Consider the following 53,847-nt stretch of genomic DNA (forward strand, 5'->3'; position numbering starts at 1 on the left):
GCGGGCGACATAGGCCTCGTTCTGATGGATCGGCTGGCCGGGCACCCAAAGCTCGGCCAGATCGCGCAGGGCGGCGCGGTCAACCTTGTAATAGGTCTGGCTCAGCTTTGCGGCCTCGTATTCGGTGAAGCCCATGTTTTCCAGCACATAACGCCCGGCCCGCACAGAGGCGTCAAAAGTCTCGCGCAGGATGTCATTCGCCCCGGCGCGGAACAGTTCATAGACATGCACCCTGTCATAGGCGCGGGCGACGATATGCAGGTCGGGCCGCTGGCGGCGGGCAAATTGCACGATGCGGGTGGCGTTCTCTGGCCCATCCACCGCGACCACCAGAACCTGCGCCTCGGCCAGACCGGCGGCTTGCAGCAGGTCAGGGCGGGCCGGGTCGCCGAAATAGCCCTTGATGCCGAAGCGACGCAACCGTTCGATTGCGGCGGCGTCGGAATCAAGAACGACGGTGCTCAGCCCCGCTGTGCGGGCCATACGGTTTACCACCTGTCCGAACCGCCCGATGCCAGCGATGATCACGGTGCCCTTCTCGTCGATCACATCGGCAGGGGCATCGCTTCCTTTGGTGGCACGGCGTGCCAGCCGGTCATGCAGGATGAACAGCAGCGGCGTCAGCAGCATCGACAGGCTGATGACCAGCAGCGCGCGCTGTGCCACCATATCGGGCAGGATGCCCTGCGCCACGGCGAAGCTGACGATCAGAAAACCGAACTCCCCCGCCTGTGCCAGCCCCAAGGTGAACAGCATGCGGTCCCGCCCACGCACCCGGAACAGCGTGGCCAGCAGGAACAGCACGCCTGCCTTGGCAAGCATCAGAAGCACGGTCAGCGCCAGGATGCGCAGCGGCTGATCCGCCAGCAGGCCCATGTCGATATTCACCCCGACCGTGGTGAAGAACAGGCCCATCAGAATGCCCTTGAAGGGTTTGATGTCAGCCTCGATCTGGTGGCGGAATTCCGAATTGGCCAGCACCACGCCGGCGATGAAGCTTCCCAGCGCGGGCGACAGGCCGACCAGCATCATCAGGAACGCGATGCCGATCACCATGAGCAGGGATACGAATGTGCCCATTTCCGGCAGGCGCGAGGCATGGATGAACCGAAACACCGGCCGCGACAGGAAGTGACCGGCAAGCACGATGGCCACAACGATGCCCAGCGTCAGCCCTGTCACCGCCCAGCCCGGCAGCGACTGCACCAGCGACATGATGGGCTGCGCCGCCCCTTCCTCGGCGGTCTTGGGCGTGCTTCGCAAGGCCATCAGCGGAATCAGCGCCAGCATCGGCACCACGGCAATATCCTGCGATAGCAGCACCGCGAAGGTGGATCGCCCGCCGGCTGTGCGCAGAAGGTTCTTTTCCGTCAGGGTTTGCAACACGATGGCGGTGGAAGACAGCGCGAATAGCAGGCCCAGCGCCACCGCAACCCGCCAAGGTTCGTCCATCGCCAGCAGCAGCCCGGCGACCAGTCCGGCCGTCAGCGTGACCTGCAACCCGCCCAAACCCAGCAACTTGTGCCGCATGTCCCACAACGTGCGCGGTTCCAGTTCCAGCCCGATCAGGAACAGCATAAGCACCACGCCGAATTCGGCGAAATGCTGAAGGTCGTGGGTCTCCGACCCGGCAAGGCCAAGCGCAGGGCCTAGCAGAAGCCCGGCGGCCAGATAGCCCAGCACCGACCCCAGCCCCAGCCGCACCGAGATGGGAACGATCAGCACGGCGGCGCCAAGGTAGAAGGTGGCTTGCAGCAGCATGTTTTCCATGCCGCGACTATTGAGGCTGGGGCGGGCAGAGGCAACCGCCCCTTGGGTCACCTTTTGCTCGTGGATTGAAACATGCCGTGTATCAGGCGCGGACGGGCAGGGGGGCGTCAGGTTTGAACTGATCCATGACGATCTGGCTTTGGACCCGCGCCACGGCCGGATGTGGCAGAAGCCGGTGGTGGATCAGGGTATTGAGCGCCGGAAGATCGGCGCACCACAGCCGCAGCAGGTAATCCGCCTCGCCCGTCAACGTCCAGGCCGAGATCACCTCGGGCAGGGTGGCGACAAGGGTGGCGAAGCTGCGCGCGGCTTCGGGCGAATGGGCGGCCATCTGCACCTGCACGAAGGCCTGCACCGTAAGCCCGACGCGCGCAGGGTCCAGCCGGGCGGTGTATCCTGTGATATACCCCTCCGCTTCCAGCCGCTGCCGCCGCCGCCCGGCCTGACTGGGCGAGAGGTTGAGTAATTGCCCCAATGCCTCGGCCGTCAGATGCGCGTCACGCTGCAAGGCGGCCAGAAGGCGGGAATCGGTTTCATCCAGCATGGCGGGGTTTCCGTGTGATTGGCGTGAAGAATGCGGAAATTACGCGCCGCTGTCCAGTTATGTGCCTCTGTTCGCGCAAATCCGGCGTGCCTTCCGCGCTATGATGCGGGAACGCGAACGAACAGGAGGAAAAGATGGGTCCGTTTCCGCACAATGCCCCGCCGGCGGTGATCTCGGCTGAAAATCCGGCCGGGACGGAAGGATTTGCTTTCGTCGAATTTGCCCATCCCGCGCCCGAGGAATTGCGCGCGCTGTTCACCCGCATGGGCTATACCCTGACCGCCCGCCATCGCCGGAAGGCCATCGAACTTTGGCAACAGGGCGATATCACCTATATCCTGAACGATGAACCCGGCAGCCACGCCCGGCGGTTTGTCGAGGAACATGGCCCCTGCGCCCCCTCGATGGGCTGGCGCGTGGTGGATGCGCAGCATGCCTATGACCATGCGGTGAAAAGCGGTGCCAAGCCGCATGACGCCGACGACAAGGCGCTGGATGTGCCCGCGATTGTTGGCATCGGCGGGTCGCTGATCTACTTCATCGACGGTCACCGCAAAGGCAGCGCCTGGGCGGAGTTCGATTTCCTGACGCCTGAACAGCCGAAAGGCGTGGGTTTCTATTACCTCGATCACCTGACCCACAATGTCCACAAGGGTAACATGGATGTCTGGTTTGATTTCTACGGTCGCATCTTCGGCTTCAAACAGATCCGTTTCTTCGACATCGAGGGCAAGTTTACCGGCCTCTACAGCCGGGCGCTGACCTCGGCCTGTGGCCGAATCCGCATTCCGATCAACGAGGACCGGGGCGAGAAGGGGCAGATCGTCGAGTATCTGAAGCGCTACAACGGCGAAGGCATCCAGCATATCGCCGTCGGCACTGATGACATCTATGCTGCCACCGATGCCATCGCGGATCGCGGGCTGAAATTCATGCCGAAGCCGCCGATGTCCTACTACGAGATGTCGCGCGACCGGGTGGTCGGCCATGAGGAACCACTGGAAGAGATGGCGAAACACGGCATCCTGATCGACGGTGAAGGCGTGGTGGATGGCGGCGAAACCCGTATCCTGCTGCAAATCTTCTCGAAAACCGTGATCGGCCCGATCTTCTTTGAATTCATCCAGCGCAAGGGGGATGACGGCTTTGGCGAGGGCAACTTCAAGGCGCTGTTTGAAAGCATCGAACGCGATCAGATCGAACGCGGCGTGCTGTCAGCGGCCGAGTGATCCGGTTGCATTCGCAACGGTAACGATCTGAACTTGTTGGATAAACTGTCGCGCCAGAGGAAACGGTCTTTCCCTGCCGCGACCCTTTTGTGGGCACCTTTTCGCCACATTTCGGCCGCATTCTGACGGGGCTGCGATCATGTGAAAGGTATCCCATGGGCCCGTTCCCGCATTCTGCCCCGGCCGGTATAATCTCGTCCGAAAACCCTGCCGGAACCAATGGCATGGAGTTTGTCGAATTCGCCCACCCAGCACCCGAGGAGTTGCGTGAGGTCTTTGCGCGGATGGGCTTCACCTGTGTCGGCCGCCATCGCCAGAAGATGATCGAGCTTTGGCAACAGGGCGATGTGACCTATGTGCTGAACGACGAACCGGACAGCCATGCCCGTCGCTTCGTGGCGCAACACGGCCCTTGCGCGCCGTCGATGGCTTGGCGTGTGGTGGATGCTGCCAAGGCGCAGGCCCATGCGGTGGCGCAGGGCGCCACGCCCTATATGGCGGATGACATGGGGCTGGGTCTGCCTGCCGTGGTGGGGATCGGCGGCTCGCTGATCTACTTCGTGGATGACCGCGACCCCTATACCGGGTTCGACTGGATCTCTGGCCCCAAGCCGGAGGGGGTTGGCTTCTATTACCTCGATCACCTGACGCACAATGTTCACAAGGGCAATTCCGAAACCTGGGTCGAATTTTACCGCAAGCATTTCAACTTCCGCCAGATCAGCTTTTTCGACATTGAGGGCAAGCTGACGGGCTTTTACAGCCGCGCGATGCAATCGCCCTGCGGACGCATCCGCATTCCGATCAACGAGGACAAGGGCGAAACCGGGCAGATCATCGCATATCTGCGCCGCTACAACGGCGAGGGGATCCAGCATATCGCCGTCGGCACCGAGGCGATCTATGATGCCGCAGATGAAATCCACGCGCGGGGCCTGCGCTTCATGCCGAAACCGCCGATGGCTTATTATGAGGACAGCCATGCCCGGGTTTCGGGCCATTCCGAACCCATCGACCGCATGGCCCGCCACGGCATTCTGATCGACGGGGAAGGCGTGGTGGATGGCGGCCAGACCAAGGTGCTGCTTCAGGTCTTTTCCAAAACCGTCGTCGGGCCGATCTTCTTCGAGTTTATCCAGCGCAAGGGCGACGAAGGCTTTGGGGAAGGCAATTTCAGGGCGCTGTTCGAAAGCATCGAGCGCGATCAGATCGAACGCGGCGTGCTTGCAGCCGAGTAAGCCCTAGCCCTTTGGCATTTTCAGGGCGATCATCCGGCCGCCCTTCTTGTAGCGCAGCTCGTTATCGGTGATGGCAGCCACGGTGCCGCCGTCCACCCGATCCCCCACCCGGACCTTCTTGTAGCTGCCCGATCCGGTGCGGACCAACGCATAGCGTTTGGCCGGGGTGCCATAGACGCCGATCAGGTTGGTCTTGCGCAGGTCGATGGCGTTCACGAAAGTTGCACTCTTGGCGACCGAGGCCTTCGTCGGGATTTTCGGCGCGCGGCCGGCGGGGGCGCTGTCGGGTTCCTCGTCCTCGCCCGGAATGGCGCTGCGGGCGACACGCTTGGGCTCGGGTTCCGGTTCTGCGGCGGGCGCTTCTTTCGGCGGGCGGGCCGCAGCGGCCACGGCGGCCTCGACTGCGCGCGACAGGTCTTTGGGACGCGGCGGCGGGCGGCGCGAGATCGAGATGGCCAGCGGGCTGACGGGGCCTGCGGTCTCACCTTGCGGCGCGGTCGCAGCAAGCGCTTCGGCTGCGGCAGCGGCGGAAAGCGAGGCAGCCTCGGCAACACGGCGGGCCTCTTCATCAAGGCGGCGCTGTTCGGCCTGAGCGGCAATGCTGGCGGGGCGCGGAGGCGGGCGGCGGCTGGTCATCCGCTGATCGTCGGGAATAGCCAGTGCGGCGTCGTCCTGTGCAGGCGCGGCGGTGGCCAACCCCTCGGGACGGGGTTTGGGACGGAATCCTTGCAGAGCCGGGTCCGCCACAGGCGGCGGTTCGGTGGTTGTCGCGGTCGGGTCCGCGGCTGCGGGCCCGGCAGTCGCCGCCTCAGCAGGAGCGGAGGGCGGAGCAACGATACCCGCAGGGCGTGCGGGCGGGATGCGCGGCGGCGGGCCAGCCACAAGACGCACGCCATCGGGCGTCACGATTCCCTCGGCTGTCGGTTTGATCAGTCCGTCAGGTCCGAATTCATATTGCGTGCCAAAGGGCGGCGGCGGGGCGGGGGCCACCGGGCCGGCATCGGCCGCGGTCTGAGGCCGTTCCAGCGCCAGCGCATCCAGTGCCTCGGGCGGGCTGTCCATGGTGGACAGGATGATCTCATCCTGACCACCCGGCAGCGGAACCGGGGCTGCGCCGGTCCCAAGCGCCGCCTCGGGCGCGGGTTCACCGGGTGTCTCAGGCGCAGCGGCGAGTGTCTCGCCATCGGCGGTAGCTTCATCCTCGGGCAGCATTTCGCCGTCGGCTGCCGCTTCGTCTTCGGCGGTGGGGGCATCTTCCGCAAGTGCGGGATCTGTCTCTGGAGTCAGATCTCCGGTTCCCGGTTCGGTGCCGGTGTCAGACAGGGCTGCCACCTCGACCGGGGCGGGATCGTCGCCGCGCGCGAGATAGAAACTGGACCATGCCGCGATCAGCCCCAGAATCAGCAGCAGAACCGCTGTCAGGATCAGACCGAGGAAACGGGGTTTTCCGCGCGAAACCGGGCGGGCCATGCCAAAAGGCACTTCGGCAGAGGTGCCGGGCGGCGGGGCCACCAGCGTTTCGGCCGCAGCTTGCGGCGACATCTGGCGCGCAGGCTTGGCCTTGCGCCCTGCTGCGAGACCCGGAATGCCCGGCGCGGTGACCATCCCGCCCAGAGCTTTCGCTGCCTTCGCCGCGCCTTCTTTCGCTGCACCGGTTTTCGACGCTTCGGCCTTGGCCGGGCGGGTGGCAGCAGGGGCCGCGCGCTGTGCAGACAGCCGTGCCTGAAGGGCGGGAGCCAGCGGCGGCGGCAGGTCATCTTCCGCGGTGGGATCTTCCGCCGGCGGTTGATAGCTGCGCGCTTCCGGCGCCGTGGTGGCGAGCGGCGGCGGGCTGAGCGGGGCGGCAGGCGCCTTCCGGTGGGCCGTGACCGAAGTGACAGCGACCTTGGGGGGCGATCCGGTAACCGGGGGTTCCTGACCCGCAGCACGGCGCGATGCGAAGGCTGGCGGTTCTTCCGGCAGGCCCTGATCGGTCACGCGGGCTGTGCCACGTCGGCCGGGCGCAACTGGCGGAATCACCTCGGGGCTGCCGGTGCGGGGCGGCTCTTCCGGGTCTTCCATCTCGATATTGATGAAAGGCGCTTCGGGAACGGTTTCCGCGGCGGGGGCGGCTTCCGGTGTGGCTTCGGGGGGGCGGCTCTCTCCCAAATCCAGTTCGGCCTGTTGCGCGACGGGCGCCGAAACAGGTGCCCCGGAACCGACCACCTCGGCATAAGCGGCGGCCACGGCCTCTTCAACCGCCGCCATCTCGATTTCCGTCTCCCATTCGGGAGCAGGCAATTCGGGCTCAGGGGCGACCGGAATTTCCGGCTCTGCCTGCGGCAGGTCGGGCAGTTCAACCGGGGGTTCCGGCTCCGCAGGGAGGTCCGGCAGCAATTCCGGCAGATCGGGTTCTGGCAGATCGGGTTCGGGCTCTGCCGGGTTTGGCTGCTCGGGTTCCAGCTCGGGCACTTCCGGTTCCGGCTCGGGAAGTTCGGGCGGCGCTTCGGGGACGGGTGTTTCGACCGGCGGCGGAGGGGCGGGTTGCGGTTCGGGTTCCGGCTGCGGTTCGGGCGCGGGTTCCGCCGGTCGCGCGCGTTCGGCCTCCTGCCGTGCCTCGGCGGCACGCGCCTCGCGGCTGATCATCAGCACGGGTTCGGCATCCCGTTCCACGGTCTCGCCTGCGGGCAGCAATTCGGGCGCGATGGACGACGGGCCGAACCACGGCTCACCCGTGAACCGCCCCTCGTCGGGGATGGCGACGAAGCAGACCGGGTTGAAGCGGTGTTCGGCGGCGAAGCCTTCCGCCTCTTGCAGGGTTTCGCGCGCAATCACGGCGACCTGCACGCGCGGCCCGTCTCCCGACCAGTCGAACACAAGATCCTCGACCGGATAGGGCGTCACCCCTTCCAGCGCGCGGCGGATCTGCTGCGTCCGGTGTGCCGTGTCCGGGCCGGGCGCATCCACCTCGGTATAAAGGATCTGCGAATTGGGGATCACCAGTTTGGATGTCACCCCGTGCGGCGCCAATCCAAGGGCCGAGCGGCGCAGATAATTCAGCGCCTCGCCCAGATCGGGCGCGTCCAGCGCGGTGGATCCGACTTCCAGCCAGCCGCGCGCGGTGCGATGCAGCAGGCTGATGCCGTCGTCAGAGAAATTCAGGGCGAAATTCGGTTTCATTGCACGAGGTCTAGCACTCTTGGCCGGATGCGGGGAGTCGCAGCCGCCGCCCGCCGCAGTCACTATAGCAGCTTTCCGCCGAATGAAAGAAAAACACCCCCGTGAACGCCAAGGAACGGCTTTTGTCGCGCGTCATAACGGGCAAATGTCGCATCAGGACAAGGAGATCACGATGCAAGCTTTCCGTTCCACGCTTCTGGCCGCCGCGTTGGCCGCAGGTTTTACCGGCATGGCTGCTGCCGCCCCCGCAACGCTGACCGTGACCGGAGAGGGGCGCGTGGCGCAGGCCCCGGATCTGGCCAGCATCAGCCTTGGCGTCACGACCGAGGGCGCCACGGCGGCCGAGGCGCTGGCGGCCAATTCCACCGCGCTGGCGGCGGTGATGGCGCGGCTCACCTCGGCCGGAATTGCAGCAGGCGACATGCAGACCTCTGGCCTGTCGCTGAACCCTAACTGGCAGAATGACAGCGCGACCGGCGGGTCACGGATTTCCGGCTATGTTGCCTCGAACATGCTGACAGTGCGGGTGCGTGCGCTGGATGGGCTGGGCGGCGTTCTGGATGCAGCGGTGAAGGATGGCGCCAATACGCTGAACGGGGTGAATTTCGGTCTGGCCGATCCCGCGCCGGTGGAGGCCGAGGCCCGCAAGCGCGCGGTGGCGGATGCAAAGGCGCGGGCGAGCGTGCTGGCCGAGGCGGCGGGGGTGGCGCTTGGACCCATCGTCACCATCACCGAGGGCGGTGGCGGCGGCAATTATCCGGCACCCATGTTCCGCATGGCCGCCGAAGCCGCGCCCGTGCCAGTCGCGGGAGGCGAAGTTGAAACCGTGATGCAGGTGACGATCGTCTGGGAAATCGCGCAATAAGGCAAAGGGGCGCCGATGTGGCGCCCCTTTCCGTTCAGACCGTGGCGGCGTTCAGCGCCTGATCCAGATCGGCGATCAGATCGGCCGCATCCTCGATCCCGATGGAAATGCGCACCACATTCGGCGCTGCCCCGGCGCGGACCTGCGCCGCCTCGTCCAGCTGGCGGTGGGTGGTCGAGGCCGGGTGGATGATCAGCGAGCGGGTATCGCCAAGGTTCGCCACATGGCTGAACAGCTTGAGGTTATCCACCAGCTTCACACAGGATTCGTAACCGCCCTTCACCGCCACGGTGAACAGCGCCCCGGCGCCCTTCGGCACGATCCGCGCCACGCGGTCATGCCAGGGCGAGGATTTCAGCCCGGCCCAGGTGACAGCCTCGACCCGCGGATCGGCCTCCAGCCATTCGGCGACGGTGCGGGCATTTTCCACATGCCGCGCCATGCGCAGGCCCAGCGTCTCGATCCCCATCAGCGTGTAATGCGCGCCCTGCGGGTTCATCGTCATGCCCAGATCGCGCAGGCCCACGGCGATGGAGTGGAAGGTGAAGGCCATCGGCCCCAGCGCCGGGTGGAAGGCAAGCCCGTGATAGGCGGGTTCCGGTTCCGACAGCGACGGGAACTTGCCGCTGGCCGACCAGTCGAACTTGCCCGAATCCACCACCACGCCGCCGGTGACGGTGCCGTTCCCGGTCAGGTATTTGGTGGCCGAATGCACGACCAGCGTGGCGCCATGCTTGATCGGGTTGCACAGCCACGGGGTCGCCGTTGTGTTATCCACGATCAGCGGCAGGCCGACCTCGTTGGCGATACCCGCGATGGCGTCCAGATCGGTGACATAGCCGCCGGGGTTGGCGATGGTTTCGCAGAAGATGGCACGGGTATCGTCATCCACCGCCGCGCGCAGCGCCGCCAGATCGTCGAAATCGACAAATTTGCAGGACCAGCCGAAACGCTTGATGGTCTGGCTGAACTGGGTGATCGTGCCGCCGTACAGCCGGGTCGAGGCGATGATGTTGCGCCCCGGTCCCATCAGCGGGAACAGCGCCATGATCTGCGCCGCATGGCCCGAGGAGCAGCAGATCGCGCCCGCGCCGCCTTCCAGCGCCGCCACACGTTCGGCCAGCGCCATTACGGTCGGGTTGGTCAGGCGGGAATAGATGTAGCCCACTTCCTGAAGGTTGAAGAGCCGCGCCGCATGGTCGGCGTCTTTGAACACATAGGCGGTGGTCTGGTAGATCGGCACCTGCCGCGCCCCGGTGGCGGGATCGGGCTTGGCGCCGGCGTGAATGGCAAGCGTATCGAAGCCGAGCGGTTTGTCGGTCATGGGTCTCCTCCCCGGAATGCAGTCGCGGCGAAGGTTAGGGGACAGCCGCGCGGCAGGCAACGGAGGATCGGGGCGGCAGGGTCACATTCGATAATCCGCATCCGAAAACAGGTCGAGGATACGAAAAATCGCCATCAGGCCGTGCTGCACATTGTCGATGCGCAGCGTATTGTCGAAGGCCGAGGAGCGCAGCCCGCCCAGCACGGCACTGCGGCGAGAGATATAGCCCATGTCGCTGGCATGGCGGAACTGCAATTGCCGCAGCGACCGCAGCCCGCGCAGGATGGCGCGGCGATAGCGGTCTTCCCGGTTGTGGTCGCCCAAGGTGCGGGCCAGCGCGAAAGCCTCGATCAACCCTTCCAGATAGACCCCGGTGGAAGAGGCATGCGGCGGGCCAAACTCCGGCCGGGCAGGGTCGAAGAACTCGCCCTGCACATCGGCAGGGGCTTCGTCGCCCTGCTGCATGCCCAGAAGCCAGTCGTTCATCTCGAACACGAAAGCGGCGGCTGCGGTGTCGCCGGTTTCGGCGTGATAAAGTGCCAGCGCCATGCTGTGCCAAGGCACGAAAGCAGGGTTCGGTTGCGCGCGATGCCAGTCGCGGTAATGGGCGAAGCCACGCGCGACATGATCCAGCAGGGCAGGATCGCCCGAATGACGGTAAAGCCGCATCAGCGCCAGCAGCGCTTCGCCGGGATAGAAGTTCTGGCAATCGTCTTCGCGTCCGCGCGGGCGCAGGAAACAGGTAAAGCGCCCATTCGGCTGCTGCATCGCGGTCAGGAAGGCGGAAAGCCCCCGCAACTCGGCCGCATAAGGGGTCGGGTCGGGCAGATCGAGGATCGACGTCAGTGCCACGGCCGCCGCGCCAAGCTTCACCTTTGGTCCCTCGACGATCACGCCAAAGCCGCCCTCGTCCCGATACCAGTGGCGGAAGTTATGGGCAAAGTTGCGGTCACGCGCCTCGACCAGCCCCTTCGGTGCCTCGGGCCTGATGGCCGCGCGGGCAAGGCAGGCACTGCCCATGAATTGCCGGATCATGTTGTTCGACAAGGCATATTGACCCGAGGATGGCCAGTATTTGTAAGTCGCCCGTCCCGAAGGCGCGATGGCGCGCTGCATCCAGCCTGTCATCAGCCCGGCCATTTCCGCCACCTTTTCCCGTGTGATGGCGGTTTGCGGCACGACGGGTTGCCCGCGCATCAACGGCCTGGCGCGGCCCTGCGGCAGTTCAAGCAGGATTTGGGTGGTGGGAAACCGCAGTGTCTCGACCTTGGTGCCGGGGGGCGGGGCCAGTTCGGCGAGCAGCACCTCCAGTGCGCGTTTGGGCGTCAGGTTGCGTGCAATCATCACCGAGGGCGCCATGCGCACCAGACGCCCCGCCGCCCGCAACTCCAACCCGTAGATCCCGCGAAACGCGTTGCAGCGCGCGCGGCGCAGGTCGTCCGGGTCCAGCGGTTCAGGGGCATGCGGAATGTCCAGAAACAACATGTCGGGCGGCGCGCATGTCGCGGCTGCCAGCGCCGCCCGAGCCTGCATCAACCCGTGTGCCAGCGCGTCGGCCAGACCAGAGCCCTGCGCCCAAAAGGCGATCTGCAAGGCGCCATTGCGGCGCAACGTCAGATGCAGCAGTCGCTGCGCCGCCAGATCGGTGGGCAGATCGACCGGGGCCGGTGTTTCGCCTGCCAGCAAGGCCGAAACAAAGGGCGGTAGCAGGCGCAGGTCGGCAGCAGCAGTCAAGGCAGGCATCACGGGCCCTCAACGATACCAGTAACCGTTTCGCTTCAATGTATTGCGGATCACATGCTCCCGGTGTGGCAGGTCGGCGCGGTCGAACAGTGCGCGCGCCTTGCGGCCCTTGGGCTGATACACCATGCGCCGGAAGGCCTCGTATTCCCGCAAGACCTGCTTCACCGGCTTCTGGTTGCAGACCACCTCCAGCACCGCGACGGCGGCGTCACTTTCGCGGGCGTAAAGCAGCGGCAGCGTGCGGTAGTGGCAGGTCACATCGCCATCCAGCCCCGCAAGCCGAGGCCCCGGACGGCCGCCGCCGAAGGAATGAATGACCAAAGGCAGGGCGATCTGGTCCAGCCACGGGTCCAGCGTCTGACAGACCAGTTCCGCCGGCCGGTTGTCACGGATTTCGCGCGCGTAATCCAGAAAGCGGCGGCCAAAAGCCTGCGGGCTTTCGTGGAAAAACCAGCCCGCATTGAAATAGAGGTAGCGCTGCCAGTATTCGTCAGGCTGGCTCAGATCCAGCGTGCTGTCGAAATCAAGCCCGAAGCGATCATAAAGCGATTTCCAGGTGGCGGCATAACCGGGGCCGTAAAGCTCCAGCTCGGGCCAGGTGCCCTCGCGCCGCATCGAGGCCGAGGGGCGGGTGAAATCGAAGCCCACATTGTCGAAATCGCCGGTGACCAGCGTGTCAGTATCCAGAAACAGGAAGGGCTCATCCGGCAGGGCGGTCAGCGCCTCGATCTTGTTGCCATAGGGATAGGACTGGCCGAACACCTTGTTTTCAAACGGCAGGAACACTGCACCCAGTTCGGCCAGCAATTCACGCACGGCCGCATTGGTCACGCGCGGATCATCCTTCCAGCGCGGGCCGGGCTGCGGTTCGGCCAGAAACAGCTTGCCCCGAAAGCCGGGGTTGCAATGACGCAGTGAGGCTGCCAGCACCACGGCCTCGTATTGCAGCCGCCCCGCCTGCATGACGGCAAGAATATTGAAGGATTGCCCCGCAGCGGGAACATTTGCCATGATGCGGATACTCGTCTGGTTTTGCCCGGCCACCCTACAGAACAGGGGCGCGGGCGTCAAAAGCTTCGTTTTGAAAGGGTTTTCATCATGTTGCGGTGCGTTCTTCCGTTCGTTTTTCTGGCGGCTACCCCCATTTTCGCCCAGCAGATGACCACGGCGGCCGAAGTGCGGCCGATCCTTCAGGCCACCAAGGGCAACTGGATCGCGCTGCGCGACTATGACGGGCAGGATCTGCTGTATTTCACCCATCTGGAAAGCTGGCGCTGCGGGCTGGACCGGGTGGTTTATGCCATCAACGGCGGTCCCCTGACGGACTGGTTGATGGAGCCCTGCCGCGAGGGCACAGCCCAGCCCAATGCCATTGGTGCCGACCGGTTGCCCTATGCGGTGCTTCCGGCCGGGTCGGTGCAGCGGGTGGATGTGATGGTCGTTTATGACGACGGCACCGCCGACAGCGCCACCTATGAACGCGCGGCGGTGCTGATGCCTTAGGGCTTCGGCGTGAAGCGCAGGCTGAGGCAGGACATGCCGCCGTCAAGTTTGGCGCATTCGCTGTTACCGATCTCGCGCACATCATAACCCGCCTGCACCAGCCGGTCGCGCGTGCGCGGAAAGCCTGCGGGCATCAGCACCAGATCGTTGAAGCGGATGGTATTGGCCGCCGCTTCCTCGCCCTCGGCCACGTCGATCAGCCGGTAGCTCTTGAAGCAGCCCGAGGCGGAAAGTCGGGTGGTCGAGAGGATGGTTTCGGCATCCAGCAGCGAACAGTCGGTCTTGAAGTGCAGCACACCGGGCGGCGTGTGGACCTCGCGCACCACCTCGCCCCAAGCGGCGGTCAGGCGGGCCAGTTCGGCGATGCCTGCCGCATTGGTGCGGGCCGACCGACCGACGAGGATTTCCGTTTCGGTCATCAGGATGTCGCCACCTTCGATGAAGCTGTCCGCGCCCTCGATGCGGCGGATGTCGCCGTAAAGGGCGGCCAGATGCGGAGCCATCTCGGCCGCCTCGCCCAGACGGGAAGGCGCGCCGGGGCGCATCACCACGGCGCCCGAAGGCAGGCAAAGCGCGGTATCCTCTACAAATACGCTGTCGGGATAGGCATCCAGCGCCTCCAGTTCGATCACCGTGGCGCCGGTTTCGCGCAGGGTAGCGATGTAATCGGCGTGATGGGCCTGCATCGTGGCAAGGTCGGGCGTGCCGGTATCCACCGCGCGCAGCCCCGCGATGATCGAGGCGGCAGGTTTGCGGGTGATCGCATGGGTGAAACGGTAAGACCTGTTGGGCATGGGCGATTTCCTTCGTGCTTTGCCTGTGGTTAGCACGGTCCTCATGTCCCGGCCAGCGCGTCAGGCTTGCACCGGGACCAAGGGGCGGCTTACGCTGGCCGGGTTGCAGACAAGGGATTGGGCGCCGGTTTCGGCGCGGGGGGCATCATGGAAGCGGAACCGGGCATGAACGTCCTCGGGCTGGTGGCGCTGGCGCTGATCGTCATTGCCTTCGGCGCGATCTTGCTGCTGACGGCCGGGCGGGGCAGCGTGAAGCTGCGCAAGGGTCTGGCGGTGCTGGCATCCCGGCGCGGCTGGCAGGCGTCGCTTGTCGAGGAAACTGGCGGTGCGGCGCGCAAGCTGCGGCTGTCCGGTCCCGGCTGGCGGGCGGAAACCCGGCGCTACATTCAGGGCGAGACTGGTTCGGCTGTTTTTGCGACCGAGTTCGAGGCACCTGGGGTGCAATGGCCCGGACAGGTGGCCATCGGCCCGGCGCTGGACGGGGCAGAGGCCGCGCTGGCGGCGCGGATGATGGGCGGGGCAGGCGGTGCTGTCGCCATGGCCCTGCTGACCGGGGGCGAGATCGGGCGTCTGGTGCCACGCCCTGACGCCAGCGGCTTCGGTGGCACGGTGTTCAGTTCCGACGAAACCGTGCCCCTGCCGGATGCGACCCGACTTCAGCCCCTGCTGGCTGCATGGCGGCGCAATCACCCGGCAGAACGGCAGTTCCCCATCGTGATCCTTGGCCCCGGTGGTCTGCGTCTGCGGCTGCGCTGCGATCTTTGGTCGGTCGAGGAAATGGAACGCTTCGCCGACCTGGGCCTTGCGCTGGCCGAGGCGCTGGAACCGGCGACCTGACGCCAAGGAACGGTCAATGACCTGCGTCCAATGGGGAAATGGAAGGAGCAAAAGATGCGTATTGCAAGGCTGGCGGCCGTTCTGGGCCTGATGATCCTGCCGCAGGGGGCGATGGCCTTGTCCTGCCTGATCCCCGATGCGGTGCGCGCATATGAAACGGCGCGCAAGGCGAAAGAGGAATATGTCGTCCTGCTGGGGCAGTTCGATCAGGCGCCGGTGAAGCAGGGCAAGACCGGGCCGGTGCTGAGTTTCAGCGGCAAGCAACTGGGGGGCAGCGGGTTTCGCACCGCGTTCAATGGCCAGATCACTCTGGTCCGCCATTGCCTGACGGCCGAACCCGCCTGCGATGCCACCTATGTGCCATGGGGCGAGCAACTGATCTTCGTTCAGAAGAAGGGTGACCGGCTGGTGCTGTTCGAATCGCTCTGCGGCGACATGCTGGTGGCAAAACCGTCAAAAGATGACCTGCAACGCCTGCTGACTTGCCATCGCGGCGGCGAATGCCTTGAGCTGAACTGATGCTGAGCTGAGCCGTTACAGGCCAAGGCGCGGGATTTCGATGGCGGGGCAGCGGTCCTGCACCACCTTCACCCCGGCGGCGCGGGCGGTTTCGGCCGCCTGATCGTTGCGGATACCCAGTTGCATCCACACGGTTTTCAGCCCCGGCAAATGTGCCAGTGCGTCGGTCACTACGGGGGGCACATCCTCGGCCCGGCGGAAAATGTCCACCATGTCCACCGGCATGTCGATTTCCGACAGCGAGGCGCGCACGGTTTCCCCCAGCGCCTGTTCCCCGGCATGGCCCGGATTGACCGGGATCACCCGATAGCCCTGATCCTTCAGGAAGCGCGCGACGCGGTGGCTGGGCCGGTCCGGTTTCGGCGACCAGCCCACCAATGCGATCACCTTCGTTTCAGTCAGAATCGCGCGGATGTCGGCATCGGAGGGATCGGTCATCGCAGGCCTCAGACAAAAAAGCGTCCGGGACAGAGGGCCCGGACGCCAGGTGTGGAACGAGGGACAGTAAGGGAAGGGACGGGAGTTCCTGACCCGCTCCTTGTGAGAATGATATGGGAGAGTTGCCGAACCATTAAAGGGCCAGTCGCAAAAGCGTGAAAATCAACGGCGGCTGACGGCATAAAGCGCAACTGCGGCGGCGTTGGATACGTTCAGCGAACCGAAGCCACCGGGGTAGGGGATGCGCACCAGCCGGTCGCAGGTCTCGCGCGTCTTTTCGCGCAGGCCCGGCCCTTCGGCGCCCATGACCAGCGCGATGGGGCGGCTGCCTGCCTCGGCCACGGCCTGATCAATGGTCGTTTCGGCCTCGCCATCCAGCCCCAGCAGCACAAAACCCATATCGCGCAGCTCGACCATCGCATCCGACAGGTTGGTCACGCGCAGATAGGGCTGACGTTCCAGCGCCCCGCTGGCCGTCTTGGCCAGCGCGCCGGTTTCCGGCGCCGAATGGTGGCGCGGCGCGATGACCGCCCGCGCGCCGAACACTTCGGCCGAGCGCAGCACCGCCCCCACGTTATGCGGATCGGTCACCCGGTCCAGCAGCACGACCAGCGGCGCCCCTTCGCCCGAAATCGCCACATCCGCCAGATTGCCCCAGTTCAGCGGCTTCACCTCCAGCGCGGCACCCTGATGGACGGAACCCTCGTCGATCGGCACGCTGAACTTGCGCGGATCTGTGATTTCCGGCTCGATCCCGGCCTCTGCCACCGCATCGGCCAGCTTGTCATAGGCGTTCTTGGTCAGCACCAGCCGCAGCTTTTCACGCTGTGGGTTCACCAGCGCGTCGCGCACCGCATGCAGGCCGAACAGCCAGACGGTTTCACTGGCCGCCGCGCGCTTGGCGCGTTCCTTGTCGATCACCCAGGCCGGTTTCTTGGCTCCGCCGCTCATCTTTCCTGTCCCTCGATTTCAGGCGCGCAGAATGCGCAGGGGCCGTGCGGGGGCGCAAGTGAAAAACCCGCGAATTCGCTCTTGACGCCCCCCGCCCCCTTGGATACATCCGCCGCCAGTGGGCGACGTGCTGCAAGGTGCGGCAGCGGACTGTAACTCCGCCGAGGCGACTCGTGCCTGGTTCGATTCCAGGGTCGCCCACCATCTTCCTGAAAATTTCAGATCTTTCAGGCGCCGTTGGCGTAGGTCGCGGTTTCGTGCCGATTGACTTCTCCCCTTCCTGCCCTCTGCCTGCTTAACTGACCCCCACGCGCCCCGCTGCGGGGCGATTCCCTTACGGGATAAGGCAGGAGGAACAGGATGACCGCACAACTTTACTGTTTTGGTGAAAGCGGCAATGCCTACAAGGCGGCGCTGACGATGCAGCTTTCGGGCTATGACTGGCAGCCCGTCTATGTCGATTTCTTTAACGGCGCCTCGCGCACGCCGGAATTTCTGGCGCTGAATGAAATGGGCGAAGCGCCGGTGTTGGTGGAGGGCGATCTGACCCTCACGCAATCCTGCGTCATCCAGCTGCATGTGGCAGAGCGGACAGGGAAATTTCTGGGCGGCGACCGCAACGAGGTGCTGCGCTGGCTGTTCTGGGATGCCCAGAAAGGCTCGGGTCAGCAGGGCGGGTTGCGGTTTCTGATGAACTTCGTGCCTGCGGAAAAGCGGCCTGGGACGGCAATCGACTGGCTGTCCATGCGGGTGCAGACCGCGCTGGGCACGCTCGACCGGCATCTGGCCGGGCGCGACTGGATGGTGGGCGATGCGCCTTCCATCGCCGATTTCGCCTGCTGTGGTTACCTCTACTACCCCGAACCTTTCGGCTTTGACCGCAAGGCGCGACCGAATATCGACCGCTGGCTGGAAAATATCGCCGCTCTGCCGGGCTGGAAGCATCCCTATGACCTGATGCCTGGCCATCCGTCGGACCGCGCTGCAAAGTGACGCGACGTGATATGCACGTCAATCTTTTCGCGACGTGACGGCATTTACACATGATGGGGACGGCCCTGCTAGGGTTTCCCTAAAGCAGCGTCGGGGCAAGCCTTTGCCCGGACGCCCGTCAGATACCGGAGGAGATCATGACCGAGGCTTTCATCTATGACGCGATCCGCAGCCCGCGTGGCAAGGGGCGCCCGGACGGCGCGCTGCACGAGGTGACATCGGTCGCGCTGTCGGCCCAGATGCTGAACGCGATCCGCAACCGCAACGGGCTGGAGGGCCATGCCGTTGAGGATGTCATCTGGGGCAATGTCACCCAGGTGGGCGAGCAGGGCGGCTGCCTTGCGCGATCTGCCGTGCTGGCCTCGGACCTTGACGAGTCGATCCCCGGCCTTGCCATCAACCGCTTTTGCGCCAGCGGAATGGAGGCGGTGAACCTTGCCGCCAATCAGGTGAAGGGCGGCGCAGGCGCCGCCTATATCGCTGGCGGGGTGGAGATGATGGGCCGTGTCGCCATGGGCAGCGACGGTGCCGCGATTGCGGTGGACCCTTCGCTTGCGATGAAGACCTATTTCGTGCCGCAGGGCATTTCAGCCGACATCATCGCCACCGAATACGGCTTCACCCGCGATCAGGCTGATGCGCTGGCGGTGGAAAGTCAGCGCCGCGCCGCCGCAGCCTGGGCGGACAACCGCTTTGCGCGCTCCATTGTGCCGGTGACCGACCGTAATGGCCTGACTATCCTCGACCACGACGAATACATGCGCCCCGGCACCGACATGCAGACGCTTGGCGCGCTGAAAGCCAGCTTCAGGGATATGGGCGAGGTCATGCCGGGCTTCGACAAGATCGCCCTGATGAAATACCCGCATCTGGAGCGGATCACCCATATCCACCACGCCGGCAATTCGTCGGGCATCGTCGATGGTTCCGCCGCCGTGCTGATCGGCAATGCCGATTTCGGCAAGGCGCATGGGTTGAAACCCCGCGCCCGCATCCGTGCCACCGCAAAGATCGGCACCGATCCGACGATCATGCTGACCGGCCCGGTGCCGGTGACCGAGAAGATCCTGAAGGACAGCGGCATGTCCATCTCGGACATCGACCTTTTCGAGGTGAACGAGGCGTTTGCCAGCGTCGTGCTGCGATTCATGCAGGCCTTCGATGTGGACCCGGCAAAGGTTAATCCGAACGGCGGCTCCATCGCCATGGGGCACCCCTTGGGCGCGACCGGTGCCATCATCATCGGCACCCTGCTGGACGAACTGGAACGCACCGGCAAATCAACTGGCCTCGCCACGCTTTGCATTGCCAGCGGCATGGGCGCCGCCACGATCATCGAGAGGCTGTGATGCCAAAGCTGGACCTGTCGCAGGTGCCCCTGAAAACCGGCTCGATCTACCCCGAACCCTATGCGTCCATGATGCAGGGCCGCTCCAGCCTGCGGCTGGGGCAGGCGGGCGGGCTGACGCAATTCGGTGTCAATCTGGTGATGCTGGAACCCGGCGCGTTGTCCTCGTTGCGGCACTGGCATCTGAACGAGGATGAATTCGTGATGGTGACGGAAGGCGAATGCGTGCTGGTCGAGGATGCGGGCGAAACCCTGATGCGGCCGGGCGATTGCGCGGCCTTCCCGGCGAATACGCCGGACGGGCACCATTTCATCAACCGCAGCGATGTGGTGGCACGCTTCCTTGTGGTGGGCACCAAGGCCCCGCGCGAGGTTGCCACCTATTCCGATGTAGACCTGCGGGTGGAAATGGAAGGCGGTCAGGCGCGCTTCACCTACCGTGACGGCACCGACTGGACGGGGCCGCGCTGATGCCAAAGGTCGATCTGTCCGCCTTCGTGACCGAAGAAGACACCGTTCATCCGGTTCTGGGCGGCGGCATCGGCCCCTATCGCTATCAGCTGCTCTCCGATCCCGGCGGCCTTACGCAATTCGGCGCCTTCATCGAGGAACTGCCACCCGGCTCAACCTCGGGCCGCCGCCATTGGCACGAGGCCGAGGACGAGATGATCCTGATGCTTGCGGGCGAGGTGGTGCTGGTCGAGGACCGCGAAACCCTGCTGCGGGCAGGCGACGCCGCCTGCTGGCCAGCGGGGCAGCCCGTCGGCCACCGGCTCGACAACCGATCCGGCGCGCCCGCGCGTTACCTCGTCATCGGCACCCGCAAGGAAGCCGATGTCATCCACTACACCGACCACGACCTGATCACCCACAAACAGGGCAGCGCCCGCCGCTATCTGCATCGCGACGGCACGCCCTGGTGACACCCCTGCCATTTACCTTGGCAAAAATATCCCGCGGGGGTCCGGGGGCGCGAAGCCCCGGGTCCTGCGGCCCGAGAGGAGGAACACGATGACCGATTTCACCAGCACGACCGACAGCGACGGCGTTGCCGTCATCACCTGGGACGTTCCGGGCAAAAGCATGAATGTCATGTCGATGGAGGGCTTCGCCACGCTGAATGCCCTTGTCGATGCCGCCCTTGCCGATCCGGGCGTGAAGGGGATCGTCATCACCTCCGGCAAGAAGGATTTCGCCGGGGGGATGGATCTGAATATCATCGCCGGGATGCGGGCCGGGGGCGCACAGGCGATCTTTGACGGCGTGATGAACATGCACGGCATCCTGCGCAAGATCGAACGCGCAGGCATGGACCCCAAGACGCTGAAGGGCGGCAAGCCCATCGCGGCGGCGCTGCCGGGCACGGCGCTGGGCATCGGGCTGGAACTGCCGCTGTCCTGCCACCGCATCTTTGCCGCCGACAATCCCAAGGCCAAGATCGGCCTGCCGGAAATCATGGTCGGCATCTTCCCCGGCGCCGGTGGCACCACGCGACTGGTGCGCAAGATGGGCGCCATGATCGCGGCGCCCTTCCTGCTGGAAGGCAAGCTGAGCGATCCGAAGAAGGCCAAGGCCGCCGGGATCGTGGACGAGGTGGTCGCGCCCGAGGAACTGCTCGCCCGCGCCAAGGACTGGGTGCTGAACGCCACCGATGCCGATCTGGTGAAGCCCTGGGATGCCAAGGGTTACAAGATGCCCGGCGGCGCGCCCTACAGCGCGCAGGGGTTCATGACCTTCGTCGGCGCCTCGGCCATGGTGAACGGCAAGACCCAAGGCGTTTACCCGGCAGCAAAGGCGCTGCTGAGCGCAGTCTACGAGGGTGCGCTGGTGCCCTTTGACACCGCGCTGAAGATCGAGGCGCGGCAGTTCACCTCTGTGCTGATAAACCCCTCGGCCACCGCGATGATCCGCAGCCTTTTCATCAACAAGGAGGCGCTGGAGAAAGGCGCCAACCGCCCGCAGGTGCCGGATCAGAAGGTTGCCAGGCTCGGTGTGATCGGCGCCGGCATGATGGGGGCGGGCATCGCTTATGTCGCGGCCAATGCCGGGATTGGGGTCGTGCTGATCGACGCGACGCCCGAGGCGGCGGAGCGGGGCCGCGCCCATTCGGAAAGTCTGCTCGACAAGGGCATGAAGCGTGGCAAGGTCACCGCCGAGAAAAAGGCCGAAGTGCTGGGCCGCATCACCGCCACAGCCGATTATGCGGCGCTTGCGGGCTGCGACCTGATCGTCGAGGCTGTGTTCGAAGATCCGAAGGTCAAGGCCGAAGTTACCGCGAAGGTCGAGGCCGTCGTTGGTGCCGATTGTATCTTTGCCACCAATACCTCCACCCTGCCGATCACCTCGCTGGCCAAGGCCAGCCAGCGGCCGGAACAGTTTATCGGCATCCATTTCTTCTCGCCGGTGGACAAGATGATGCTGGTCGAGATCATCCGCGGCAAGGCGACCGGCGACCGCGCCGTGGCCAAGGCGCTGGATTTCGTGCGCCAGATCCGCAAGACGCCCATCGTGGTGAATGATGCGCGCTTCTTCTACGCCAACCGCTGCATCATCCCCTATATCAACGAAGGCATCCGCATGCTGGCCGAAGGGGTGGAGCCGGCGCTGGTGGAAAATGCGGCAAAGCTCGTCGGCATGCCGCTGGGGCCGCTGCAACTGGTGGACGAAACCTCGATTGATCTGGGTGTGAAGATCGCCAAGGCGACGAAGGCGGCGATGGGCGAGGCCTATCCCGACGGCGCGGTGGATGAGGTGATCTTCTGGATGGCCGATCAGGGCCGCATGGGGCGCAAGGCCAACGCCGGCTTCTACACCTATTCCGACAAGGGCGAGCGTCTGGGCCTTTGGGACGGGCTGGAAGCCCGCTATCCGGTGGCGGAAGCCCAGCCCGATCTGGCCGAGGTGCAGCACCGTCTGCTGATGGCGCAGGTGCTGGAAGCGGTGCGGGCGCTGGAGGAAGGCGTGTTGACCGACATCCGCGAGGGCGATGTGGGGGCGATCCTCGGCTGGGGTTTCGCGCCCTGGTCAGGCGGGCCGTTTGGCTGGCTGGACATTCTGGGTGCGGCGCGCGCGGTCGAGATTTGCGACGGGCTGACCGAACGGTTCGGGGCGCGTTTCACGGCGCCGAAGCTGTTGCGTGATATGGCGGGGAAGGGGCAGAGTTTCTATCCCGGACCCACCGCGCAGGCGGCCTGAGGTGGCACCGGGGGCTTCGCGCCCCCGGACCCCCGCGGGATATTTTTGCCAAGATGAAAGCGGCTCAGGGATCGAAGCAATAGCCGAAGCGGGCGATGTCTTCGGCGCTGTCGCTGGCGATCATCTCGGCGGTTTCATCGGTGAAATAGCCGCGCCAGTCCCGGGCGCGGCTGCTTTCGTTGGCTTGGGGGAGGGGTCCGAGGCGGAAGCCCAGATGTGCTTCGACTGGAGCAAGGTCTTCTGCCAGATGTTCGAGCCGCACATAGGCCGAGGCGCGTTCCTGTCCAAAACGGTCGGTCAGGTAGCTGCGGGCGGGGCTGGCGCGGAAAGCCGCGCGGGTCTGGGAATGGGCGGTAAAGGCGCTGAAGTCGAGGCTTTGCGCGAGGCTCACCGCCGGATGGGCGAAGCTCTGGTCGCGCAGCCAGTGGTAATAGCTGACGGCTCGGTCCCAAGGGTTTCGGACCAGCGTGAAGGTGAAGAAACTGGCGATTTCATCGTCGCGCGCAAGTCCCGCGATGTCGGCCAGCGTCGCATGTTTCCAAAGCCGTCCATGGCTTTGCACCCCCTGCCAGCGGTTCTTGCGGGCGCGGGCCTTGGGTGTGTCGCCGATGAGGATGTCATCCTTCATCGCCCGCGCTTCCAGCGCGAGGGCAAGCGCTGTGCCGCCGGTCTTTGGCATATGGACAAAGATGAAGCGGCGTCCGCGCGACAGGATCATGCGATGGCGTTGGGCAGGGCGCGGCCTTCGGCGAAGGCCGTAAGGTTGTCGAGCGCCATCATCCCCATCGCCTCGCGGACTTCCAGCGCGGCAGTGCCCAGGTGCGGCAGCAGCGTCACGGTATCGAGCGCGCGCAGCGCCTCGGGCACCAGCGGCTCGCGTTCGTAGACGTCCAGCCCGGCACCGGCGATGCGGCGGCCTTCAAGCGCCGAGATCAGCGCAGCCTCATCCACCACATCGCCGCGCGCGATATTGACGAGGATCGCGTGGGGCTGCATCGCGGCCAGTGCCTCGGCGTCGATCAAGTGTCGCGTGGCGGGGCCGCCGGGAACGGCGATGACCACGACATCGGCCGCCATCGCCTCAACCAGCGGCACCTGACGGGCAGGCAGGCCGGGGTCGGTGACCGAGCGGTTGTGGAACACCACCTCCATCCCGAAGCCGAAATGGCAGCGCCGGGCGATGGCGCGGCCGATGCGGCCCATCCCGATGATGCCGACGCGCTTTCCGGTCACATGCAGGCCCAGCATCTGCACCGGATGCCAACCCTGCCACTGGCCCGAACGCACCAGCCGCTCGCCCTCGGCAGCGCGGCGGGCGGTCATCAGGATCAGCGTCAGCGCGATGTCGGCGGTGGCATCGGTGACGGCGCCGGGGGTGTTGGTCACCGCGAGGCCGGCGGCGCGGGCGGCGGCCACGTCGATATGGTTGTAGCCCACGCCGAAATTGGCCAGCAGGCGCGCCCGCGGCTCTGGCACATCGGCAAAGACCGGGGCCGCGTAAAGATCGCCCAGCGTCGGTAGCACCAGATCGTAATCGCGCAGCGAGGCGCGCAGTTCTTCGGGTGTCAGCGGCAGAGTGTTTTCCCGCGCGGTCACGTCGAACCGGGCACGCGCGGCCTGCATCACGCGGTCAGGCAGCGGGCGAGTGATCAGAAGCCGCATCAGAACAGCCGCCCGCCCAGTGGCACTTCATGCCCCGGACCGATCAGCACGACCTCGCCCGCCGCATCGGGAACGCCCAGCACCAGCACCTCGGATTTCACCGGGCCGATCTGACGCGGCGGGAAGTTCACCACCGCCAGCACCTGACGGCCGACCAGTTCCTCGGGCTTGTAATGCACGGTGATCTGCGCGGAGGAGCGTTTCTCGCCAATCTCGGCCCCGAAATCGACCCAGAGCTTGATGGCGGGCTTGCGCGCCTCGGGGAAGGGTTCGGCGCGGGTGATCACGCCGACGCGGATGTCTACCTTGGCGAAATCATCATAGGTAATGGTCATTTGCCCAGTTCCCGCCCGCGATCCGCCGCCGCCTTGACCGCGCGCCGCAAGAGCGGCGGGAAGCCGGTTTCGGCATCCATCAGCACCGCCAGCGCGGCGGCCGTGGTGCCGCCGGGGGAGGTGACGTTGATGCGGAGCTGGCTGGCGGTTTCCGGTGATTGTTGCGCCAGTTCGCCTGCACCGCAGACCGTGGCGCGGGCCAGTTGCATCGCCAGTTCGGCAGGCAGACCCTCGGCCTCGCCCGCTGCTGCCAGCGCCTCGATCAGGTGGAAGACATAGGCAGGGCCGGAGCCGGAGACGGCGGTGACGGCATCCATCTGGTGTTCGCCTTCCAGCCGCACGACCTGACCCACCGCCGACAGCAGCGCCTCGGCCAGTTGCAGGTCGGCCTCGGTCGCGCGCGGGTTGCCGGTGATCGCGCTGATGCCGCGCCCCACGGCGGCGGGGGTGTTCGGCATGGCGCGGATGATCGGCGTCGTGGCGCCGAAGGTTTCCTCAAAGCTGGCGATGGTGGTGCCGGCGGCGATGGAGAGGAACAGCGTGTCACCGCCGCCCAGGGCCACGACTTGCGGCAGCGCCGCGCCCATCATCTGCGGTTTCACGGCCAGCAACACGATGGCGGGGGCGGCAGGCAGCGGTTCGTTCAGGTGAACGCCAGTGGATTTCAGCCAGTCCGAAGGATAGGGCTCGATCACATGGACCGAAGCGGGGGGCACGCCCTGCGCCAGCCAGCCTTCCAGCATGGCAGAACCCATCTTGCCGCAACCCAGCAGCACAAGCCCCCGGTCCTTCACCCGATCCAGCATCGCATCCCCCGCGTCTTGCCCGTTTCGGGGCGCAGCTTAGGCAGCCGGGCGGGCGGGGGCAATGGCCGGTTTGGGGGGCGGTTCAGGCGCGGCCGTAGGCTTCGGCCATGGCAACGCCCATCGCTTCGGCCGGGTCACGCTCGCCCCAGACGACAAGCTGGAAAGCAGGGTAATAGCGCTCGCAGGCTGTGATGGCCGCCTCGATCATGCGGCCGATCTGTTCGCTGGCGGCGAATTGGCCACCGGCGAGCGAGAGGCCATAACGCCAGACCATCAGCTGCTGTTCGGCCCAGAAGGTGAAGCCACCGGCCCAGACCTGATCGTTGCAGCGGTTCAGCACGTCGTAAAGCGCGGGCAGGCGCGGGGCAGGCGGCTCCATCTCGAAGGTGCAGATCAGGCGGAGTTCTTCGTCCTGTGGCGACCACGCCAGTGTCAGCGCATAGGTGCGCCACAGCCCTTCGACGGCCATCGCGATCTGATTGTCAGTCAGGCGGTCAAATTCCCAGGCATGATCGGCGGCAAGCGTTTCGGCCATGTCGATCGGGTGCAGGTCATCATGCACCAAGAAATCTTCTGCAAGCGACATCCCTGACCTCATCTACCGATTGCGCCACCTTATCCACAATTGGCTGTGGGTTTGGCGGCCAAGCACAGAACACTTTGTGGCCCCTTACTAGATATGGTGTCGCCAAAGGGGAAGTCTGTAAAGGACTTTCGCGGCAAATCTTCTGTGCATAACTGCACGAAGATGCGGAAACGAACCGTTGCACGGGCCGGTCCGATGACAAGCCGATGGGCGGAGGAAAGCCGGATCAGATCAGTGCCAGCAACACCGCAAGGGCCAGCATCGCCCCCCATGCCCGCCAGAGCGCGGTGCAGGCGGCCTCGATCTCGGCCGGGCCGGGGTCGCGGCGGCCCTCGGGGTGGACCCAGGCGAAGGTGCGCATCTCGCCGTGATAGCTGCGCGGGCCGGAAAGCGCGATGCCCAGCACGACGGCCATGGCGGCCTCGGGCCAGCCGGCATTGGGGGATCGGTGCAGCGGCGCGTCACGCAGGATGATCCGCGTTGCGTCGGGCCGCCAATGCGCCAGAGCAAGCAGAAACGCGGTCAGCCGTGCAGGGATCAGGTTCAGCAGGTCGTCAAAGCGCGCAGCGGCCCAGCCGAACGCCTCGTGCCGGGGGGTGCGATGGCCGATCATGCTGTCGGCGGTATTGGTGATCTTGTAAAGCAGAAGGCCGGGCAGGCCCGCGACCAGATACCAGAACAAGGGCGCGATGACGCCATCCGACAGGTTTTCCGCCGCGCTTTCGATGGCGGCGCGGGCGACGGCGGGGGCATCCATCGTGGCGGTGTCACGCCCGACGATCCGCGCCACCATGCGCCGTCCTTCGGGCAGCGACTGGCGCAGTCCGTCGGCGACGGCGCGGACGTGATCGACCAGGCTGCGCTGGGCCAGCAGAATGGCGGCCACCAGCACCTCGATCACCCCGGCATCGGGCAGGGCGGCGATCAGCAGGCCCAGCAGCCAGCCGCCGCCGGCCAGCAGGGCCATGGCAAAGGTGCCACGCGCGCGCCGCATCCGGCCCTTGTTCAGGGCATGGTCCAGCCTTCCGACCGCACGGCCCATCAGCACGGCGGGATGCGGAACGCGATCCCACAGCGCCTTCGGCTCGCCTAGTGCTGCGTCCAGCAGCATGGCGGGGACCAGCAGCGCCGCGCTCATATGTGAAGCCCTTGCAATGCGGCGGCAAGACGGTCCCAGCTTTTGGCCGGGGGCAGGCCAAGCCGCAGCCAGCGGCGGGAATAGGGGAAGATCCGGCTCCAGATCTGCCGCTCTGCCAGCGCCTCTTGCCAGCGGGTGGCGTCATCGACCTCGTAAAGGCGAAAGAGCGGGGTGCCGCCCACCAACGGAACGGCGACCATTTCATCCAGCCGTGCGGCGTCGCGGATCAGGCGCAGGCGCGTTGCCTCGGCCCAGGCGGTATCCTCCAGCGCGCGCGCGCCGATCTCCAGCGCCGGGCCGGAGACTGGCCATGGCCCGAGCCGCTGCGAGAGCGCCCCGACCAGTTCGGGATCGCCGATGGCAAAACCCAGCCGCAGCCCGGCCAACCCCCAGAACTTGCCAAAGCTTTTCAGCACCAGCGTGCCGGGGCGGGCGGCCAGATGGATCAGGCTGCGGTCGGGGGCGATGTCGCAGAAGCTTTCGTCGATGACCGTCAGTGGCAGAGCGCCGGGGGCGGCGTGGAAGCGGCCGTCCGGGTTGTTGGGATGCACCAGAACCTGCGCGCTGGCGCCGGTATCGACAACCTCCCACCCCGCCGCGCGAAAGGCGCGGGCATGTTCGTTGTAGGTAGGGCCGGGGATGTGCACGCGGCCCGCAGGCAGCAGATGCGGCACCAGCGCAATGGGCGCCGAGGCGCCGGAGACGGCCAGAACCGCCGCGCCTTCCGGCACAGACCAGACCCGCCGCGCCGCCGCGATCAGCCGGTGCTGTGCTGCGTGGTCGGGCAGGGCGGTCCATGTGTCCGCAGGCAGGGCAGGCAGCGGAAAGGGCTCGGGATTGATGCCGGTGGAAAGATCCAGCCAGTCGGCGCGCACACCGCCGAAGCGCGCCGCAGCCGCGTCAATCCCGCCGCCATGATCTGCCTGAGCTTCTGTCATATCCGCACCTCCGGCCCGCAGGGATGGCCGATTTGCCGCCCAAGCGCAACCATTCCGGTAGCCCGCCGTGTCTTGCGGCCCACGATGGCGGAATTCTTTCGAAAATGTCGGTTGTTGCCTTGTTGTCAATCACTTCCGGGCGCGTAATGGTAAAAGGACGGCGACGGGAGGAACGCCATGCTGGAATTTCTGTCTCAGGAGTTGCGCGAGGGGTTTGCCCTTGCTCAGACCCGCCGCGCGCGGCGCAGCCGGTTGCGTGTGCAGTTGGGCGAGGCGGTCTTTCCGGTGCTGAGCCTCAGCGAAGAAGCGATGGTTCTGGATGCGGCCAAGGTGCCGCGTCTGCGCGGGATGGTCGATGTCTACGACGGGGCGCGCCATATCCTTCAGGGGCTGATCGTCGCGGCTCAGGTCGAAAATGGCCGTCTTGTCTGCACCTTCAAGCGAAGCAACCGCGTCAGCGAAACACCGCCGCTGGACTATCCGCGCGACGAAAATGCGCCCTCCGGCTATCTGCCGTGGCGCTGACCGAGCCAGAGGCGCTGTATCACGATCCCGCCTTCACGCGGTTCTATGACCATGAAAACGGCTGGGCCGCCGATAGTGCGGCCTGCCTGCGGCTGGCGCAGGGCTGTGACTCGGTGCTGGATCTGGGCTGTGGCACCGGCATGGTGGCGGCAGCGATTGCGGAAAACGTGCCGCGTGTCGTCGGTGTCGATCCGGCGGAGGCCATGCTGGGGGTGGCGCGCGGCAGGCCCGGCGGCGAACGGGTGCATTGGGTGCAGGGCGATGCGCGGGCACTTGATCTGGGCGAAAGCTTTGATCTGGTGATCCTGACCGGCCATGCCTTTCAGGTATTTCTGACGGCGGAGGACCGCGCCGCCATGCTGGGTGGCATTGCCCGCCATCTGCGACCCGGCGGGCGGTTCCTCTTCGACAGCCGCAACCCGGTGTGCGAGGAATGGCGCGACTGGGTGCCGGAACGATCGGAAAGCCGGTTCATTCATCCGCAGGCTGGGAAAGTGCGGGTGTGGAACGATGTCGCCCACGATGCGGCGACCGGCATCGTCACCTACTGGACCTTCTACCAGCCCGAGGGGCAAACGGCGCAGCGCGCCGAATGCCGTATTGCCTTTGCCCCACAGGCGGAAATCGCGGCGCAGATCGCGGCGGTGGGGCTTGAGGTCACCGAATGGTGGGGTGATTGGTCTGGCACCCCCTGGCATGCGACGGCCCCCGAGATTATCCCGCTGGGCCGCCGCGCCTGAGCCCTATTGCAGATCGGCGAAGGCCGATTGCAGGCGTGCCACCGCCTCGGCCACCTGCACACGCGGGGCGGCAAGGTTGAAGCGCAGGAAGTTGTCGCCGCCCAAACCGAAGCTCGCCCCGTGGTTGGCGGCGATCTTCGCGCCCTTTTCGACGCGGTCAATGAACTCGGCCGGGGCCATGCCGGTGCCCGAGAAATCGACCCATGCCAGATAGGTGGCTTCGAGGTTCATCGAGGCGAGGCCCGGAATCGCGTTCACGCCTTCGTCAAACAGGCGGCGGTTGCCGTCCAGATAGGCCATCAGCGCATCGACCCAAGCCGCGCCCTCGGCGCTGTAGGCGGCCGTCGCCATGAACAGACCGAAGGAATTGGCCGAAATCCCCATCGCATTCATCCGCGCGGCAAAGCGCGCCCGCAGTTCGGGGTTGAGCACGATCACATTGCCGGAATGTGAGCCCGCGATGTTGAAGGTCTTGGTGGTGGCGGACATGACGACCAGCCGGTCCACGATACCGGGTGCGGCCAGTGGCATGAGAGTATGTTTTTGGCCCGGATAGATCAGATCGTGATGGATCTCGTCAGACACGAGGATCAGGTCATGCTTTTCGCAGAAGGCGGCGATGGCCTGCAATTCCGCCACGCTCCAGACCCGGCCGCCGGGATTGTGGGGCGAGCAGAGCACGAACATCTTGGTGCGCGGGGTGATCCGCGCCTCCCAGTCGGCGGTGTCAAAGACATAGCGCCCGGCCTCAATCTTCAGCGGGCATTCCACCACCTCGCGCCCGGCGGCGCGGATGACGCGGGCGAAGGCGTGATAGACCGGGGTCATCAACACCACGCCGTCACCGGGCGCGGTGAAGGCATCGACGCAAAGGGCGGTGCCGTTCACAAGGCCATGCGTGGTGAAGATCGCCTCGGCAGGCACGTCCCAGCCATGGCGATGTGCCATCCACCAGCGGATCGCTTCCAGATAGGCGCGGTCATCGCCGTAATAGCCGTAAAGGCCGTGGGCGGCCATGTCCTCGACGGCCTTCTGCACGCAATGCGGCGGGCGGAACTCCATATCCGCGACCCACATGGCGATCCCTTCCGCGGCCGACACGCCATAGAGCTTTTCCATCATGTCCCATTTCACCGAATGGGTGCCGTGGCGGTTGATGATCTCGTCGAAATTGGGGGCCGGGGTCATGCGGATTCCTTCCGTTCGGGCGGTCTTTTGGCGCAGACTAGGCCGGGTGGGAGGAACGGGCAATCCATCGCATCGAACTGATCATATGTTGCGATACGCTGTTGCATGGTGGGAGATTTTCTCAATATCATCGCCAGATCAGGGCATCATTCCGCATGAAGGGCGGGCAGGCACCCGCTTCGCGTCACGACCTCCCTTTGCCATGGTTGCGCGGCGGGCGGACAGCGCGTAAATCAGGGCCATGAAGCGCCCTATTCTTATTCATCCCGATCCGCGTCTGAAAAAGACCTGCGAGCCTGTCACCGACATCACGCCCGATCTTGCGGCGCTGGTCGAGGACATGCTGGAAACCATGTATGATGCGCCGGGCATCGGGCTGGCCGCGCCGCAGATCGGTGTGATGCGCCGGGTGATCGTGCTGGATTGCGCCAAGGCGCCCGAAGCGCCGCGCCCTCTGGTCATGCTCAACCCCGAGGTCACATGGGCCTCGGAAGATCTGTCCACCTATGAGGAGGGCTGCCTGTCGATCCCGGATCAATATGCCGAGGTCGCGCGCCCGGCCCGTGTGCGTGTCACATGGACCGCGCTGGATGGCAGCGCGCAGGAGGAAGAGTTTTCCGATCTCTGGGCGACCTGTGTGCAGCATGAAATCGACCATCTGAACGGCAAGCTGTTCATTGATTTTCTGGGCCCGCTGAAGCGGCAGATGATCACCCGCAAGATGGAAAAGCTGAAGCGCGAACGCGCGCGGCAGGGCTGAATGGCGGTTCTGCCGATCCTGCGCTGGCCCGATGTGCGGCTGGCGACGCGCTGCCTTCCGGTGGGCACGGTGGACGAAGAGGTTGGCCGTCTGGCCGCCGATATGCTGGAGACAATGTATGCCGCGCCGGGGCGGGGGCTGGCAGCACCGCAGGTCGGGGTGCTGCGACGCATCTTCGTGATGGATACCACCTGGAAAGAAGGCACGCGCAGCCCGCGCGTCTGCATCGACCCTGATATCCTGTGGATGTCCGAAACCCGTGCCGAGGGGCCGGAGGGCTGCCTGTCCATCCCCGGCGTCACCATGCAGGTGCGTCGTGCGCAGGCGATCCGTCTGCGCTGGACCGGGCTGGATGGCAGGCTGCACGAACAGGAGTTGCATGATTTCGAGGCGGTCTGCGCCCAGCATGAATTCGATCATCTTGACGGCATTGTGATCTTCGACCGCATTTCCCCCGAGGCCCGCGCCCGTGCGCTGGCGGAGTATGAGACATGACCGTCCGCCGCTGCATCCCCTGGCCCGACAAGCGCCTGCAAACGGTTGCCGTCCCGGTGGAGGCGATCACCGACGAGGTGCGCGCGATCTGGCGCGACATGGTTGACACGATGGAGGCGATGCCGGGCTATGGCCTTGGTGCGCCACAGATCGGCGTCATGCAACGGCTCGCCGTCGTCGATTGCAGCGAGGAGCGCGGCAAGGTCGTGCTGATGGCCAATCCCGAGGTGCTGCATGCCAGCGTGCAGTTCCGTGAGCACGAGGAAGCCAGCCCCAACCTGCCCGGCGTGTCCGCCGTCATCAGCCGCCCGCGTGCGGTCACGGTGCGGTTCCTGAATGCCGGGGGCGAGATGGAGGAGCGCGATTTCGTGAACCTCTGGGCGACCTCGGTGCAACACCAGATCGACCATCTGAACGGCCGGATGTATTTCGACCATCTGAAACCGCTGAAACGCAAGATGCTGCTGCAAAAGGCCGAAAAGCTGCGGAGGCGCGGATGAAGGTCGTGTTCATGGGGACGCCCGACTTCTCGGTCCCCGTGCTGGAGGCACTGGCCGCGGCGCATGATGTGGTCTGCGTCTATAGCCAGCCGCCGCGCCCGGCGGGCCGGGGCAAGAAAGACCGCTCCTCGCCAGTGCAGGCGCGGGCCGAGGCTTTGGGCATCCCGGTGCGCCATCCGGTCAGCCTGAAAGGCGCCGAGGCGCAGGCCGATTTCGCGGCGCTGGGTGCCGATGTCGCGGTGGTGGTGGCCTATGGCCTGATCCTGCCGCAAGCGGTGCTGGATGCGCCGCGCCATGGCTGTCTGAACATCCATGCCTCGCTTCTGCCGCGCTGGCGCGGGGCGGCGCCGATCCATCGCGCCATCATGGCGGGGGATGCGGAAACCGGCGTCTGCATCATGCAGATGGAGGCGGGGCTGGATACCGGCCCGGTTCTGCTGCGCGAGGCGACGGTGATCGGCCCCGAGGAAACCACCGGCGCGCTGCACGACCGGCTGAGCACGATGGGCGCACGGCTGATCCTTGAGGCGCTGTCACGCCTGTCGGATCTGCGCCCCGAGCCGCAACCCGACGCGGGCGTGACCTATGCCGCAAAGATCGACAAGGCCGAAGCGCGGGTGGACTGGTCCGCCCCGGCAGTCGAGGTCGATCGGCTGATCCGCGGCCTTTCGCCCTTTCCCGGCGCATGGTGCGAGGTGGCGGGAGAACGGGTGAAGCTGCTGGCAAGCCGTCTGGTCGAAGGGCAGGGCGCACCGGGGCAGGTGTTGGGCGGCCTGCGCATCGCCTGCGGCACTGGCGCGGTGGAGATCACGCTGGCGCAGCGCGAGGGCAAGCGCGCCATGGCGCCCGAGGATTTCCTGCGCGGCTTCACTTTGCCCGAAACCATCGGCTGATCCTGACAGGTTTTGTCAGCACGGGGTTGGCACATTATCCCCGAAAGGGGAAAGGCCATGACGATTCAGGAAGTTCGATACTGGGCCCTTACGGGCTCTGCCGATCATGCCACCACCGGGCGCGCACTGGGTATCGTTCAGGTCTGCCATGGCAAGGTGGCGCTGTTGGGCCGATCTGCCTGTTGCTGGACCGGCTTGACCTGACGCGGGGTTTGCGTTCTGGGGCATGGCCTTCCGCTATGACCTGCGCGAACTGACGGCGGCAGATTTCACCTGCATCGCCGGGGCCATGGGCTGTGGCATGGACATGGACCCGCCCTTGCGCCAAGCTGGAGCCGGATGATCCGCTGCGAGGCTTGGCCATGAACTTTCTGCTTATCCTGATCGTCGGCGCGGCGGCAGGGTTTCTTGCCACCCGCTTCATGCGGGTGCAGGCCGATGTGCCGACCACGGTGTTCATCGGCACAGTCGGTGCCGGGCTGGCCTGGGTGATCGTGCGGCTGCTGACGCGGCTGGCAAGCTCGGGCCTGATGTTCGTGCTGGCGGTCGTAGGCGCCATGGCGCTGATCTGGCTGTGGCAGCGCTTTAGCCGCTGAGCCGTTTGACCGCATCCTTCAGACGGAACCCCTTGCCACCTGCGGGTTGCCAGAGCCTTTGCCCCTGCCATGCCGCGAACAGCAGCGCGGCGGCCTCTTGCGCCTTGGCGCCGCCGCCTAAACGCAGGGCAATGGCCGTTTCGACCCGCTGGCGCCACCGATCGGCGCGTTCGCGCAGCACCGGATCACGGAAATCGGCGGCCAGATGCGACAGGTCGGCCGTTTCCGGTGTGTCGGCCCCCAGAGCCTTGAGGAAGGCCTGCGCCCCCTTGGCATTCAGCGGCGCATCGGCCTCGGCTGTATCGGTCGCGGCCTCCAGCGCCTCCCACCCGGCGGCGAGGGCGCTGTGCACCATCGCCTCGCGCGTGCCAAAGCGCTGCACCAGCGTCGGCGCGGCAAGGCCGATGGCGCGGGCAACGGTCTGGAAAGAGACCGCGCGTTCGCCGTCGCGCGCGATCATGCGCCGGATTTCGGCGTAGACATCGGTATCGGGGATGATCTTTCTGCGGGCCATGTGCCGATCATAGCCACAGGATTGTAAAGGAAAAGCCTCAGCGCAAACCGTCACGCGGCGGGCGGGGGCGATAGACCGGCAAACGCCATCCCAGCGCCACCGAGCCGGCCCGCAGGGTGAAGGTGGCAGCAGCACAGGCGATCAGCGCGGTTTCGCGGCCCATGCCCGCCAACAGCAGGGCGGCGAGTGCCCCCGCAAAGGCGGCGGTGACGTAAAGCTCCCCCTGTTTCAGCACCAGCGGCACCTCGTTGCACACCACATCGCGCATGAGGCCGCCCATGCAGCCGGTGGCGACGCCCATCAGGATGACGACCGGCCAGCCAAGCCCGGCATCCAGCGCCACCGCCACCCCGGCGGGCACGGCCACGGCCAGCGCGAAAGCATCGAGCCAGAGCAGTGTCTTGTAGCGGCTTTCCAGAAGATGCGCGGTGAAGAACACCAGAACGGCGGCCAGTGCGGGCACCGCCAGAATACCGGGATCGGCGATCCAGAACACAGCCTCGCGGTTGATCAGCACATCGCGCAACGTGCCGCCGCCAAGGGCCGTCAGGCAGGCGATGAAGACGAAGCCCACCAGATCAAGCTGCGCCCGGCTGGCGACCAGCGCCCCGGTCAGCGCAAAGACCAGAACCGAGGCGTGATCCAGCGCCCCGATCAGTGTCATGCCGCGCCCTGCTTCTTGAAGGGGGCCATGCCCTCACGCGCCAGTTCGTCGGCGCGTTCATTTTCGGCATGTCCGGCATGGCCCTTGATCCAGCGCCATTCGACCTTGTGCCGCGCCTGCGCCTCGTCCAGCCGCTGCCACAGATCGACATTCTTCACCGGCTTGCGGTCGGCGGTTTTCCAGCCATTCTTCTTCCAGCCGAAGATCCAGCCGGTGACGCCGTTCTTCACATAGGCGCTGTCGGTAACGACAATGATTTCCGACGGGCGGCTCAGCGCCTCCAGCGCGGAAATGGCGGCCAGAAGCTCCATCCGGTTGTTGGTGGTATCGGCCTCGCCGCCGTTCAGCGTGCGTTCCTTCACCACCACCTCGCCCTCGCGCGCCAGCAGCAGAACCCCCCAGCCGCCGGGGCCGGGATTGCCGGAACAGGCGCCATCGGTATAGGCGAAAAGCTGGGGCATCGGGTTTCCTTTCCTTGCACGCCCGCCTTACAGCGCGACGCTGAGGGATGCCAGAACCCCGATGGTCAGCATGAGCCGCAGCCGCATCCACCAGGCGGGGGCCAGCCCCTCGTTCCAGAACCAGAAATCGAACGCCAGAAGCACGGTATAGCCGGCGATCAGGGCAAGAAGCGGGTAGGGATGGCCCGGCGCCAGCGCCAGAAAGGCCCAGAGTGCGGGGATCGTGGCAAGAATATAGGCCACCCATGCCTCGCGCCCCTCGGCCCGCGTGGCAAAGCCCCACAGGGCACCGGACAGAAAGCAAAGGATGATCACGCCGTAATGCACCAGCATCCGGTTGCCGTCGGCCAGGGCGGCCAGCAGCGGATGCGCCACCGGCCAGCGCGCCAGAGACGCCCCCGCCAGAAACGGCGTCAGGCCCAGAAGGCCCAGAATAGCAACGGGTTGCGGGATCATGCGGCGCGCTCCATCGCCAGTTTCACGCCCAGTCCAGCGAAGGACAGGGCAAAGGCGCGGCGCATCCATGTCATCACCCGCGTGCTGCCCAGAATGGCACGGCGGCCCGAGGCGGCAACGATGGCGTAAAGCACGAAGGTCGCAAAGGTCATGGCGGCAAAACCGAGACCGAGTTCGATCATCTGCCCTGGCGTGGCCCCGGTGGTCGGCAGGAATTGCGGCAGGAAGGCCACGAAGAACAGCGGCAGCTTGGGGTTGAGGATGTTCAGCATCACCCCGCGCGTGATGATGCGCGCCGTGCTGGCCGGGGCGGCGGGGGCAATATCCATGCCGCCCCGCCCGCGCAACACGGCCCAGGCCATCCACAACAGATAGGCGACGCCAGCATATTTCACGGTCTGGAACAGCACCGCGCTGGTCAGCAGGATCGCGGCCAGACCGGCCAGCGCGACGATCATGTGCAGGATGGTGGCCAGCGTGCAGCCGGTGGCGGCCCAGACCCCGGCACGGAACCCGCCGCCAAGGGTGACGGACAGCGTGTAGACCACGCCGATACCGGGGCTGATGCAGACAATGAAAGCGGTCACGAGAAATTCGGGCGACATGGAAACCTCCGCTGTTTGCGCCAGACTAGGCACTCGCGCGGTGGTGGCAAGCCCTTCGATGCGTGCCTATTCCGCCATGCGCAGGATGCGGGGCACCTTGAACTCCACATGCTCCTTCGCGGTTTCAACCAGTTCCACCGTGGTGTCGAACCGTGCCCGGAAGGCATCAATGACCTCGTTCACCAGCACCTCGGGGGCGCTGGCGCCTGCGGTGATGCCAACGGCGCGGATACCCTCCAGCGCGCGCCAGTCGATGTCGGTGGCACGCTGCACCAGTTGGGCATAGGCGCAGCCATTGGCACGGCCCACCTCGACCAGACGCCGCGAGTTCGAGGAATTGGGCGCCCCGATCACCAGAAGCGCGTCGATCTGCCCGGCGATGGCCTTGACGCTGGCCTGCCGGTTGGTGGTGGCATAGCAGATGTCTTCCTTATGCGGGCCGACAATGGCCGGAAACCGTGCCTTCAATGCCGCGACAATCTCGATCGTGTCATCCACCGAAAGCGTGGTCTGCGTGATGAAGGCGAGTTTTTCGGGGTCTCGCGGGTGAACCGCAGCCACATCGGCGACGGTTTCCACCAGCAGCACCTCACCCGCAGGCAGTTGCCCCATGGTGCCGATGGTCTCGGGGTGGCCAGCATGGCCGATCATGATCATCTGAAGGCCGTTTTCATGGTGCCGCTCGGCCTCGATATGCACCTTGCTGACCAACGGGCAGGTGGCATCGACCCAGATCATCTCGCGCGCCTGTGCGGCGGCGGGCACCGATTTCGGCACGCCATGGGCGGAAAAGATCACGGGGCGGTCGTCGGGCACCTCGTCCAGTTCCTCGACGAAGACGGCGCCAAGCGCCTTCAGCCCGTCCACCACGAATTTGTTGTGCACGATCTCGTGCCGGACATAGACCGGGGCGCCCCATTTCTGAAGCGCGATCTCGACGATCTTGATGGCGCGGTCCACACCGGCGCAAAAGCCGCGCGGGGCGGCGAGGTATAGGGTCAGCGGCGGTTTCGGATCGGTCATCGGGGGCCTCGTTCGCGTCTGGCTTCCAGCTAAGCGCTCGGGCGGCTCAGGTCCAGCCCCAGGAGATCACACCGGCGGTCACACCGGCAAGAACGGCATAGCGCGCGGTCTTGGCAAAGCCCACGATCAACAGGAATTGCCACAAGGGAACCCGGAAGGCCCCTGCCAGCAGGCAGATCACATCGCCCAGCGGCGCCCAGCTGAGCAACAGGCTTAGCTTGCCCCAGCGCCGATACCAGCTTTCGGCACGGGCCATCCGTTCGGCAGGCAGGCGCAGACGGTGTTCGATGGCTCGGGCGCCACGCCCCATCGCCCATGTCACGGCGGAGCCTGCGGTATTGGCCAGTCCGGCCAGCAGGATCATCGGCGCAATCGGGGCGGAGTCTGCAAGTTGCAGGCCCACGAATACGGCTTCGGATTGCATCGGAAGCGGCGTTGCGGCCAGAAAGGCGGCCAGCATCAGACCGGTCAGGGCGAGAATCACGGCGCTGTCATCGGAATGTCATCCCGGCCGCCCTTCTGGGGAGGGCGACCGGAACAGGATCACTGGCCGCTGGCCTGCGGCAGATCCTCACGTTCGATCACGCGCGGCTCGCGCGGCGGGCGGCCGATGACTTCGCGCAGTTCGTCCAGCTCGATGAAATTGTCGGCCTGGCGACGCAGTTCGTCGGCGATCATGGGCGGCTGGCTGCGGATGGTCGAAACAACCGAAACGCGAACGCCCTGACGTTGCAGGCTTTCGACCAGCGGCCGGAAATCGCCATCGCCCGAGAACAGCACAATATGATCGACCCGCGGCGCCAGTTCCATGGCGTTCACGGTCAGTTCGATATCCATATTGCCCTTCACCTTCCGGCGACCCTGGCTGTCGGTATATTCCTTGGCCGGTTTCGTCACCATGGTAAAGCCGTTGTAATGGAGCCAGTCCACCAGCGGCCGGATCGGCGAATAATCGTCGTTTTCCAGCAGCGCCGTATAGTAGAAGGCCCGCAACAGCTTGCCCCGGCGCATGAACTCCTGCCGCAGAAGCTTGTAGTCGATGTCAAACCCAAGCGCCTTTGCAGCCGCGTAAAGGTTTGATCCGTCTATGAACAGCGCAAGCCGTTCGTCCTTGTAAAACATATCATTTTCCCCTCAAATGTCTCTCGCAAACAACGTCAAAACAGGTATGGCTGTCCGGCAGGCTGCCGCGGGAAACAGTAGTCGATACCAAGTCGCCCACGTTTTGCACAACCTATACTTAAGAGACTATCATTGAATACGGCGATGGCAAATCAAGCTCTGATTGCATTGGGCGGGAATCTTCCTGACGGGGATCGTTCGCCTGCCGAGACCTTGCGCGCGGCTTTGCGGCGGCTGCGCGAACTGGGTCTGGCCCCCATATCCGTCAGCCGGTTTCATGCGACTCCGTGTTTTCCTGCCGGGGCGGGGCCGGATTATGTGAATGCGGCCGCAGTGGTGGAATGCGGGCCTTTGACCGCCGCCGAGGTTCTGGCCACCCTTCACAGGGTCGAGGCCGAATTCGGGCGCGAAAGGTTGTCGCGTTGGGCGGGGCGGACACTGGATCTTGATCTGCTGGCAATGGGTGGACAGGTGCTTCCCGATGCCGCGACCCAGGCCGAATGGCGCGACCTGCCGCCCGAGGCGCAGGCCCGTCGCGCGCCCGACAGCTTGATCCTGCCGCATCCCCGCTTGCAGGACCGCGGCTTCGTGCTGGTGCCGCTGGCCGATGTGGCGCCGGACTGGTGTCATCCGGTACTGGGCCTGACGGTGCGGCAGATGCTCGCGCGGCTTCCGGCCGAGGACTTGGCAGGGATCACGTTGATTTGACAGGGGCGATGACACGCAATCCGCTCTTGTCAAGGGGCGAGCTTGGGCTTAAAGAGGCCGTTCCATGCCCCATCCTTGACGGAGACCCCCATGGCCCGCGTGACGGTCGAAGATTGCGTTGACAAGGTTCCCAACCGGTTCGAACTGGTTATGCTGGCCGCACACCGCGCCCGCGAAATCGCGTCTGGCGGGGTGCTGACCGTCGATCGCGACAATGACAAGAATCCCGTCGTGGCGCTGCGCGAGATCGCCGAGGAAACCCAGTCGGCCGAAAATCTGCGCGAGCGGATGATCGAAAGCCACCAGACCCAGATCGAGGTGGACGAGCCGGAAGACGACCAGATGGCCATGCTCATGGGCAATGGCGAGATGGTGGATCGCCCGGCGCAGGACGACATGTCGGAAGAAAAGCTGTTGCGCGCCCTGATGGAAGCGCAAGGCGACCGCTGATCGGCGGCAGATACAGGCGGGCAGGGCAGCATGATCGACGTCGAGGATCTGATTGCCCTCGTCCGTAACTACAATCCGCGCACAAACGCCGATCTGATCCGCTCGGCCTATGCCTATGGCAAGGCCATGCATGAAGGGCAGTTCCGCAAGTCGGGCGAGCCCTATTTCACGCATCCGGTGGCCGTTGCCGCCATCCTGACCGAACAGCGGCTGGACGATGCGACGCTGGTGACGGCGCTTCTGCATGATACGATCGAAGATACCAAGGCCAGCTATGGCGACATTGCCGCCAAATTTGGCGAGGAAGTCGCCGAACTGGTGGATGGCGTCACCAAGCTGACCAATCTGCAACTGACTTCGACCGAGTCGAAACAAGCCGAGAATTTCCGCAAGCTTTTCGTTGCAATGTCGCGCGACCTGCGGGTCATTCTGGTGAAGCTGGCCGACCGGCTGCACAACATGCGCACCATCAAGAGCATGCGCGCCGACAAGCAGGTGCAGAAGGCGCGCGAGACGATGGAGATCTTCGCGCCCCTTGCCGGTCGGATGGGGATGCAGTGGATGCGCGAGGAGCTGGAAGACCTCGCCTTCCGCGTTCTCAACCCCGAGGCGCGCAATTCGATCATCCGCCGCTTTATCGCGCTGCAACGCGAGGCGGGCGATGTGGTGCACAAGATCACCGCCGACATCCGCAACGAGCTGGAAAAGGCGCAGATTGAGGCCGATGTCTATGGCCGCGCGAAAAAGCCCTACAGCGTCTGGCGCAAGATGCAGGAGAAGGATCTGGCCTTCTCGCGTCTGTCCGACATCTATGGCTTCCGCGTGATCTGCGGCTCGGAAACCGATTGCTACCGCATTTTGGGCGTCATCCACCAACGCTGGCGCGCGGTGCCGGGGCGGTTCAAGGATTATATCAGCCAGCCCAAATCCAACGGCTATCGTTCAATTCATACCACGGTCTCGGGGCGCGACGGCAAGCGGGTCGAGGTGCAGATTCGCACCCGTCAGATGCACGAGGTCAACGAATCTGGCGTCGCCGCGCATTGGTCCTACCGCGAAGGCGTGCGGGTCCAGAACCCGTTCGCGGTGGACCCGGCGAAATGGGTCGCGGCCCTGACCGAGCGTCTGGGCGAGGAAGACCACGACGATTTCATGGAGAACGTGAAGCTGGAAATGTACACCGATCAGGTGTTCTGCTTCACGCCCAAGGGCGATGTGATCCAGTTGCCGCGCGGTGCGACACCGCTGGATTTCGCCTATGCGATCCATACCCGCATCGGCAATTCCACGGTTTCCGCCAAGGTCGATGGTATCCGCGTGCCGCTGTGGACGCGGCTCAAGAACGGCCAGTCGGTCGAGATCATCACCGCCGAAGGCCAGCGTCCGCAGGCTGCATGGGTTGATCTGGTGGCCACGGGGCGCGCCAAGGCCGCCATCCGGCGGGGCCTGCGCGAAGATGACCGCGGTCGTTTCGTCAAGCTGGGGCTGGAGCTGGCGCGGGTGGCCTTCGATCACGCGGGCAAGCGTGTGTCCGACAAGGCGCTGCGAACCGCCGCGCGCATGATGGGCCTGCCCGACGAGACCGAGCTTCTGGCACAGATCGGTTCGGCCGAAACCACGGCCCGCAAGGTTCTGGAAACGCTTTACCCCGAATTGCAGACCGCGCAGCCCGACGAGGTGGATGTGCAACGCCCGGTGCAGGGCCTGACCGCCGATCAAAGCTACCGCCGTGCGCCCTGCTGCCAGCCGGTTCCGGGCGAACGGATCGTCGGCATCACCTATCGCGGGCAGGGCGTGGTGATCCATGCCATCGACTGCCCCGCGCTGGCCGAATACGAGGAACAGCCCGAACGCTGGATCGACCTGCGCTGGCAAAGCGGGCGTCATGCGGCGGTGAATACCGTGACGCTGGATGTGACCATCGCCAATGATGCGGGTGTTCTGGGGCGCATCTGCACCTTGATCGGCGAGCAGAAGGCCAATATCTCGGATCTGAACTTCGTGGATCGCAAGCCGGATTTCTTCCGTCTGCTGGTCGATGTGGACCTGCGGGATGTCGAACACCTGCATATGGTCATGACCGCACTTGAGGCGGAAAGCGATGTGGCGCAGGTCTCGCGTTACAGGGATCTGGGCCGGAAACCCTGAACGGGGTCGGGAAAGGCGGGGGCGTGGTCTTCAAGCGGCGAAATCCACGAAGCTATGCGCAGGTCGTCCGCGATTTCGTCTATCCGCGTGGGGGCATTCGCCGGTCGGTGCAATATGTGCTGCATCGGATGCGCCGTCTGCCGGATCAGCCGCATCGGATTGCCCGCGGGATATTCGCCGGAACCTTTGTGAATTTCCCGCCGGTCTTCGGGCTTCAGATGCTGTCAGCCGCCGCGCTGGCCTGGGTGATCAGGGGCAATATCGTCGCGGCCCTGCTGGCCACCTTCATTTCGAACCCGCTCACCACGCCCTTCATCGCCATGCTGTGCCTGAAGCTTGGGCACTGGATGCTGGGCATCGAGGCGCCGATGACCTTCATGACGGTCTATGCCGCCTTTACCGAGGCGGGTTTGCAGCTTTGGCACAACTTCAGTGCAATGTTCACCGGCGAGCTCGCGCATTGGGACAAGCTGGAGAACTTCTTCTGGTTCATCTTCTGGCCCTATACCGTGGGGTCGATCCTGCCGGGGCTGGCGGCCAGTGCGGCAGGCTATTATCTAACGCTGCCGCTGATCAATGCCTATCAGAAACTGCGCGCCACCCGTCTGCGCGAAGGGGCCGCGCGGCGGCATGCGCTGAAAAGCCGCCTGCCGGGGCGCCGAGGGGCTGAGAAATCGGCTTCGACAGGGGATGACGACGCGCCCGGCACACCCTAAGGTGCCGCCGACGACGGGGAGATGCGTTATGGCTTTGGCAAAACTGCGGCTGGGTGTGAATATCGACCATGTGGCGACGGTGCGCAATGCGCGCGGCTCGGCCTGGCCCGATCCTCTGCGCGCGGCCCTGCTGGCCGAGGCGGCAGGTGCAGATGGCATCACGGCCCATCTGCGCGAGGATCGCCGCCACATCCGCGATTCGGATATGGAGGCGCTGCGGGCGGGTATCGGGATCCCGCTGAATTTCGAATGTGCCGCGACAGACGAAATGCAGGCTATCGCGCTGCGGCTGAAACCCCACGCGGTCTGTCTTGTGCCCGAACGGCGTGAGGAGCGCACGACCGAAGGCGGGCTTGATGTGGCGGGAGATGAGAACCGCCTTGCGACCTATATCGCGCCACTGACTGCCGCAGGCTGCCGCGTCAGCATGTTCATTGGCCATGATGCGCGTCAGATCGAGGCTTCGGCTCGCATCGGGGCGGCCGTGGTGGAACTGCATACTGGTCATTATTCCGACCTGCATGCCGAGGGGCGCATGGAAGCTGTGGAGGCGGAACTGGCGGCGCTTTGCGAAGGTGCGCGTCTGGCGGCCTCGCTGGGGCTTGAGGTTCATGCGGGCCATGGGCTGACCTATGACAATGTGGCGCCCGTTGCGGCCATCCCGGAACTGGCCGAACTCAACATCGGGCATTTCCTGATCGGCGAGGCGATCTACATGGGCCTCGGCCCCGCCATCGAGGAAATGCGCCGCCGTATGGATGAGGCGCGCGCGTGATGCCGGGCGCCAAAATTCTTGTAAGAATTTTGCAAATTCCTTCACAGGAATTTGGGGCGCGCGGGTGGCAATGATCCTCGGGGTCGGCACCGATCTGGCGAATATCGACCGCATTTCCGCTGTGCTGGAGCGGCACGGCGACAGGTTTCGCGACCGCGTGTTCACACCGCGCGAACAGGCCAAGGCAGCGCGGCGCAGCAGGGCCGAGGCTGCAACCTATGCGAAACGCTGGGCGGCGAAAGAGGCCTGTTCCAAGGCGCTTGGCACCGGGTTGCGCATGGGGATTTCATGGCGCGACATGGCGGTGTCGAACCTTGCAACCGGCCAGCCCGTCATGCATCTGACCGGCTGGGCGGCTGAACGGCTGGCGGCGATGACCCCGCCGGGGCATGAGGCCCTTGTGCATGTCAGCCTGACCGACGATCACCCCTGGGCGCAGGCTTTCGTGGTGATCGAGGCCCGGCCGAAGACCGCTGCCGATCTGCCGCAAACTTGACTCCGGTCCCACCCGCGCGCATGTAGCGCCGGAACCATCAGGCGCCGCATGCGCCGGCAACAGACGAGAGGCGCAGGCATGGCACGCAAGACGAAATCGGACGGCGGGATTGTCGAGACCATCAAGACAGTGGTCTACGCCCTGCTGATCGCGGGCGTGTTCCGCACATTGTTCTTTCAGCCGTTCTGGATTCCTTCAGAATCCATGAAAGACACGCTGCTGATCGGCGATTTCCTGTTCGTCAACAAGATGGCGTATGGCTATTCGCGCTATTCTTGCCCTTTCGCAATTTGCCCGTTCTCGGGCCGGATCATGGCCAGCGAGCCTGAGCGTGGCGATGTCGTGGTGTTCCGCCATCCGGTGAACGGATCGGATTTCATCAAGCGCCTGATCGGTCTGCCGGGGGATACGATCCAGATGAAGAACGGGATTCTCTGGATCAACGGTCAGGAAGTGCCGCAGGAACCGGCAGGCACTTTCGAAGAAATCTATGCGCCCCAGGGGCCGATGGGCAATTTGCCGCGGTGCGAAAATGGCCCGGTGGGGCAGGGTGGCATCTGCAAACGCTCGCGCTTCATCGAGACACTGCCGAATGGTGTCAGGCATGATGTTCTGAACATTGATACCAACGGCTTCGGTGACAATACCGATGTGGCCACTGTGCCGCCGGGGCATTACTTCTTCATGGGCGACAACCGCGACAATTCGACCGACAGCCGCTATAGTCAGGCCGTTGGCGGTGTGGGCATGCTGCCAGCGGAATATCTGATCGGTCGCGCCGACCGGGTGATCTTCTCCTCCGCCGGGCGGTCGATGCTGTATTTCTGGACCTGGCGCCCGGACCGTTTCTTCAAGGCGATCGAGTGAAACTGGCTGCCGATCTTCGCGCGTTCGAGGAACGCCTTGGCCATCGCTTCCGCAACCCGGAACTTCTGGTGCGGGCGGTGACGCATGGCTCCATGGGTTCTGCCACCCGGCCAGACAATCAGCGGCTGGAGTTTCTGGGCGACCGGGTTCTGGGGTTGGCTATGGCCGAGGCGCTGCTTGCGGCTGATCGCGGCGCTGCCGAAGGCACGCTGGCGCCGCGCTTCAACGCATTGGTGCGTAAGGAAACCTGTGCCGATGTCGCGCGGCAGATCGGTCTTGGCGATGTGCTGAAGCTCGGCCGTTCCGAAATGATGTCTGGCGGGCGGCGCAAAGAGGCCTTGCTGGGCGACGCGATGGAGGCGGTGATCGCCGCTGTTCATGTCGATGCGGGATTCGAGAGTGCTCGCGCGCTGGTGTTGCGGCTGTGGGCCGGGCGCATCGAGACCGTCAAGGCGGATGCCCGCGACCCGAAGACGGCCCTTCAGGAATGGGCGCAGGCGCGGGGCCAGACCCCGCCAAGCTATCTTGCACTGGGCCGTGAGGGGCCGGATCACCAGCCGCTTTTCACCGTCGAGGTGCGGCTTGAAACGGGCGAAACCGAACAGGCGAAGGCCGGAACGAAACGCGCGGCCGAGCAGGCGGCGGCAAAGGCGCTGCTGGCGCGGATGGAGAACGGAAATGGCTGACACGCGGGCGGGATTCGTGGCGCTGATCGGTGAGCCGAACGCCGGAAAATCGACCCTCCTCAACCGGATGGTTGGGGCCAAAATTTCCATCGTCACGCACAAGGTGCAGACCACGCGCGCGCGTATTCGTGGCGTTTGCATGGAGGGGACGGCGCAGATTGTCTTTGTCGATACGCCCGGCCTGTTTCGCCCGCGCCGTCGCCTTGACCGTGCCATGGTGGCAGCGGCATGGGGCGGGGCGGCGGATGCAGATATCGTGGTCCTGCTGGTCGAGGCGCATCGTGGCCTGACCGAAGGTGTGAAGGCGATCCTTGATGCGCTGAAGGAACGCGGCGAAGGCCAGAAGATCGCCCTTGCAATCAACAAGATCGACAGGGTGAAGGCAGAAAGTCTGCTCGCACTGGCGCAGGATCTGAACACGGCATTTCCCTTTGTCGAGACCTTCATGATTTCTGCCGAACGCGGCTATGGCGTGGACAAACTGCGCGAGTGGCTGGCGGGTCAGCTGCCCGAAGGGCCGTGGTTCTACCCCGAGGACCAGATCGCTGACCTGCCGATGCGTATGATTGCAGCCGAAGTTACGCGTGAGAAGTTGACGCTTCGTTTGCACGAGGAATTGCCATACCAGTTGACGGTCGAGACCGAGAAATGGGAGGATCGCCCGGATGGTTCCACCCGTATTGATCAGGTGATCTATGTTGCCCGTGACGGGCACAAGGGGATCGTGCTGGGCAACAAGGGCGAGACGATCAAGGCGATCGGGCAGGCGGCGCGGGCTGATCTGATGGAGTTTCTGGACCGGCCGGTGCATCTGTTCCTTCAGGTCAAGGTGCGGCCGAACTGGCTGGACGAGCCTGACCGCTACTCTGAAATGGGTCTGGATTTCCGCGACGGCGACTGAGCCATGCAGCCCCGGCTTGCCACCAGTCTCTGGGTTTCCGCCTATCTCGCCCGGCTGCGTCTGGCCGATATTCCTGTCTATGTGACGGCAAAGGGCGATGCGACAGCGGGGGCGGTCGTGGTGAAATGTGCCACGCTGGATGGTCGGGCCAAGGCTTGGCAACGCAGTTACGACCTGCTGAACGACCGGCGAATCTGGGTGGTTCTGGCCGATGGCGATGAGGCGGAGGTTGATGCCGCCATCGGTCGGGCCCGGCGCGGTGACCCGGATCTGTGGGTGATCGAACTGGAAGATCGCGCAGGCCGAAGCCTTCTGACTGAACCGGGGCTGGATTGAACATCCACGTTAACGTCCTGTTCGCATCTTGCCGCCATTCTGGTCGCATCGGATAGTGCAAGGATGGAGTGGCAGGATGAAGGCACGCTGATAGCCTCGCGCCCACATGGCGAGACTTCGGCGATCATCGAGGTATTCACGGCGCTACATGGGCGCCATGCCGGGGTGGTGCGAGGTGGCGCCTCCCGCAAGGTTTCGGCCATGATGCAGGCGGGCAGTCAGGTTGCGGTGCGCTGGCGCGCGCGACTGGACGATCATCTGGGTGTCTTTCACGCTGAACCCTTGCGCAGCCGGGCAGGGTTGATGGAAGACAGGCTGGCTTTGGCCGGGTTGAACGCGATCTGCGCCATGCTGCGTTTCGCCTTGCCGGAACGCGCAGCCTACCCTGATCTGTATGCGTTGACGCAAAGCCTGCTTGCCCGGCTGGATGGAACGGATTGGGCGGGGGATTACCTGCGGTGGGAACTTGCGCTGCTGGAAGAAACGGGCTTCGGCCTTGATCTTGGCCGCTGTGCGGTCACGGGCAGCCGGGAGGACTTGGCCTTCGTGAGCCCGCGCACTGGCCGAGCGGTCAGCCGCGCGGCCGCGGCAGATTGGGCGCCGCGCTTGCTGCCGCTGCCCGCTGGGTTGCTGGGCCAGGGGCCGCTGCTTGGTGGTGAACTGGCACAGGGTCTTGCGATCACCGGGCATTTTCTGGAGCGCGAGCTTGCAGGGCTTCATCATGGACGATCCTTGCCTGAGCCGCGCGCGCGGCTGGTCGATCTGCTGACGCGGGGTCTTTAAGGCAATTTGCGGCGTGCGTCTGGCTAAGGACGTTGCTGGCTTCATTCCCTGTTCAACCGCGTGCGACATCTTGTGTCGCCCGCAGCCAAGACCTGTCGGCCCGAACCCGGCCAACCTCGGAGCGGGAGACGACAATGGCCAATAAATACATACCGCTGTTCCTGCGGCATTCACCGACGCCGCGGATCCAGAATTTCGCATTGCTGGCCGGGCTGGAGGCTGCGGTGCGGGGCACGCTGATCTCGGTCATGCCACTGGTTATGTATGAGGCGCTTCAGGATGCGGCGGCAGTCAGTCGTGCGTATTTTGTGGTCGGGCTTATCTCGATGATCTGGGGGCTGATGGTCCCATGGGCCACGCGTTTTGTGCCGCGTCGCTGGGTCTATACGGCGGGGGCATTGGCCTATCTGCTGGCGATGAGCCTCGCGCTGACCGGCGGGCCTGTGGCGGTGCCGTTGGCCTTGCTGGCGATGGCTTTGGCAACGGCGACCTGCTTCGTGTGCTTCAATGCCTATGTGCTGGATTATGTCGCAAGGGCAGATCTGGGACGGACACAGAGCCTTCAGATGGTCTATGCCGCCGCCCCCTGGGCTCTCGGCCCCTTGTTCGGCGTCTGGCTGCGGGAGGCATGGCGGCCCTTGCCCTTCCTCATCGCGGGCGGATTCGCCATCGCACTGCTGGTTACCTTCTGGGTCCTGCGTCTGGGCAATGGCAAGCAGATCCAGCGGGCGCGCGGCCCGGCCATCAACCCGCTGGCCTATCTGGGGCGGTTCTCCCGCCAACCCCGGCTGATTGCCGGTTGGCTTTTCGCTGTGCTGCGGAGTTGCGGTTGGTGGGTCTATGTCGTCTATCTGCCGATCTTCTGCATCGAGGTAGGTCTTGGGGACAAGGTGGGCGGGGTCGCGCTGTCGCTGTCGAACGGGCTGCTGTTCCTGACGCCGCTGATGCTGCGTTTCGTGCAGCGACATTCGGTGCGGCGCACCGTGCGCGGGGCCTTTGCCCTGTGCATGATCACCTTCTCGGCCGCCGGGTTGCTGGCGGGCTGGCCCTGGGTCACGGTCGGGTGCCTGCTGGCGGGGTCTATCGGGTTGGTGACTCTGGACGCTGCGGGCGGGTTGCCCTTCATGCTGTCGGTCAAACCGTCCGAGCGGGTGGAGATGGCGGCCGTCTACTCCAGTTTTCGCGACGTTTCCGGCGTCGTGACTCCGGGGGTGGCATGGGCGGTGCTGCTGGTGGCCCCGCTGTCGGGGGTGTTCTTGGCCAGCGGTCTGGGGTTTGTGGTGGCCTTTGCAATTGCGGGTCGATTGCATCCCCGCCTCGGGGCGGCGCGGCCATCCCGAGGCGGGGTCTGAGGCGTCGCCAGGGGCCATCCGGCGACGCCCGCTCTCATCCCGTCAGTCCAGCAGACGACGGGCGATGACTTGGGCCTGAATCTCGGCGGCCCCTTCAAAGATGTTCAGGATGCGCGCGTCGCAAAGGATGCGGCTGATCTGGTATTCCAGCGCAAAACCGTTGCCGCCGTGGATTTGCAGCGCATTGTCGGCCGAGGCCCATGCCACGCGCGCGCCCAGCAGCTTGGCCATGCCCGCCTCAAGGTCGCAGCGCTTGTCGTGGTCCTTCTGCCAGGCGCTGTAGTAGGTCAGCTGCCGGGCGATGTTGATTTCGACGGCCATCATGGCGAGCTTGCCCGCCACGCGCGGAAACTCGATCAGCGCCTTGCCGAATTGCTTGCGATCCTCGGCGTAGCGCATGCCGGTTTCCAGCGCCGATTGCGCCACGCCGATGGCGCGGGCGGCGGTCTGGATGCGGGCGCTTTCAAACGTCTGCATCAGTTGCTTGAACCCCTGACCGGGCTGGCCGCCCAGCAGGTTTTCGGCCTTCACCTTGAACCCGTCGAAGCCGAGTTCGTATTCCTTCATGCCGCGATAGCCCAGAACCTCGATCTCGCCGCCGGTCATGCCGGGGGTGGGGAAGGGGTTTTCGTCGGTGCCGGGGGTCTTTTCGGCAAGGAACATCGACAGGCCGCGCCAGTCAGTCGTGTCGGGGTCGGTGCGTGCCAGCAGCGTCATCACATGAGCGCGCGCGGCATGGGTGATCCACGTCTTGTTGCCGGTAACCTCCCAGCCGTCCTCGGTGCGGACGGCGCGGGTGCGCAGGCTGCCGAGGTCGGAGCCAGTATTCGGCTCGGTAAAGACGGCGGTGGGCAGGATCTCGCCGCTGGCGAGTTTCGGCAGCCATTGCGCCTTCTGTTCGGGCGTGCCGCCGCAGAGGATCAACTCGGCTGCGATTTCCGACCGCGTGCCAAGGCTGCCGACACCGATATAGCCGCGGGACAGTTCTTCCGACACCACCACCATCGATGCCTTGGACAGTCCGAAGCCGCCGAATTCCTCTGGGATGGTCAGGCCGAAGACGCCCATTTCGGCCAGCGCCTCGACGATGTCCATCGGGATGAGCTCATCCTTCAGGTGCCAGTCATGCGCGTTGGGGATGACCTGTTCGTCGGCGAAGCGGCGGAACTGGTCGCGGATCATTTCCAGCTCTTCTTCAAGGCCGGTGGCACCGAAGGTGGCGCGACCATGATTGTCGCGCATCAACGCGACCAGCGCGGCCCGTGCGGCGGGGTTGTTGCCGCTGGCCATCAGGCGTTGCGCGGCCTCGCCCGGAACCCAGTGCAACCCGAGGTCGGACAAGCGCGCGGTTTCGTTCTGCGACATCGGAATGCCGCCCGCGAGTTGAGACAGATACTCGCCGAAGCCGATCTGAAGCAGCAGCGCCTCCATCTCGCCGAAGCTGCCCTGTTCAGACAGGCGCGCAGCCCAGGCGTTCAGCTGGCGCAGGCTTTCGATGTAGGTTGCCAGCCAGCTAAGCGTATGGGCGGCGCATTGTTCGGTTTCCAGCGCGGCGGCGGAAATCTTGCCGCCGACGGTCACGCGGGCACGCAGCACCTCGCGCGCGTCGGTGAACAGTGCCTCAACCTCAGGCAGGGCGGCAGCGGTCAGCGCCGTCAGATCGGCGAGACGGGGCGAATTCGGCGCGGCTTGTCCATCATGCGGCATGGCGATTCCTCGAGGTTCTGCGGATGCGAAAGACCTAATCCTTTCGCAATTGCAGCGCAACAAAAATTCAAAGCATGCGTATTGTGCGTAGGAAAATGTCGCATCCGAATAGCCCGTGCAGTTGCCGCGGTCAGCGGATAAGCAGAGACAAACAGGAGGGCAGGCATGGATTTCCTGATGGCGGGGCAGGTGGCGGGGGTGTTCTGGGCCGCGATGGCGGTCACGCTGTTCGCGGGCTTCGTAAAAGGGGCCATCGGTTTTGCGATGCCGATGATCATGATCTCGGCCTTTTCCAGTTTCCTGCCGCCCGAGCTTGCGCTCGCAGGTCTGATCCTGCCGACTGTGGTGGCCAATCTTGGGCAGGCGTTCCGGCAGGGCTGGCAAGCAGCGCTGGTGTCCTGCCGCGCCTATTGGCGGATGATCACGGCGACTGTGGTCTTCATCGTCATTTCGGCGCAATTCGTGCGGGTCATCCCGCAAGATCTGTTCCTGTTCTGCCTTGGCCTGCCGATCACCTTGTTTGCGCTGGTGCAGCTTGCCGGGCGCAGCCTCGCGCTCAACTTGCACCACCGCAACCGCGCCGAATGGGCCTTTGGCATGGTGGGTGGGCTTTATGGCGGAATTTCGGGGGTCTGGGGGCCTCCTGTTCTGGTATTCCTGCTGTCGGTCGGGGCCGACAAGCGCGAGATGGTGCGGGTGCAGGGCGTGATTTTCCTGATCGGCGCAGTGGTGCTGACAACGGCGCATCTGCAATCGGGGGTGCTGAATGCGCGGACATTGCCGTTTTCGATGGCGCTGATCCTGCCCTCGGTTCTGGGGATGGTTGCGGGCCAATGGGTGCAGGACCGGCTGGATCAGCAGCGATTCCGTTGGTGGACGCTGGTGCTTCTGGTGCTGACCGGCGCCAATCTGATGCGTAGGGCCATCATGTGAAAAGGCCCGCCAGCGCGGCGGGCCTTTCCTTAAGATCGGTGCGAAGTTCTCAGCCGATGGCGGCGGCCTTCACGTCCTGGTCGATATAGGGCACATATTGCCCGAAGTTTTCCGCGAACATTGACACCAGCTTGGCGGCCTGCGCGTCATAAGCGGCCTGATCAGCCCAGGTTTCGCGCGGGTTCAGCAGGGTCGCATCGACACCCGGCACCGAAACCGGCACCTCGAAGCCGAAGTTCGGGTCCTTGCGGAATTCGACCTTGGAAAGCGAGCCGTCCAGCGCGGCGGTCAGCAGTGCGCGGGTCGCCTTGATCGGCATGCGCTTGCCGGTGCCGTGCTTGCCGCCGGTCCAGCCGGTGTTCACCAGCCAGCATTCGGCGCCGTGCTGCGCGATCTTTTCTTGCAGCAGCTTGCCATAGACCTCGGGCCGACGCGGCATGAAGGGCGCACCGAAGCAGGTCGAGAAGGTCGGGGTCGGCTCGGTTACGCCACGCTCGGTTCCCGGCGTCTTCGAGGTGAAGCCCGACAGGAAGTGATACATCGCCTGCGCGGGCGTCAGCCGCGCGATGGGCGGCAGCACGCCGAACGCATCGCAGGTCAGCATGATCACGTTCTTCGGATGGCCGCCCATGCCATTGTCAGAGGCGTTCGAGATGTAATCCAGCGGGTAGGCGCAGCGCATGTTCTGCGTCAGGCTGGCATCATCGAAATCCAGTTCCAGCGTCTCGGGATCGTAGACCATGTTCTCGATCACGGTGCCGAACTTCGAGGTGGTGCCATAGATTTCCGGCTCGGCTTCGGCCGAGAGGTTGATCGTCTTGGCGTAGCAGCCGCCTTCAAAGTTGAAGGTGCCCTTTTCCGACCAGCCATGTTCGTCATCGCCGATCAGGATGCGCGACGGATCGGCCGAGAGGGTAGTCTTACCGGTGCCGGACAGGCCGAAGAACACGGCGGTATCTTCCGGGTTGCCGATCGCATGGTTGGCCGAGCAGTGCATCGCCATCACACCCTTTTCGGGCAGGATGTAGTTCAGCAGGGTGAAGACCGATTTCTTGTTTTCACCGGCATAGGCGGTATTGCCGATCAGGATGAGCTTCTTTTCGAAGTTCAGCGCGATCACGGTTTCCGAGCGGCAACCGTGCTTCGCCGGATCGGCCTTGAAGCTCGGGCAGTTGATGATGGTGAATTCCGGGACGAAGCTGTCAAGCTCGGCCCGGTCCGGGCGGCGCAGCAGGTGACGGATGAACAGGCCATGCCAGGCGAGTTCTGTGACGACGCGCACATCCAGCCGATGCTCGGGGTCGGCCCCGGCATAGAGGTCCTGAACGAAATAGTCGCCGCCCTTCATGTGTTCCAGCATGTCGGCATGAAGGCGGTCGAAGGCGTCCGGCGCCATCGGCGCGTTGTTTTCCCACCAGATCGTGTTTTCCACGCCAGGGGTCCGCACGACATGCTTGTCCTTGGGCGAACGTCCGGTGAACTGGCCGGTGGTGCAGAGAAATGCCCCGCCCTTGCCCAGACGCCCTTCGCCGCGCTGCACCGCCGCTTCGACAAGCGCCGGCTCGATGAAGTTGTAATAGACCGTTCCCAGACCGCTTATGCCTTGGGTTTCCAGCGTTTGGCTGGGGTTCACGCGTCCATGCGTCATTGTGCAAGCTCCCGGTGCCGCAGCTACGGCGTCTTCAGGTTCATGTCGGCAGCCAGGGCCAAAAGGCTACCGGTCGGCCCGGACGGGCGGGGCGACATCCGCGCTATAACACGACCGTTTCGTGACGGAACAGCGCCCTTTGCAATGGTTAGCGCAACCAAGTGCGGTTTAGCGCAACCATTTGTCGTCGTGCCTGCGAGGTGAGACATATTAGTCATTCCTTGAACCTTTCAGGTGCAGGCTGAGGTCGTCGCGGGGATGATTCGTCATTTTCTGTTGATTCTCGTGCAAGGAAAAAGGACAATGTTAGAAAAATTCATAACAACAACGAGCAGTACAGGAAAAACCTAGATGTCCAGGATCGCCCTTGTGGACGACGACAGGAATATCCTGACGTCGGTTTCCATGACTCTCGAAGCTGAAGGCTTCGAGGTTGAAACCTATAATGATGGCCAGTCTGCCCTTGATGCCTTCAACCGCCGCCTGCCGGACATGGCGGTTCTGGACATCAAGATGCCGCGGATGGATGGTATGGATCTGTTGCAGCGTCTGCGCCAGAAAACCACCATGCCTGTGATCTTTCTCACTTCCAAGGATGACGAGATCGACGAGGTTCTGGGCCTGCGAATGGGCGCCGATGACTATGTGAAGAAGCCATTCAGCCAGCGGCTTCTGGTGGAGCGCATCCGCGCGCTTCTGCGGCGGCAAGAGGTGATTGCGACTGGCGAGGTCGCTGTGACCGAGGAAAACAAGATCATGGAACGCGGGAACCTGCGAATGGATCCGCTGCGCCATGCCGTCGCCTGGAAGGGCCAGGACGTGTCGCTGACCGTGACCGAATTCCTGCTGCTTCAGGCCCTTGCACAGCGTCCGGGCTTCGTGAA

General features: G+C 64.8%; 60 protein-coding genes and 1 tRNA gene (2 of these 61 cut by a window edge). 34 read left to right on the forward strand and 27 right to left on the reverse strand.

The window, feature by feature from the left end; all coding sequences use genetic code 11:
- On the reverse strand, window positions 1-1,770 hold the 5' portion of the coding sequence (locus D2N39_RS05645) for a cation:proton antiporter domain-containing protein (protein WP_119133773.1). The gene continues 81 nt to the left of window position 1, outside the view; only the first 1,770 of its 1,851 coding nucleotides appear in the window; it begins with the start codon at window positions 1,768-1,770; its stop codon lies off the left edge, out of view.
- An 82-nt stretch (window positions 1,771-1,852) separates the two neighbouring features.
- The gene (locus tag D2N39_RS05650; RefSeq protein ID WP_119133774.1) at window positions 1,853-2,314 is read right to left on the reverse strand and encodes an Lrp/AsnC family transcriptional regulator; all 462 of its coding nucleotides are present in this window, start codon (window positions 2,312-2,314) and stop codon (window positions 1,853-1,855) included.
- A 134-nt stretch (window positions 2,315-2,448) separates the two neighbouring features.
- Here D2N39_RS05650 and hppD (D2N39_RS05655) point away from each other — a divergent pair, with 134 nt between their 5' ends.
- A complete protein-coding gene (gene hppD / locus D2N39_RS05655; protein WP_119133775.1) occupies window positions 2,449-3,543 on the forward strand; it encodes a 4-hydroxyphenylpyruvate dioxygenase in 1,095 nt (364 codons plus the stop codon).
- A 155-nt stretch (window positions 3,544-3,698) separates the two neighbouring features.
- Window positions 3,699-4,781 (forward strand): 4-hydroxyphenylpyruvate dioxygenase, encoded by a 1,083-nt coding sequence (hppD, locus tag D2N39_RS05660; protein WP_119133776.1) that lies wholly within the window; start codon window positions 3,699-3,701, stop codon window positions 4,779-4,781.
- Window positions 4,782-4,784: 3 nt separating this feature from the next.
- On the opposite strand, the gene D2N39_RS05665 is transcribed toward hppD (D2N39_RS05660), so the two are convergent.
- The gene (locus D2N39_RS05665; RefSeq protein WP_119133777.1) at window positions 4,785-7,940 is read right to left on the reverse strand and encodes a translation initiation factor 2; all 3,156 of its coding nucleotides are present in this window, start codon (window positions 7,938-7,940) and stop codon (window positions 4,785-4,787) included.
- Between the two features lie 172 nt (window positions 7,941-8,112).
- Between D2N39_RS05665 and D2N39_RS05670 the strand changes: the two genes are divergently transcribed.
- The gene (locus D2N39_RS05670) at window positions 8,113-8,805 is read left to right on the forward strand and encodes an SIMPL domain-containing protein (protein WP_119133972.1); all 693 of its coding nucleotides are present in this window, start codon (window positions 8,113-8,115) and stop codon (window positions 8,803-8,805) included.
- A gap of 34 nt (window positions 8,806-8,839) precedes the next feature.
- Here the strand turns inward: D2N39_RS05670 and D2N39_RS05675 are convergent, their stop codons facing one another.
- From D2N39_RS05675 to D2N39_RS05685, 3 genes are all read right to left on the reverse strand, one after another.
- Window positions 8,840-10,129, reverse strand: a complete 1,290-nt coding sequence (locus D2N39_RS05675) for an O-acetylhomoserine aminocarboxypropyltransferase/cysteine synthase family protein (RefSeq protein ID WP_119133778.1) — start codon at window positions 10,127-10,129, stop codon at window positions 8,840-8,842.
- A gap of 81 nt (window positions 10,130-10,210) precedes the next feature.
- Complete coding sequence (locus D2N39_RS05680) at window positions 10,211-11,872, reverse strand: hypothetical protein (protein ID WP_119133779.1); 1,662 nt, start codon at window positions 11,870-11,872, stop codon at window positions 10,211-10,213.
- 9 nt (window positions 11,873-11,881) lie between these two features.
- Complete coding sequence (locus D2N39_RS05685; RefSeq protein WP_119133780.1) at window positions 11,882-12,883, reverse strand: hypothetical protein; 1,002 nt, start codon at window positions 12,881-12,883, stop codon at window positions 11,882-11,884.
- An 87-nt stretch (window positions 12,884-12,970) separates the two neighbouring features.
- Here D2N39_RS05685 and D2N39_RS05690 point away from each other — a divergent pair, with 87 nt between their 5' ends.
- Window positions 12,971-13,375 carry a hypothetical protein gene (locus D2N39_RS05690; protein ID WP_199725202.1) on the forward strand — a complete coding sequence of 135 codons (405 nt, stop codon included), beginning with the start codon at window positions 12,971-12,973 and terminating at the stop codon, window positions 13,373-13,375.
- On the opposite strand, the gene D2N39_RS05695 is transcribed toward D2N39_RS05690, so the two are convergent.
- Window positions 13,372-14,169 carry a dimethylarginine dimethylaminohydrolase family protein gene (locus D2N39_RS05695; RefSeq protein WP_119133781.1) on the reverse strand — a complete coding sequence of 266 codons (798 nt, stop codon included), beginning with the start codon at window positions 14,167-14,169 and terminating at the stop codon, window positions 13,372-13,374. The two genes, D2N39_RS05690 and D2N39_RS05695, sit on opposite strands and share 4 nt — an antisense overlap.
- Before the next feature lie 147 nt (window positions 14,170-14,316).
- Here D2N39_RS05695 and D2N39_RS05700 point away from each other — a divergent pair, with 147 nt between their 5' ends.
- Together D2N39_RS05700 and D2N39_RS05705 are read left to right on the forward strand one after the other, a co-directional pair.
- Complete coding sequence (locus D2N39_RS05700) at window positions 14,317-15,006, forward strand: hypothetical protein (protein ID WP_147373454.1); 690 nt, start codon at window positions 14,317-14,319, stop codon at window positions 15,004-15,006.
- 54 nt (window positions 15,007-15,060) lie between these two features.
- Window positions 15,061-15,525: a hypothetical protein gene (locus D2N39_RS05705; protein WP_119133783.1), complete on the forward strand. Its 465-nt coding sequence runs from the start codon at window positions 15,061-15,063 to the stop codon at window positions 15,523-15,525.
- A 15-nt stretch (window positions 15,526-15,540) separates the two neighbouring features.
- On the opposite strand, the gene D2N39_RS05710 is transcribed toward D2N39_RS05705, so the two are convergent.
- Window positions 15,541-15,963 carry a CoA-binding protein gene (locus tag D2N39_RS05710; protein ID WP_119133784.1) on the reverse strand — a complete coding sequence of 141 codons (423 nt, stop codon included), beginning with the start codon at window positions 15,961-15,963 and terminating at the stop codon, window positions 15,541-15,543.
- Window positions 15,964-16,125: 162 nt separating this feature from the next.
- Window positions 16,126-16,914: a 23S rRNA (guanosine(2251)-2'-O)-methyltransferase RlmB gene (rlmB, locus tag D2N39_RS05715; protein WP_119133785.1), complete on the reverse strand. Its 789-nt coding sequence runs from the start codon at window positions 16,912-16,914 to the stop codon at window positions 16,126-16,128.
- A 120-nt stretch (window positions 16,915-17,034) separates the two neighbouring features.
- Between rlmB and D2N39_RS05720 the strand changes: the two genes are divergently transcribed.
- The 6 genes from D2N39_RS05720 to D2N39_RS05745 all read left to right on the forward strand — a co-directional run bounded on the left by D2N39_RS05720 (window position 17,035) and on the right by D2N39_RS05745 (window position 22,450).
- A tRNA-Tyr gene (locus tag D2N39_RS05720) sits at window positions 17,035-17,118 on the forward strand.
- Window positions 17,119-17,274: 156 nt separating this feature from the next.
- Window positions 17,275-17,907: a glutathione S-transferase family protein gene (locus tag D2N39_RS05725; RefSeq protein WP_119133786.1), complete on the forward strand. Its 633-nt coding sequence runs from the start codon at window positions 17,275-17,277 to the stop codon at window positions 17,905-17,907.
- A 137-nt stretch (window positions 17,908-18,044) separates the two neighbouring features.
- Window positions 18,045-19,256: an acetyl-CoA C-acetyltransferase gene (locus tag D2N39_RS05730; protein WP_119133787.1), complete on the forward strand. Its 1,212-nt coding sequence runs from the start codon at window positions 18,045-18,047 to the stop codon at window positions 19,254-19,256.
- On the forward strand, window positions 19,256-19,726 hold the full coding sequence (locus tag D2N39_RS05735; protein ID WP_119133788.1) for a cupin domain-containing protein: 471 nt from the start codon (window positions 19,256-19,258) through the stop codon (window positions 19,724-19,726). The genes D2N39_RS05730 and D2N39_RS05735 overlap by 1 nt, the downstream gene beginning before the upstream one ends.
- Entirely contained in the window at window positions 19,726-20,178 is a 453-nt protein-coding gene (locus D2N39_RS05740; protein WP_119133789.1) for a cupin domain-containing protein, read from the forward strand. The genes D2N39_RS05735 and D2N39_RS05740 overlap by 1 nt, the downstream gene beginning before the upstream one ends.
- A gap of 88 nt (window positions 20,179-20,266) precedes the next feature.
- Complete coding sequence (locus D2N39_RS05745) at window positions 20,267-22,450, forward strand: 3-hydroxyacyl-CoA dehydrogenase NAD-binding domain-containing protein (protein ID WP_119133790.1); 2,184 nt, start codon at window positions 20,267-20,269, stop codon at window positions 22,448-22,450.
- Between the two features lie 64 nt (window positions 22,451-22,514).
- Here D2N39_RS05745 and D2N39_RS05750 read toward each other — a convergent pair whose 3' ends face one another.
- The 7 genes from D2N39_RS05750 to D2N39_RS05780 all read right to left on the reverse strand — a co-directional run bounded on the left by D2N39_RS05750 (window position 22,515) and on the right by D2N39_RS05780 (window position 27,915).
- The gene (locus D2N39_RS05750; RefSeq protein WP_119133791.1) at window positions 22,515-23,168 is read right to left on the reverse strand and encodes a sulfotransferase family 2 domain-containing protein; all 654 of its coding nucleotides are present in this window, start codon (window positions 23,166-23,168) and stop codon (window positions 22,515-22,517) included.
- Window positions 23,165-24,112, reverse strand: a complete 948-nt coding sequence (locus D2N39_RS05755) for a 2-hydroxyacid dehydrogenase (RefSeq protein ID WP_119133792.1) — start codon at window positions 24,110-24,112, stop codon at window positions 23,165-23,167. Before D2N39_RS05755 ends, D2N39_RS05750 begins: the two co-directional genes overlap by 4 nt.
- Window positions 24,112-24,447 (reverse strand): tRNA-binding protein, encoded by a 336-nt coding sequence (locus D2N39_RS05760; protein ID WP_119133793.1) that lies wholly within the window; start codon window positions 24,445-24,447, stop codon window positions 24,112-24,114. Before D2N39_RS05760 ends, D2N39_RS05755 begins: the two co-directional genes overlap by 1 nt.
- On the reverse strand, window positions 24,444-25,253 hold the full coding sequence (proC, locus tag D2N39_RS05765; protein ID WP_119133794.1) for a pyrroline-5-carboxylate reductase: 810 nt from the start codon (window positions 25,251-25,253) through the stop codon (window positions 24,444-24,446). The genes D2N39_RS05760 and proC overlap by 4 nt, the downstream gene beginning before the upstream one ends.
- 82 nt (window positions 25,254-25,335) lie before the next feature.
- Window positions 25,336-25,839: a type III secretion system chaperone family protein gene (locus D2N39_RS05770; protein WP_119133795.1), complete on the reverse strand. Its 504-nt coding sequence runs from the start codon at window positions 25,837-25,839 to the stop codon at window positions 25,336-25,338.
- Window positions 25,840-26,065: 226 nt separating this feature from the next.
- Window positions 26,066-26,977 carry an adenosylcobinamide-phosphate synthase CbiB gene (gene cbiB / locus D2N39_RS05775; RefSeq protein WP_119133796.1) on the reverse strand — a complete coding sequence of 304 codons (912 nt, stop codon included), beginning with the start codon at window positions 26,975-26,977 and terminating at the stop codon, window positions 26,066-26,068.
- Entirely contained in the window at window positions 26,974-27,915 is a 942-nt protein-coding gene (locus tag D2N39_RS05780; protein ID WP_119133797.1) for a threonine-phosphate decarboxylase, read from the reverse strand. The genes cbiB and D2N39_RS05780 overlap by 4 nt, the downstream gene beginning before the upstream one ends.
- Window positions 27,916-28,092: 177 nt before the next feature.
- On the opposite strand from D2N39_RS05780, the gene D2N39_RS05785 reads away from it, so the two are divergent.
- Both D2N39_RS05785 and D2N39_RS05790 read left to right on the forward strand, forming a co-directional pair.
- A complete protein-coding gene (locus D2N39_RS05785; RefSeq protein WP_119133798.1) occupies window positions 28,093-28,440 on the forward strand; it encodes a hypothetical protein in 348 nt (115 codons plus the stop codon).
- A complete protein-coding gene (locus D2N39_RS05790; protein WP_199725203.1) occupies window positions 28,431-29,180 on the forward strand; it encodes a class I SAM-dependent methyltransferase in 750 nt (249 codons plus the stop codon). Before D2N39_RS05785 ends, D2N39_RS05790 begins: the two co-directional genes overlap by 10 nt.
- A gap of 3 nt (window positions 29,181-29,183) precedes the next feature.
- Here D2N39_RS05790 and D2N39_RS05795 read toward each other — a convergent pair whose 3' ends face one another.
- Entirely contained in the window at window positions 29,184-30,368 is a 1,185-nt protein-coding gene (locus tag D2N39_RS05795; RefSeq protein ID WP_119133799.1) for a MalY/PatB family protein, read from the reverse strand.
- Between the two features lie 241 nt (window positions 30,369-30,609).
- Here D2N39_RS05795 and def (D2N39_RS05800) point away from each other — a divergent pair, with 241 nt between their 5' ends.
- The 6 genes from def (D2N39_RS05800) (at window position 30,610) to D2N39_RS05820 (ending at window position 33,612) form a co-directional block, all read left to right on the forward strand.
- The gene (gene def, locus D2N39_RS05800; RefSeq protein WP_119133800.1) at window positions 30,610-31,128 is read left to right on the forward strand and encodes a peptide deformylase; all 519 of its coding nucleotides are present in this window, start codon (window positions 30,610-30,612) and stop codon (window positions 31,126-31,128) included.
- Complete coding sequence (gene def / locus D2N39_RS05805; RefSeq protein WP_119133801.1) at window positions 31,129-31,623, forward strand: peptide deformylase; 495 nt, start codon at window positions 31,129-31,131, stop codon at window positions 31,621-31,623. It abuts the gene before it with no gap.
- Window positions 31,620-32,123, forward strand: a complete 504-nt coding sequence (gene def, locus D2N39_RS05810) for a peptide deformylase (protein WP_119133802.1) — start codon at window positions 31,620-31,622, stop codon at window positions 32,121-32,123. The genes def (D2N39_RS05805) and def (D2N39_RS05810) overlap by 4 nt, the downstream gene beginning before the upstream one ends.
- Complete coding sequence (fmt, locus tag D2N39_RS05815; RefSeq protein WP_119133803.1) at window positions 32,120-33,016, forward strand: methionyl-tRNA formyltransferase; 897 nt, start codon at window positions 32,120-32,122, stop codon at window positions 33,014-33,016. The genes def (D2N39_RS05810) and fmt overlap by 4 nt, the downstream gene beginning before the upstream one ends.
- 57 nt (window positions 33,017-33,073) lie before the next feature.
- On the forward strand, window positions 33,074-33,220 hold the full coding sequence (locus tag D2N39_RS22805) for an EVE domain-containing protein (protein ID WP_158589779.1): 147 nt from the start codon (window positions 33,074-33,076) through the stop codon (window positions 33,218-33,220).
- Window positions 33,221-33,378: 158 nt separating this feature from the next.
- Window positions 33,379-33,612, forward strand: coding sequence for a GlsB/YeaQ/YmgE family stress response membrane protein (locus D2N39_RS05820; protein WP_119133804.1), 234 nt, complete (start codon window positions 33,379-33,381; stop codon window positions 33,610-33,612).
- On the opposite strand, the gene D2N39_RS05825 is transcribed toward D2N39_RS05820, so the two are convergent.
- The 8 genes from D2N39_RS05825 to D2N39_RS05860 all read right to left on the reverse strand — a co-directional run bounded on the left by D2N39_RS05825 (window position 33,602) and on the right by D2N39_RS05860 (window position 38,457).
- Window positions 33,602-34,126 carry a TetR family transcriptional regulator gene (locus D2N39_RS05825; protein ID WP_119133805.1) on the reverse strand — a complete coding sequence of 175 codons (525 nt, stop codon included), beginning with the start codon at window positions 34,124-34,126 and terminating at the stop codon, window positions 33,602-33,604. The two genes, D2N39_RS05820 and D2N39_RS05825, sit on opposite strands and share 11 nt — an antisense overlap.
- Before the next feature lie 37 nt (window positions 34,127-34,163).
- Window positions 34,164-34,790 carry a trimeric intracellular cation channel family protein gene (locus tag D2N39_RS05830; RefSeq protein ID WP_119133806.1) on the reverse strand — a complete coding sequence of 209 codons (627 nt, stop codon included), beginning with the start codon at window positions 34,788-34,790 and terminating at the stop codon, window positions 34,164-34,166.
- The gene (gene rnhA / locus D2N39_RS05835) at window positions 34,787-35,251 is read right to left on the reverse strand and encodes a ribonuclease HI (RefSeq protein ID WP_108128120.1); all 465 of its coding nucleotides are present in this window, start codon (window positions 35,249-35,251) and stop codon (window positions 34,787-34,789) included. Before rnhA ends, D2N39_RS05830 begins: the two co-directional genes overlap by 4 nt.
- Before the next feature lie 27 nt (window positions 35,252-35,278).
- Entirely contained in the window at window positions 35,279-35,707 is a 429-nt protein-coding gene (locus tag D2N39_RS05840) for a DUF3429 domain-containing protein (RefSeq protein ID WP_119133807.1), read from the reverse strand.
- Window positions 35,704-36,312, reverse strand: a complete 609-nt coding sequence (locus D2N39_RS05845; RefSeq protein WP_119133808.1) for a LysE family translocator — start codon at window positions 36,310-36,312, stop codon at window positions 35,704-35,706. The genes D2N39_RS05840 and D2N39_RS05845 overlap by 4 nt, the downstream gene beginning before the upstream one ends.
- Before the next feature lie 66 nt (window positions 36,313-36,378).
- Window positions 36,379-37,335 (reverse strand): 4-hydroxy-3-methylbut-2-enyl diphosphate reductase, encoded by a 957-nt coding sequence (gene ispH / locus D2N39_RS05850; RefSeq protein ID WP_119133809.1) that lies wholly within the window; start codon window positions 37,333-37,335, stop codon window positions 36,379-36,381.
- Between the two features lie 46 nt (window positions 37,336-37,381).
- Complete coding sequence (locus D2N39_RS05855; protein ID WP_233557058.1) at window positions 37,382-37,819, reverse strand: YqaA family protein; 438 nt, start codon at window positions 37,817-37,819, stop codon at window positions 37,382-37,384.
- A gap of 59 nt (window positions 37,820-37,878) precedes the next feature.
- Window positions 37,879-38,457 (reverse strand): LabA-like NYN domain-containing protein, encoded by a 579-nt coding sequence (locus tag D2N39_RS05860; RefSeq protein WP_119133810.1) that lies wholly within the window; start codon window positions 38,455-38,457, stop codon window positions 37,879-37,881.
- 144 nt (window positions 38,458-38,601) lie between these two features.
- On the opposite strand from D2N39_RS05860, the gene folK reads away from it, so the two are divergent.
- The 12 genes from folK (at window position 38,602) to D2N39_RS05920 (ending at window position 48,675) form a co-directional block, all read left to right on the forward strand.
- On the forward strand, window positions 38,602-39,165 hold the full coding sequence (folK, locus tag D2N39_RS05865) for a 2-amino-4-hydroxy-6-hydroxymethyldihydropteridine diphosphokinase (protein WP_119133811.1): 564 nt from the start codon (window positions 38,602-38,604) through the stop codon (window positions 39,163-39,165).
- 90 nt (window positions 39,166-39,255) lie between these two features.
- A complete protein-coding gene (rpoZ, locus tag D2N39_RS05870) occupies window positions 39,256-39,615 on the forward strand; it encodes a DNA-directed RNA polymerase subunit omega (protein WP_119133812.1) in 360 nt (119 codons plus the stop codon).
- Between the two features lie 30 nt (window positions 39,616-39,645).
- On the forward strand, window positions 39,646-41,763 hold the full coding sequence (locus tag D2N39_RS05875) for a RelA/SpoT family protein (protein WP_119133813.1): 2,118 nt from the start codon (window positions 39,646-39,648) through the stop codon (window positions 41,761-41,763).
- Between the two features lie 23 nt (window positions 41,764-41,786).
- Window positions 41,787-42,479, forward strand: coding sequence for a DUF2062 domain-containing protein (locus D2N39_RS05880; RefSeq protein WP_119133814.1), 693 nt, complete (start codon window positions 41,787-41,789; stop codon window positions 42,477-42,479).
- A gap of 28 nt (window positions 42,480-42,507) precedes the next feature.
- Window positions 42,508-43,254, forward strand: a complete 747-nt coding sequence (locus tag D2N39_RS05885; RefSeq protein WP_119133815.1) for a pyridoxine 5'-phosphate synthase — start codon at window positions 42,508-42,510, stop codon at window positions 43,252-43,254.
- 70 nt (window positions 43,255-43,324) lie between these two features.
- On the forward strand, window positions 43,325-43,750 hold the full coding sequence (gene acpS, locus D2N39_RS05890; protein ID WP_119133816.1) for a holo-ACP synthase: 426 nt from the start codon (window positions 43,325-43,327) through the stop codon (window positions 43,748-43,750).
- 78 nt (window positions 43,751-43,828) lie between these two features.
- Entirely contained in the window at window positions 43,829-44,617 is a 789-nt protein-coding gene (gene lepB / locus D2N39_RS05895) for a signal peptidase I (RefSeq protein WP_119133817.1), read from the forward strand.
- On the forward strand, window positions 44,614-45,303 hold the full coding sequence (gene rnc, locus D2N39_RS05900) for a ribonuclease III (RefSeq protein WP_119133818.1): 690 nt from the start codon (window positions 44,614-44,616) through the stop codon (window positions 45,301-45,303). The genes lepB and rnc overlap by 4 nt, the downstream gene beginning before the upstream one ends.
- Window positions 45,296-46,204, forward strand: a complete 909-nt coding sequence (era, locus tag D2N39_RS05905) for a GTPase Era (protein ID WP_119133819.1) — start codon at window positions 45,296-45,298, stop codon at window positions 46,202-46,204. The genes rnc and era overlap by 8 nt, the downstream gene beginning before the upstream one ends.
- 3 nt (window positions 46,205-46,207) lie before the next feature.
- Complete coding sequence (locus D2N39_RS05910; RefSeq protein ID WP_119133820.1) at window positions 46,208-46,540, forward strand: DUF1491 family protein; 333 nt, start codon at window positions 46,208-46,210, stop codon at window positions 46,538-46,540.
- Window positions 46,541-46,603: 63 nt separating this feature from the next.
- The gene (gene recO, locus D2N39_RS05915; RefSeq protein ID WP_119133821.1) at window positions 46,604-47,323 is read left to right on the forward strand and encodes a DNA repair protein RecO; all 720 of its coding nucleotides are present in this window, start codon (window positions 46,604-46,606) and stop codon (window positions 47,321-47,323) included.
- Window positions 47,324-47,457: 134 nt separating this feature from the next.
- Window positions 47,458-48,675 carry an MFS transporter gene (locus D2N39_RS05920; protein ID WP_119133822.1) on the forward strand — a complete coding sequence of 406 codons (1,218 nt, stop codon included), beginning with the start codon at window positions 47,458-47,460 and terminating at the stop codon, window positions 48,673-48,675.
- Window positions 48,676-48,717: 42 nt separating this feature from the next.
- On the opposite strand, the gene D2N39_RS05925 is transcribed toward D2N39_RS05920, so the two are convergent.
- On the reverse strand, window positions 48,718-50,382 hold the full coding sequence (locus D2N39_RS05925) for an acyl-CoA dehydrogenase family protein (protein WP_119133823.1): 1,665 nt from the start codon (window positions 50,380-50,382) through the stop codon (window positions 48,718-48,720).
- A gap of 165 nt (window positions 50,383-50,547) precedes the next feature.
- Here D2N39_RS05925 and D2N39_RS05930 point away from each other — a divergent pair, with 165 nt between their 5' ends.
- Window positions 50,548-51,315 (forward strand): sulfite exporter TauE/SafE family protein, encoded by a 768-nt coding sequence (locus D2N39_RS05930; protein WP_233557059.1) that lies wholly within the window; start codon window positions 50,548-50,550, stop codon window positions 51,313-51,315.
- A 49-nt stretch (window positions 51,316-51,364) separates the two neighbouring features.
- Here the strand turns inward: D2N39_RS05930 and D2N39_RS05935 are convergent, their stop codons facing one another.
- Window positions 51,365-52,963, reverse strand: a complete 1,599-nt coding sequence (locus D2N39_RS05935) for a phosphoenolpyruvate carboxykinase (protein WP_119133824.1) — start codon at window positions 52,961-52,963, stop codon at window positions 51,365-51,367.
- 351 nt (window positions 52,964-53,314) lie between these two features.
- Between D2N39_RS05935 and D2N39_RS05940 the strand changes: the two genes are divergently transcribed.
- Window positions 53,315-53,847: the 5' portion of a response regulator transcription factor gene (locus D2N39_RS05940; RefSeq protein ID WP_119133825.1), read on the forward strand. 169 nt of this gene lie beyond the right edge of the window; only the first 533 of its 702 coding nucleotides appear in the window; it begins with the start codon at window positions 53,315-53,317; the stop codon falls past the right edge of the window.

Origin of the sequence: Gemmobacter lutimaris (genome assembly GCF_003570715.1) — a bacterium.
Classification (GTDB): Bacteria; Pseudomonadota; Alphaproteobacteria; order Rhodobacterales; family Rhodobacteraceae; genus Gemmobacter; species Gemmobacter lutimaris.

Excerpts from the sequence above, each read along its gene's own strand:
- D2N39_RS05650 (WP_119133774.1), bottom strand. The coding sequence starts at position 2,314 with ATGCTGGATGAAACCGATTCCCGCCTTCTGGCCGCCTTGCAGCGTGAC.
- hppD (WP_119133775.1), top strand. The coding sequence starts at position 2,449 with ATGGGTCCGTTTCCGCACAATGCCCCGCCGGCGGTGATCTCGGCTGAA.
- hppD (WP_119133776.1), top strand. The coding sequence starts at position 3,699 with ATGGGCCCGTTCCCGCATTCTGCCCCGGCCGGTATAATCTCGTCCGAA.
- D2N39_RS05665 (WP_119133777.1), bottom strand. The coding sequence starts at position 7,940 with ATGAAACCGAATTTCGCCCTGAATTTCTCTGACGACGGCATCAGCCTG.
- D2N39_RS05670 (WP_119133972.1), top strand. The coding sequence starts at position 8,113 with ATGCAAGCTTTCCGTTCCACGCTTCTGGCCGCCGCGTTGGCCGCAGGT.
- D2N39_RS05675 (WP_119133778.1), bottom strand. The coding sequence starts at position 10,129 with ATGACCGACAAACCGCTCGGCTTCGATACGCTTGCCATTCACGCCGGC.
- D2N39_RS05680 (WP_119133779.1), bottom strand. The coding sequence starts at position 11,872 with ATGCCTGCCTTGACTGCTGCTGCCGACCTGCGCCTGCTACCGCCCTTT.
- D2N39_RS05685 (WP_119133780.1), bottom strand. The coding sequence starts at position 12,883 with ATGGCAAATGTTCCCGCTGCGGGGCAATCCTTCAATATTCTTGCCGTC.
- D2N39_RS05690 (WP_199725202.1), top strand. The coding sequence starts at position 12,971 with ATGTTGCGGTGCGTTCTTCCGTTCGTTTTTCTGGCGGCTACCCCCATT.
- D2N39_RS05695 (WP_119133781.1), bottom strand. The coding sequence starts at position 14,169 with ATGCCCAACAGGTCTTACCGTTTCACCCATGCGATCACCCGCAAACCT.
- D2N39_RS05700 (WP_147373454.1), top strand. The coding sequence starts at position 14,317 with ATGGAAGCGGAACCGGGCATGAACGTCCTCGGGCTGGTGGCGCTGGCG.
- D2N39_RS05705 (WP_119133783.1), top strand. The coding sequence starts at position 15,061 with ATGCGTATTGCAAGGCTGGCGGCCGTTCTGGGCCTGATGATCCTGCCG.
- D2N39_RS05710 (WP_119133784.1), bottom strand. The coding sequence starts at position 15,963 with ATGACCGATCCCTCCGATGCCGACATCCGCGCGATTCTGACTGAAACG.
- rlmB (WP_119133785.1), bottom strand. The coding sequence starts at position 16,914 with ATGAGCGGCGGAGCCAAGAAACCGGCCTGGGTGATCGACAAGGAACGC.
- D2N39_RS05725 (WP_119133786.1), top strand. The coding sequence starts at position 17,275 with ATGACCGCACAACTTTACTGTTTTGGTGAAAGCGGCAATGCCTACAAG.
- D2N39_RS05730 (WP_119133787.1), top strand. The coding sequence starts at position 18,045 with ATGACCGAGGCTTTCATCTATGACGCGATCCGCAGCCCGCGTGGCAAG.
- D2N39_RS05735 (WP_119133788.1), top strand. The coding sequence starts at position 19,256 with ATGCCAAAGCTGGACCTGTCGCAGGTGCCCCTGAAAACCGGCTCGATC.
- D2N39_RS05740 (WP_119133789.1), top strand. The coding sequence starts at position 19,726 with ATGCCAAAGGTCGATCTGTCCGCCTTCGTGACCGAAGAAGACACCGTT.
- D2N39_RS05745 (WP_119133790.1), top strand. The coding sequence starts at position 20,267 with ATGACCGATTTCACCAGCACGACCGACAGCGACGGCGTTGCCGTCATC.
- D2N39_RS05750 (WP_119133791.1), bottom strand. The coding sequence starts at position 23,168 with ATGATCCTGTCGCGCGGACGCCGCTTCATCTTTGTCCATATGCCAAAG.
- D2N39_RS05755 (WP_119133792.1), bottom strand. The coding sequence starts at position 24,112 with ATGCGGCTTCTGATCACTCGCCCGCTGCCTGACCGCGTGATGCAGGCC.
- D2N39_RS05760 (WP_119133793.1), bottom strand. The coding sequence starts at position 24,447 with ATGACCATTACCTATGATGATTTCGCCAAGGTAGACATCCGCGTCGGC.
- proC (WP_119133794.1), bottom strand. The coding sequence starts at position 25,253 with ATGCTGGATCGGGTGAAGGACCGGGGGCTTGTGCTGCTGGGTTGCGGC.
- D2N39_RS05770 (WP_119133795.1), bottom strand. The coding sequence starts at position 25,839 with ATGTCGCTTGCAGAAGATTTCTTGGTGCATGATGACCTGCACCCGATC.
- cbiB (WP_119133796.1), bottom strand. The coding sequence starts at position 26,977 with ATGAGCGCGGCGCTGCTGGTCCCCGCCATGCTGCTGGACGCAGCACTA.
- D2N39_RS05780 (WP_119133797.1), bottom strand. The coding sequence starts at position 27,915 with ATGACAGAAGCTCAGGCAGATCATGGCGGCGGGATTGACGCGGCTGCG.
- D2N39_RS05785 (WP_119133798.1), top strand. The coding sequence starts at position 28,093 with ATGCTGGAATTTCTGTCTCAGGAGTTGCGCGAGGGGTTTGCCCTTGCT.
- D2N39_RS05795 (WP_119133799.1), bottom strand. The coding sequence starts at position 30,368 with ATGACCCCGGCCCCCAATTTCGACGAGATCATCAACCGCCACGGCACC.
- def (WP_119133800.1), top strand. The coding sequence starts at position 30,610 with ATGAAGCGCCCTATTCTTATTCATCCCGATCCGCGTCTGAAAAAGACC.
- def (WP_119133801.1), top strand. The coding sequence starts at position 31,129 with ATGGCGGTTCTGCCGATCCTGCGCTGGCCCGATGTGCGGCTGGCGACG.
- def (WP_119133802.1), top strand. The coding sequence starts at position 31,620 with ATGACCGTCCGCCGCTGCATCCCCTGGCCCGACAAGCGCCTGCAAACG.
- fmt (WP_119133803.1), top strand. The coding sequence starts at position 32,120 with ATGAAGGTCGTGTTCATGGGGACGCCCGACTTCTCGGTCCCCGTGCTG.
- D2N39_RS22805 (WP_158589779.1), top strand. The coding sequence starts at position 33,074 with ATGACGATTCAGGAAGTTCGATACTGGGCCCTTACGGGCTCTGCCGAT.
- D2N39_RS05820 (WP_119133804.1), top strand. The coding sequence starts at position 33,379 with ATGAACTTTCTGCTTATCCTGATCGTCGGCGCGGCGGCAGGGTTTCTT.
- D2N39_RS05825 (WP_119133805.1), bottom strand. The coding sequence starts at position 34,126 with ATGGCCCGCAGAAAGATCATCCCCGATACCGATGTCTACGCCGAAATC.
- D2N39_RS05830 (WP_119133806.1), bottom strand. The coding sequence starts at position 34,790 with ATGACACTGATCGGGGCGCTGGATCACGCCTCGGTTCTGGTCTTTGCG.
- rnhA (WP_108128120.1), bottom strand. The coding sequence starts at position 35,251 with ATGCCCCAGCTTTTCGCCTATACCGATGGCGCCTGTTCCGGCAATCCC.
- D2N39_RS05840 (WP_119133807.1), bottom strand. The coding sequence starts at position 35,707 with ATGATCCCGCAACCCGTTGCTATTCTGGGCCTTCTGGGCCTGACGCCG.
- D2N39_RS05845 (WP_119133808.1), bottom strand. The coding sequence starts at position 36,312 with ATGTCGCCCGAATTTCTCGTGACCGCTTTCATTGTCTGCATCAGCCCC.
- ispH (WP_119133809.1), bottom strand. The coding sequence starts at position 37,335 with ATGACCGATCCGAAACCGCCGCTGACCCTATACCTCGCCGCCCCGCGC.
- D2N39_RS05860 (WP_119133810.1), bottom strand. The coding sequence starts at position 38,457 with ATGTTTTACAAGGACGAACGGCTTGCGCTGTTCATAGACGGATCAAAC.
- folK (WP_119133811.1), top strand. The coding sequence starts at position 38,602 with ATGGCAAATCAAGCTCTGATTGCATTGGGCGGGAATCTTCCTGACGGG.
- rpoZ (WP_119133812.1), top strand. The coding sequence starts at position 39,256 with ATGGCCCGCGTGACGGTCGAAGATTGCGTTGACAAGGTTCCCAACCGG.
- D2N39_RS05875 (WP_119133813.1), top strand. The coding sequence starts at position 39,646 with ATGATCGACGTCGAGGATCTGATTGCCCTCGTCCGTAACTACAATCCG.
- D2N39_RS05885 (WP_119133815.1), top strand. The coding sequence starts at position 42,508 with ATGGCTTTGGCAAAACTGCGGCTGGGTGTGAATATCGACCATGTGGCG.
- acpS (WP_119133816.1), top strand. The coding sequence starts at position 43,325 with ATGATCCTCGGGGTCGGCACCGATCTGGCGAATATCGACCGCATTTCC.
- lepB (WP_119133817.1), top strand. The coding sequence starts at position 43,829 with ATGGCACGCAAGACGAAATCGGACGGCGGGATTGTCGAGACCATCAAG.
- era (WP_119133819.1), top strand. The coding sequence starts at position 45,296 with ATGGCTGACACGCGGGCGGGATTCGTGGCGCTGATCGGTGAGCCGAAC.
- D2N39_RS05910 (WP_119133820.1), top strand. The coding sequence starts at position 46,208 with ATGCAGCCCCGGCTTGCCACCAGTCTCTGGGTTTCCGCCTATCTCGCC.
- recO (WP_119133821.1), top strand. The coding sequence starts at position 46,604 with ATGGAGTGGCAGGATGAAGGCACGCTGATAGCCTCGCGCCCACATGGC.
- D2N39_RS05920 (WP_119133822.1), top strand. The coding sequence starts at position 47,458 with ATGGCCAATAAATACATACCGCTGTTCCTGCGGCATTCACCGACGCCG.
- D2N39_RS05925 (WP_119133823.1), bottom strand. The coding sequence starts at position 50,382 with ATGCCGCATGATGGACAAGCCGCGCCGAATTCGCCCCGTCTCGCCGAT.
- D2N39_RS05930 (WP_233557059.1), top strand. The coding sequence starts at position 50,548 with ATGGATTTCCTGATGGCGGGGCAGGTGGCGGGGGTGTTCTGGGCCGCG.
- D2N39_RS05935 (WP_119133824.1), bottom strand. The coding sequence starts at position 52,963 with ATGACGCATGGACGCGTGAACCCCAGCCAAACGCTGGAAACCCAAGGC.